50 protein-coding genes (1 of these 50 running past the window's edge) are annotated in these 41,191 nt (G+C 63.7%); 8 read left to right on the top strand and 42 right to left on the bottom strand.

Annotated elements, in window-relative coordinates; genetic code table 11:
* From K6T56_06415 to K6T56_06465, 11 genes are all read right to left on the bottom strand, one after another.
* A protein-coding gene (locus tag K6T56_06415) for an HDOD domain-containing protein (protein ID MCL6555976.1) crosses the window boundary here: on the bottom strand, positions 1-368 show its 5' portion. It extends 526 nt beyond the left edge of the window; the window shows 368 of its 894 coding nt (coding positions 1-368); the start codon lies at positions 366-368; its stop codon lies off the left edge, out of view.
* Positions 369-977: 609 nt separating this feature from the next.
* Positions 978-1,232: a hypothetical protein gene (locus tag K6T56_06420; protein MCL6555977.1), complete on the bottom strand. Its 255-nt coding sequence runs from the start codon at positions 1,230-1,232 to the stop codon at positions 978-980.
* Between the two features lie 262 nt (positions 1,233-1,494).
* Positions 1,495-1,758, bottom strand: a complete 264-nt coding sequence (locus K6T56_06425; GenBank protein MCL6555978.1) for a hypothetical protein — start codon at positions 1,756-1,758, stop codon at positions 1,495-1,497.
* Positions 1,759-2,096: 338 nt separating this feature from the next.
* On the bottom strand, positions 2,097-2,351 hold the full coding sequence (locus tag K6T56_06430) for a hypothetical protein (GenBank protein MCL6555979.1): 255 nt from the start codon (positions 2,349-2,351) through the stop codon (positions 2,097-2,099).
* Complete coding sequence (locus K6T56_06435) at positions 2,348-3,712, bottom strand: HlyD family type I secretion periplasmic adaptor subunit (GenBank protein ID MCL6555980.1); 1,365 nt, start codon at positions 3,710-3,712, stop codon at positions 2,348-2,350. Before K6T56_06435 ends, K6T56_06430 begins: the two co-directional genes overlap by 4 nt.
* On the bottom strand, positions 3,700-4,698 hold the full coding sequence (locus K6T56_06440) for a hypothetical protein (GenBank protein ID MCL6555981.1): 999 nt from the start codon (positions 4,696-4,698) through the stop codon (positions 3,700-3,702). The genes K6T56_06435 and K6T56_06440 overlap by 13 nt, the downstream gene beginning before the upstream one ends.
* Positions 4,699-4,714: 16 nt before the next feature.
* Positions 4,715-14,506, bottom strand: coding sequence for a putative Ig domain-containing protein (locus tag K6T56_06445; GenBank protein MCL6555982.1), 9,792 nt, complete (start codon positions 14,504-14,506; stop codon positions 4,715-4,717).
* Entirely contained in the window at positions 14,503-15,024 is a 522-nt protein-coding gene (locus K6T56_06450) for a hypothetical protein (protein ID MCL6555983.1), read from the bottom strand. Before K6T56_06450 ends, K6T56_06445 begins: the two co-directional genes overlap by 4 nt.
* Entirely contained in the window at positions 15,021-17,147 is a 2,127-nt protein-coding gene (locus K6T56_06455) for a peptidase domain-containing ABC transporter (protein ID MCL6555984.1), read from the bottom strand. Before K6T56_06455 ends, K6T56_06450 begins: the two co-directional genes overlap by 4 nt.
* 619 nt (positions 17,148-17,766) lie before the next feature.
* Positions 17,767-18,216 (bottom strand): single-stranded DNA-binding protein, encoded by a 450-nt coding sequence (gene ssb, locus K6T56_06460; protein MCL6555985.1) that lies wholly within the window; start codon positions 18,214-18,216, stop codon positions 17,767-17,769.
* Complete coding sequence (locus K6T56_06465) at positions 18,200-19,594, bottom strand: MFS transporter (GenBank protein MCL6555986.1); 1,395 nt, start codon at positions 19,592-19,594, stop codon at positions 18,200-18,202. Before K6T56_06465 ends, ssb begins: the two co-directional genes overlap by 17 nt.
* A gap of 96 nt (positions 19,595-19,690) precedes the next feature.
* On the opposite strand from K6T56_06465, the gene uvrA reads away from it, so the two are divergent.
* The 8 genes from uvrA (at position 19,691) to K6T56_06505 (ending at position 26,071) form a co-directional block, all read left to right on the top strand.
* Positions 19,691-22,513 carry an excinuclease ABC subunit UvrA gene (gene uvrA / locus K6T56_06470; protein ID MCL6555987.1) on the top strand — a complete coding sequence of 941 codons (2,823 nt, stop codon included), beginning with the start codon at positions 19,691-19,693 and terminating at the stop codon, positions 22,511-22,513.
* Positions 22,514-22,596: 83 nt separating this feature from the next.
* Positions 22,597-23,118 carry an alpha/beta fold hydrolase gene (locus K6T56_06475; GenBank protein MCL6555988.1) on the top strand — a complete coding sequence of 174 codons (522 nt, stop codon included), beginning with the start codon at positions 22,597-22,599 and terminating at the stop codon, positions 23,116-23,118.
* Positions 23,119-23,299: 181 nt separating this feature from the next.
* Positions 23,300-23,791: a hypothetical protein gene (locus K6T56_06480; protein MCL6555989.1), complete on the top strand. Its 492-nt coding sequence runs from the start codon at positions 23,300-23,302 to the stop codon at positions 23,789-23,791.
* 162 nt (positions 23,792-23,953) lie between these two features.
* Positions 23,954-24,235: a hypothetical protein gene (locus K6T56_06485; GenBank protein ID MCL6555990.1), complete on the top strand. Its 282-nt coding sequence runs from the start codon at positions 23,954-23,956 to the stop codon at positions 24,233-24,235.
* Positions 24,236-24,260: 25 nt separating this feature from the next.
* The gene (locus K6T56_06490) at positions 24,261-24,476 is read left to right on the top strand and encodes a hypothetical protein (GenBank protein MCL6555991.1); all 216 of its coding nucleotides are present in this window, start codon (positions 24,261-24,263) and stop codon (positions 24,474-24,476) included.
* Positions 24,477-24,531: 55 nt separating this feature from the next.
* Positions 24,532-24,792 (top strand): hypothetical protein, encoded by a 261-nt coding sequence (locus K6T56_06495; protein ID MCL6555992.1) that lies wholly within the window; start codon positions 24,532-24,534, stop codon positions 24,790-24,792.
* Positions 24,793-25,006: 214 nt separating this feature from the next.
* Positions 25,007-25,531, top strand: a complete 525-nt coding sequence (locus tag K6T56_06500; protein MCL6555993.1) for a DUF3617 domain-containing protein — start codon at positions 25,007-25,009, stop codon at positions 25,529-25,531.
* 294 nt (positions 25,532-25,825) lie between these two features.
* Positions 25,826-26,071, top strand: coding sequence for a MoaD/ThiS family protein (locus K6T56_06505; GenBank protein ID MCL6555994.1), 246 nt, complete (start codon positions 25,826-25,828; stop codon positions 26,069-26,071).
* 18 nt (positions 26,072-26,089) lie between these two features.
* Here the strand turns inward: K6T56_06505 and K6T56_06510 are convergent, their stop codons facing one another.
* The 31 genes from K6T56_06510 to K6T56_06660 all read right to left on the bottom strand — a co-directional run.
* A complete protein-coding gene (locus tag K6T56_06510) occupies positions 26,090-26,818 on the bottom strand; it encodes an SAM-dependent chlorinase/fluorinase (protein ID MCL6555995.1) in 729 nt (242 codons plus the stop codon).
* Positions 26,819-27,067: 249 nt separating this feature from the next.
* Entirely contained in the window at positions 27,068-27,457 is a 390-nt protein-coding gene (gene rplQ / locus K6T56_06515) for a 50S ribosomal protein L17 (protein MCL6555996.1), read from the bottom strand.
* 26 nt (positions 27,458-27,483) lie between these two features.
* Positions 27,484-28,473 carry a DNA-directed RNA polymerase subunit alpha gene (gene rpoA / locus K6T56_06520; GenBank protein ID MCL6555997.1) on the bottom strand — a complete coding sequence of 330 codons (990 nt, stop codon included), beginning with the start codon at positions 28,471-28,473 and terminating at the stop codon, positions 27,484-27,486.
* A gap of 68 nt (positions 28,474-28,541) precedes the next feature.
* Positions 28,542-29,171, bottom strand: coding sequence for a 30S ribosomal protein S4 (gene rpsD / locus K6T56_06525; protein ID MCL6555998.1), 630 nt, complete (start codon positions 29,169-29,171; stop codon positions 28,542-28,544).
* A 15-nt stretch (positions 29,172-29,186) separates the two neighbouring features.
* The gene (gene rpsK / locus K6T56_06530; GenBank protein MCL6555999.1) at positions 29,187-29,579 is read right to left on the bottom strand and encodes a 30S ribosomal protein S11; all 393 of its coding nucleotides are present in this window, start codon (positions 29,577-29,579) and stop codon (positions 29,187-29,189) included.
* Positions 29,580-29,615: 36 nt separating this feature from the next.
* Positions 29,616-29,978, bottom strand: coding sequence for a 30S ribosomal protein S13 (gene rpsM / locus K6T56_06535; GenBank protein ID MCL6556000.1), 363 nt, complete (start codon positions 29,976-29,978; stop codon positions 29,616-29,618).
* A gap of 91 nt (positions 29,979-30,069) precedes the next feature.
* Positions 30,070-30,183, bottom strand: a complete 114-nt coding sequence (gene rpmJ, locus K6T56_06540) for a 50S ribosomal protein L36 (protein ID MCL6556001.1) — start codon at positions 30,181-30,183, stop codon at positions 30,070-30,072.
* Between the two features lie 49 nt (positions 30,184-30,232).
* Entirely contained in the window at positions 30,233-30,451 is a 219-nt protein-coding gene (gene infA / locus K6T56_06545; protein MCL6556002.1) for a translation initiation factor IF-1, read from the bottom strand.
* Positions 30,452-30,463: 12 nt separating this feature from the next.
* Entirely contained in the window at positions 30,464-31,789 is a 1,326-nt protein-coding gene (gene secY, locus K6T56_06550; GenBank protein MCL6556003.1) for a preprotein translocase subunit SecY, read from the bottom strand.
* Between the two features lie 9 nt (positions 31,790-31,798).
* A complete protein-coding gene (gene rplO / locus K6T56_06555) occupies positions 31,799-32,233 on the bottom strand; it encodes a 50S ribosomal protein L15 (GenBank protein ID MCL6556004.1) in 435 nt (144 codons plus the stop codon).
* A gap of 1 nt (position 32,234) precedes the next feature.
* Entirely contained in the window at positions 32,235-32,423 is a 189-nt protein-coding gene (gene rpmD / locus K6T56_06560; GenBank protein MCL6556005.1) for a 50S ribosomal protein L30, read from the bottom strand.
* Positions 32,424-32,426: 3 nt separating this feature from the next.
* The gene (gene rpsE, locus K6T56_06565; GenBank protein ID MCL6556006.1) at positions 32,427-32,933 is read right to left on the bottom strand and encodes a 30S ribosomal protein S5; all 507 of its coding nucleotides are present in this window, start codon (positions 32,931-32,933) and stop codon (positions 32,427-32,429) included.
* A gap of 12 nt (positions 32,934-32,945) precedes the next feature.
* Positions 32,946-33,299, bottom strand: a complete 354-nt coding sequence (gene rplR, locus K6T56_06570; protein ID MCL6556007.1) for a 50S ribosomal protein L18 — start codon at positions 33,297-33,299, stop codon at positions 32,946-32,948.
* 12 nt (positions 33,300-33,311) lie between these two features.
* Positions 33,312-33,845 carry a 50S ribosomal protein L6 gene (gene rplF, locus K6T56_06575; GenBank protein MCL6556008.1) on the bottom strand — a complete coding sequence of 178 codons (534 nt, stop codon included), beginning with the start codon at positions 33,843-33,845 and terminating at the stop codon, positions 33,312-33,314.
* 12 nt (positions 33,846-33,857) lie between these two features.
* The gene (gene rpsH, locus K6T56_06580; protein MCL6556009.1) at positions 33,858-34,253 is read right to left on the bottom strand and encodes a 30S ribosomal protein S8; all 396 of its coding nucleotides are present in this window, start codon (positions 34,251-34,253) and stop codon (positions 33,858-33,860) included.
* Between the two features lie 11 nt (positions 34,254-34,264).
* Positions 34,265-34,570, bottom strand: coding sequence for a 30S ribosomal protein S14 (gene rpsN, locus K6T56_06585; GenBank protein MCL6556010.1), 306 nt, complete (start codon positions 34,568-34,570; stop codon positions 34,265-34,267).
* A gap of 7 nt (positions 34,571-34,577) precedes the next feature.
* Positions 34,578-35,117 (bottom strand): 50S ribosomal protein L5, encoded by a 540-nt coding sequence (rplE, locus tag K6T56_06590; protein ID MCL6556011.1) that lies wholly within the window; start codon positions 35,115-35,117, stop codon positions 34,578-34,580.
* Between the two features lie 9 nt (positions 35,118-35,126).
* Positions 35,127-35,444 carry a 50S ribosomal protein L24 gene (gene rplX, locus K6T56_06595; protein MCL6556012.1) on the bottom strand — a complete coding sequence of 106 codons (318 nt, stop codon included), beginning with the start codon at positions 35,442-35,444 and terminating at the stop codon, positions 35,127-35,129.
* Positions 35,445-35,453: 9 nt separating this feature from the next.
* Complete coding sequence (gene rplN / locus K6T56_06600; protein MCL6556013.1) at positions 35,454-35,822, bottom strand: 50S ribosomal protein L14; 369 nt, start codon at positions 35,820-35,822, stop codon at positions 35,454-35,456.
* 197 nt (positions 35,823-36,019) lie between these two features.
* Positions 36,020-36,286 (bottom strand): 30S ribosomal protein S17, encoded by a 267-nt coding sequence (rpsQ, locus tag K6T56_06605; protein ID MCL6556014.1) that lies wholly within the window; start codon positions 36,284-36,286, stop codon positions 36,020-36,022.
* Positions 36,283-36,477: a 50S ribosomal protein L29 gene (gene rpmC / locus K6T56_06610; GenBank protein ID MCL6556015.1), complete on the bottom strand. Its 195-nt coding sequence runs from the start codon at positions 36,475-36,477 to the stop codon at positions 36,283-36,285. Before rpmC ends, rpsQ begins: the two co-directional genes overlap by 4 nt.
* 11 nt (positions 36,478-36,488) lie before the next feature.
* Positions 36,489-36,905 carry a 50S ribosomal protein L16 gene (rplP, locus tag K6T56_06615; protein MCL6556016.1) on the bottom strand — a complete coding sequence of 139 codons (417 nt, stop codon included), beginning with the start codon at positions 36,903-36,905 and terminating at the stop codon, positions 36,489-36,491.
* On the bottom strand, positions 36,889-37,599 hold the full coding sequence (gene rpsC / locus K6T56_06620) for a 30S ribosomal protein S3 (GenBank protein ID MCL6556017.1): 711 nt from the start codon (positions 37,597-37,599) through the stop codon (positions 36,889-36,891). The genes rplP and rpsC overlap by 17 nt, the downstream gene beginning before the upstream one ends.
* Positions 37,600-37,611: 12 nt before the next feature.
* A complete protein-coding gene (gene rplV / locus K6T56_06625) occupies positions 37,612-37,944 on the bottom strand; it encodes a 50S ribosomal protein L22 (GenBank protein MCL6556018.1) in 333 nt (110 codons plus the stop codon).
* Positions 37,945-37,956: 12 nt separating this feature from the next.
* Positions 37,957-38,235 (bottom strand): 30S ribosomal protein S19, encoded by a 279-nt coding sequence (gene rpsS, locus K6T56_06630; protein ID MCL6556019.1) that lies wholly within the window; start codon positions 38,233-38,235, stop codon positions 37,957-37,959.
* A 13-nt stretch (positions 38,236-38,248) separates the two neighbouring features.
* Positions 38,249-39,076 (bottom strand): 50S ribosomal protein L2, encoded by an 828-nt coding sequence (rplB, locus tag K6T56_06635; protein MCL6556020.1) that lies wholly within the window; start codon positions 39,074-39,076, stop codon positions 38,249-38,251.
* A 20-nt stretch (positions 39,077-39,096) separates the two neighbouring features.
* Positions 39,097-39,396, bottom strand: coding sequence for a 50S ribosomal protein L23 (rplW, locus tag K6T56_06640; protein MCL6556021.1), 300 nt, complete (start codon positions 39,394-39,396; stop codon positions 39,097-39,099).
* Complete coding sequence (gene rplD / locus K6T56_06645) at positions 39,393-40,013, bottom strand: 50S ribosomal protein L4 (GenBank protein MCL6556022.1); 621 nt, start codon at positions 40,011-40,013, stop codon at positions 39,393-39,395. The genes rplW and rplD overlap by 4 nt, the downstream gene beginning before the upstream one ends.
* Entirely contained in the window at positions 40,013-40,657 is a 645-nt protein-coding gene (gene rplC / locus K6T56_06650) for a 50S ribosomal protein L3 (protein MCL6556023.1), read from the bottom strand. The genes rplD and rplC overlap by 1 nt, the downstream gene beginning before the upstream one ends.
* A 75-nt stretch (positions 40,658-40,732) precedes the next feature.
* Positions 40,733-41,041, bottom strand: coding sequence for a 30S ribosomal protein S10 (gene rpsJ, locus K6T56_06655; GenBank protein ID MCL6556024.1), 309 nt, complete (start codon positions 41,039-41,041; stop codon positions 40,733-40,735).
* Between the two features lie 74 nt (positions 41,042-41,115).
* Positions 41,116-41,191 (bottom strand): elongation factor Tu (locus K6T56_06660; GenBank protein MCL6556025.1); only part of this gene is annotated, 76 nt, incomplete at its 5' end.

A 41,191-nucleotide genomic window follows, 5' to 3' on the forward strand; every position in this document is an offset into this window, starting at 1 on the left:
CGGGCCCGGCTCATGGTCCGGCGTAACCCCGTCAGCCCCGCCACCTGGTTGGCGAGGAGGTCTTCCACCAGCGGCAGGTCGCTGAAGTGGCGGAAAAAGGGCGTGGTGCCCACCATCATCAGGGCATGGGCGATGGTGGTGATCTCCTGCAGCTGGCGCCGGGCGTGATGGGTTTGCAGGAAGCGCAGGACGCGCAGGGTCATCAGGGGGTCGTGCAGGATGACATCGGCGAGCTCCCGCGTATCGACCTCGTCCTCATGCTCCCGCAGCCGGGCGAGCTCCTCCACGGTGCGCCGCAGCACCGGCACTTGCACCTGGTCGAAATAGGCGACCCAGGCATTGACGTCCTGCAGGGGGCGTTCGATCATCACTGCACCGCAAAAAGCCTGTTCGCTATAGCGGCGCGGGCGCGGGAAACTTTACCGCGAGGGAGACGAGGCCCCGCTGGCAGCGGCCAGGGCCTCCGGGCAGGGGCCCCTTAGGGCGTTGTGTATACAGAAAATGCAAACAACGTTACAAGCAGCTGTTGTGTTTAGAAAAATTAACAATCGACCAGGAAAAATACACACCCACCTTCCTGCCCTTTGTTAACAGAACAGTCGAGCCGCCTCTCTACCCCGTTCGTGATTATTACCACAACCACGTCGCGGACATCGTCCACACCTGTCCCTATGCCGTTTCGAGCGGAACTTGACTTCAGGAACAGCGAGGGATTTGCGGTGGGCCCGATCGCCTCTTCGGCAACCTGGAGGAGGTGCGCCAGGCCGTAACCGCGTTTAAGGATCGTTATAAACGGCATTGGCGTCTCGAGAAACTGGGCTTCATGTCACCCCTCGCAGCCCGTCAGGCTTATGCCATGCGAAAGGCGGCCTGAGTTGCAAAACCGTGTCCAGATAATCGGAGCCGGTACACGCTGTCCTCGAGGCCATGCAGAGCGGTGTGCAGCCTCGACGCCAGCCGCTGGTGTTTCGTCTCGGTCATGCCTTCTCCCCGGTGGCTTGAATCGAGGAGATGAACTCCTCGAACTTGCTCCTGGCCGATAAGGGCAAGGGCGTGTCGCCGACCTGCCAAGTCCAGCGGTAGGCGTGGCCCAGCATCTGCTCCAGCGCTGCTTGAAACTGCCGCAGTTGCTCATTGCTTGGCGCGGGCACGCAGAACAATCGTACTGTGATGGCATCCACCGCGGTCTGCTCGAACTGGTATTGGCGCATCTGCGGCATAGCCTCCAGCATCCGTTTTGGTCTCCAGCATTGGCCGGAAGGGCTTGCCCTCGGGGCTCGTGGCCATATTGCAGGTACACTCCACGACCCGGCGCAGGGTGGGTAGACCGCGGCCACAAGAACAAGTTGCTCCCGTCTCGGCCCAGTCGCGCAGCGCATAGCGGATCAAGGGCATGGCGAAGTTGTGCAGATCGCTCACCACCACTTGTCCGATCTCGCCTTCCTGGCAGGGTTGCCCCTGTTCATTGAGCACTTCCACCAGCAGGTGTTCGGATTACACGCGCAGCAGACCGCTGTCCAGGCACTGCAGGCCGATGACGCAGACTTCCGGGGCGCTGTAGAGATCGGTCAGGGGCACGCCCAAGACCTGTTGGCACCGTTCGCGCAATGCCGCAGTGACCGTGCCGCTGATAGTGTGCACCTCGCGCAGGCGCGGCAGGGCGACGCCCTCGCGGAGCATCTGCGTCAGCAAAACGTCGTCCAGGTTGGACGGATAGGTGAGCAGGATGTCCGAATCAACCTTTTGCAGCCAGCGCAACTGTGTTTCCCGTAGGTCGAGATCGGCAGATGCCAGCCCGGGCCGCTTCTTAAAACGCTGCCCCACCGCCCCGGCTTGGTTTCATCCACTGGCTGCCGAAACTGACGGAGGATGGCCTTCGTTGCCGAGAGATCGTGCCGGTGCCAGAGATGGTCGCGCAACGTCGCCGCCTGCCAGAACAATTGGGTGAGCGCCGTGCACCGCACCGTGACGGGTTCAGCCGTCGAGCCCCCCATCGCAATGTCGAAGGTCTTGCCGTGAGCACGCGGATAGGCAGTGGCCCGTATGCCATCGACCTGCGTTTGCAAATCCGCGCGGGTCAGTAGCGGAATCTCGTGTCAGCGGGCCAGGTCGTTGGCGAGACGCTCGCGATAGAAAGCCCAGTGGCGCCGCGCGTGGTCGAGCAGCACACCGAGTTGCCAGTTTGGTCGTTGGTGCAGTGCCTGTCCGGATAACCACTGCGTGCTCTCCATCTGGAATAACAAAACCAGCAGAGCGGCATCGCGCGTTCCCACCACGGCAGGCCAGTGGATGCCCGGCACCTGGCTGGGCAGCGCGTCAGTCGGCGTCGGCGGCGGTGGGGCACCGTTCATCGCTCCCGGCCTGCCTCGTGCCAGGCTTTTTTCACAGGCGAGAGCAGGTATTCCGCCACCGTGCGGTCGCCCAGCAGGATTTCCGCCGTGGTCTGCATGCCAACGGACAGTGGATACTGCACCCCATCTATCTCCAAGGCGTTTGCCTCGAGCGTCACCAGGGCCTTGTAGCGCAGCGGCCGCTGGCCACCTGCCAATCCCTTGTCGCGGGCTTCTTCCTCACTCTGAGCATCGGCGCTCACGTACTCGACGGTCCCTTTTCCCATGCCGTATTTCTGAAAGGGGTAGGCGGCGAACTTCAGCTTGACTGGCTGGCCCGGTCGCACGAAGCCGATGTCCTCGTTCGACACCCAAACCTCAGCTTTGAGTTTTTCTTCGCGAGGCACGAGGGTGGCCAGCACGGTACCGGGCTGCACCACCGTGCCGGGGGTGTGCGTGGCCAGATCCTTGATCACGCCGTCCTGGGGCGCTTTCAGTTCCAGCAGTTCACGCCGGTGCTGCTGTTTCTCCAGCTCCTTCGCGAGCTTGTCGATCTGCGCCTGCACCTCATTGCGCTCGGCGTGCAACTGGCGCACATAGTCCGCCTCGATTTGCTTCAACTTCTTCTGGGACTGGTCAATACTGGCCTGGGCTGAGGCAATCAGGTACTCTTGAATGGCCAATTCCTGTTCCTTCTCGATGCGCTCGCGGCGCTTGTCCGAACCCATCAGGCTACCGGCAAAGCCTTCCTTGACCAGTTTTTCGTAGGCCTTGTCCTGTTCGCGGTAGTGCGGCAGCACAGCCTCCAGCCGTTCTTTCTGCTGGCGGGCAGCGGCCAGTTCCTGCTGCGCCTTGATGAGGCGGCTGCGTTCCTCGGCCAGCGCGGCGGCTAATGCATCGCGGTTGGCCTGGTACTGCGCGCCGGTTTCACGAATGAGCGCTGCCGGAGCCTGAACGTCCGGCAGGAAAGGTTTTCCGGTGAGCTCGGCATTGATGCGGGCAAGCGCCAGACGCTTGCGGGCGTATTCGGTGGCAATGGCGTCCAGATCGGCATTGGTGATCAGCGCATCCATGCGCATCACGGTTTGTCCGGCACGCACGGTTTCACCCTCCCGCACCAGGATGTCCCGGACGATGCCCGCTTCCGAGGGCTGCACGATCTTGAGATAGCTGGCCGGCACCAGTTTGCCGTCGGCCACGGCGACGATGTCCAGCCGCCCAAGCAACGCCCAGACGATGAGAAAGGCGACCAGCGCCAGGATGGCCCACAGCACCCGCCGCCCCTGCGGATGGGGTGCGCTGTGCTGCAAACGGATCAAAGGTGGATAAAACTCCTGATAATCGCTGTGGGCGTGTGGTACGAGGGATTTCAATGTAGGCATGCCGGGGGACTCTCTTGTGATTCTGGGGTCTTGCGCGTGCACTCGGTGTTCCAGCCATCGAGAAACGCGCGCTCGATGAGGGACAGGCTTTGCTCAATCGCCTGACTGGGCGAAAAATCGCCATGGCAATCCCGGAACGCGCGGGCGGCGTGCCGATAGGCCGGCTTGCCCAGCAGCTCCTGCAAGGAGGCTGTGACGCTGTCCACATCGATGCGGCCACTGAGCAACCGGCCTGCACCCAGCGCTTCCACGCGGTGGGCAAGGAGCGCCTGCTCGACATGCCGGGGCCGCATCGCCAAGGGCACCCTGGCCAACAAGACCTGGGTCGAGAAGCCACTGCTGCCGTAGCCGACCGCCAAATCGGCGTATTGAAGCAAAGGAGGCAGACCGACCGGAGCCAGCGCAATGCGCAAACGCCGCGTAGCGCAACGTTTCGCCGCTTCGGGGTTCATGCCCGGCGCGACGCACAGCACATCGGCATCCAGCACCCGGTCGAGCCGAGCCTCAGCGGTGGCGAGCGCCTGATCGGAAACCGCCTCCCAGGGCCGGATCGACGGCCAGGGAGAAACGGCGGGCGGGATCGCAAAGCCGTTGCCGATGGCCAGATGGGGAGTATCCGCCAAGCGCGCCGCCAGCAAGGCGGTCGGCGCATGGTCGGCGACCAGCACCTCGGGCCGCGCCAGGGCAAACATCCCCCGCCAGGCATTGAGCCGTGCGGCCACGTCCCGCGCGTCGGCAAAGCCGCTGACACGCAGCACATCGGCGTAGTTCGCCGCTGCGCTGCCACCTGTCCCGGCCTGCGGGGTCAGCGGCGCGGGCAGCACGGTGATGCCGGGTGGCGTGGTCTGTCCGGCAGGCAGCCGAACGTCCTTGAGCGCCAGGGTCACCGCGTGCCCGCGCGCGACGAGTCCTTGCGCCAGCCGCAGGCACCGGGCGAGGTGCCCGAAGGCCTCGCCCAGTTCCCACGCGATCAGAACGCGCGCCATCGGCAGGGGTGACGGCTTACCATGACAGCTTGCCCACCCCTTCCTTGATGCCGGAGAAGCCCTTGAGGTGGGTGCCGCTGCAGGCCAGCCCCACGGCATCACTGTGGGTGCGCAGCATCGCCGCGTTGCCGGACAGTAATCCAGTCAATCCCACCAGATCGGCGCCCTGGCCCTTGCCCAGCCACTGCGCCGCGCCCTGCCGTTCGGCGTCGAGCCGGTTCAGCGCATGTAGCAGGTGCTGCCAGTGCTGCTCGATGGACTGGTCGTTACCCGGCGCTGGCACCTGTGCGTTCGACGGTGCGGACGGCGACAGCCAGCGTTCGAACCAGGCGGCATCCAGGGTGCCGAGGGCATCCACAGAGCCCTTGTCCGCCGCCTTGGCATCGGCCTTGAAGCCGTCCAGAAAGCGCTCGAGCAGCTCGTCCTTCTTGCCCTTGTTGCCGGGGTTGCCGGGCCCGGTGCCCGCGCCGTCGTTCTGATTGGTCGCATGGCCCGGCGGCGGCGCATCCATGCCGTTGCCCACGCCTTCGTTGCCCTTGCTGGCGGCGGGCAGCACCGTCTTGTTGCCGACGCTGATGCGGAACACGTCCGAAGCCGTCGAGCAAACGCCGTGGCCGTCGCTGGCCACGACCTTGACATCGATGGCCGCGGTCGAACCCGAAGGCGCCGTGCCGCTGAAGGTCTGCGTGGCGGCATCGAACTTGAGCCAACTCGGCAAGGCCTTGCCGTTGGCCAGTGTCGCCGTGTAGGTGAGCGTGTCCGTGCGGTCGATGTCCTGGAAACTGCCTGCCGGGATCTGCCAGGAAAAGGCCTTGCCCTTGGCGAGTTGCACGTCGGCCAGAGCCCTGGCCAGCACCGGCGCATCGTTGTCGCCGGTCACGGTCACGGCCAGCTCGCCGGTGGAAGCCGCCGTGCCGTCGCTGGCGGTGTAGGCGAAGCGGTCGACGACCTTCTGGCCTTCGGCCAGCGTCTGCACCTTGGTGGAGGCATTGTCCAGCACGTAGGCATAGCTGCCATCGGGCAGGAGCTTGAGCCAGCCGTATTCGCCGCGCCGGATGCCCGCGTCCGTGACCGTCAGGCGGCTGCCTTCCGGGTCGCGGTCATTGGCGAGCACATTGCCCCAGGTGAAGACCTTGCGATCCTCGATCACATTGGCGGTATCCGCTGTGGTGACCGGTGCCTGGTTGCCGCCGCCCGAATCGACCGCCAGGGTGAAGCTCTGGCTGGCCGAGGCACCCGCCAGATCGGTGGCGGTGACCCGCAAGGCATAGTTGCCTGCCAAGGCCGGCGTGCCGCTGAAGGTGCCGGTGGTCGCGTCGAAGGCAAGCCAGTCGGGCAGCGCGCTGCCGTCAGCCAAGGTGGCCGAGTAGGTGAGCACATCGCCAGCATCCACGTCGAAAAAGGCGCCCTCGGGCAATTGCCAGTTGGTGGCCTGACCGACGCGGCCGCTCTGGTTGCCAAGCAACACGCCCACCTCGGGCGCATCGTTGACATTGATCACGCCAATGGCGAAGGTCTGGGTCGCCTGCGCCCCGGCCTGGTCGGTAGCGGTCACGGTGAGTTGCAGCGTGCCCACATCGCCATTGGCCGGCGTACCGGAGAAGGTGCCTGTCTGGGCGTCGAACGTGAGCCAATCGGGCAGCGGATCACCGTTGGCCCGGGTGGCCGTGTAGGCGAGCACATCACCCACGTCGACATCACGGAAGCTATCAGCGGGCAGCGTGAAGCTGAAGGCGCTGTCTTCCATGGCGCACAGGTCGGACAAGACTGTGCCGACTTCGGGCGCATCATTGGTGTTTTGCACGGTGACGTGGAAGCTGTGTAGACTCAATGCACCCAGCGTGTCCATGCCCTGTATGATGACATCAAATTCGCCCACGTCGCCGTTCTCCGGCGTGCCGGACAAGGTGCGTGAGGCGGCGTCATATTGCAGCCAATCCGGCCGCGTTGTGTAACCTGAGACAGTGACTCGCGTCAGGATGTCGTCGCCATCGGCGTCGATGAACAGGTTGTCGGGCAGCCGCAGGCTGAAGGCCGTGTCTTCCAGTACGACTTGATCAGGGATGGGATTGGCCACTTCCGGCGCGCGGTTCATGAATTCGCGCAGCGTCACGGCGGTGCCGTCGGCGAATTCGAAGGTGTCGATCACCGTGCCGCCGCTTGCCCCATTCGGGGCGTAGTTGCGCACGCGCACCACGTCGCGGCCTGAGCCGTAACGGATCAGCAAATCGTCGCCATCCACTTCCAGCCGCACGTCCTCGCGGGCGATGCCTTCGCCGAAGGTGAGCACATTGCCGACACCCGCATCAAGGTCATCCTCGATAACGTCTTCGCCATCGGCCAGGTTGACCACGTAGGCATCACGCTGCGCGCCGCCGCGCAAGACATCGTTGCCCAAGCCACCGGTGAGCACGTCCTCGCCATCACCCGATTCCATGACATCGTCACCGTCGTAGCCGTAGAGCCGGTCGCCGACATTGGTGCCTTCGAGCACATTGCCTGTGTTGTCGCCCTCTACCACGAAGGTCCAGGACACCAGGGTGGCGTAATCCACCGCCGTGCCGTCGGCGAACTCGAAGCGTTCCACTGCGTGGGTGCCGAGCACGTCCTGCGGGTTGAAACCGGCCAGCCGGACCGCGTCGCCCACATCGCCGTAGGGAATGAGCAGCACGTGGCCGCCGTTGCCGTCCGCTTCGAAGCGCAGGTTGTTGCGCAGCGCATTCGGATCGATGCCGGGGCCGAAGCGCAGCACGTTGCCCGCATCTTGTTCCGCCAAGTCATCAATGGTGACGATGCCATCGCCCAGATTTACCACATAGGTGTCGTTGCCACCCTCGCCCGCGAGCACATCGCCACCAGGCGTGGCCTCGATCAGGTCGTTGCCAGAACCGCCCCAGACACGATCCGTGAGCGTGGTTCCCTTGAGAGCGTCACTTTCATCCGTGCCAACGATATCGAAACCGCGTGCGAGCAATTCCTCGTAGCCGATCTCGTCGCCGTCGAGGCCGAAGCGGAACCGCTCCACGGCGCGCGGCCCCAACGGGTTCTGCGGGTCGAAGCCCGACAGGCGCACACGGTTGCCGATGTTGTCGAGATCGAGGATCAGGAAACCTTCGGCATCAAAAGACAAGCGCACATCATCGAGGGTCGTGCCCTCGGGCAGCACCAGCGTGTTGGGCGCATCGCCATCTTCGCTGTCGATGATCGTGTCCGTGCCGCCATCGGCACCGATCAGGTAGAGATCGCCGCCTGCACCGCCGCTCATGGTGTCGTCCGCCTCGCGACCTTCGATCCAGTCGGAAAGCTGAGTGCCAGTCAGCACGTCATCGTTGGGCGTGCCGATGATGCGCACGCCGCGCGAGAGTAGGTCGTTGAACGACAGGCTCACACCCCACCAGGGCAGGTTGATTTCCGCAACCGGGGCCTGCATGCCTTCCGCGCGCGGGTCGAACCCGGCGAAGCGGATCGCATCGCCTGCCGCGTTCAGGCGCAGCAGCAGGTCGCGTCCGTCGAACGCCAAACGCAGATCGTCAGCGTTGAAATCGCCCGTCAGTTCGATGCGGTTGACATCCTGCGCGCGCCAGGTCTCGGCAATCAGCGTCTCGGTCGGGCGGCTGCCCCATTCCTTGTGAATCCGGTAGGTGTCCGAGCCCGCGCCGCCCACCAGGTGATCCGCGCCGCCGTTGCCGTTCAACACGTCGTCGCCGTCGCCGCCGATCAGCGTGTCGGCAAATGGCGTGCCGTCGAGCCAGCCGCCTTCATCGCCAGCCATTTCGGTATTGCCCGTAGGTTCGATGTTCCCGGCTACGATCTCGGTGCCGTCGGCGAAGCGGATGATGTCCACCGAGCGGGTCTGTGTGGCCCGGCCCGGCTCGTAGCCTCGCAAAATCACCCGGTCGCCAGGTTGGTTGGCGAATTCGATCACCAGATCGCCATTGCGCTCCGAATAGCGCAGGTCTTGCGGGCGGATGCCGGGGCCGAAGGTCAGGATGTTGGGGGCGTCGTCAACAATCGAGCCTCCATAGCCCATCTCACTGACAAGCGCGGCGACAAACGGGACTTCCCCACTATACCCCCAGCTGAGCACGCGATGGTCGTCGTCGATGGTCACTTCTCCATGGCCGACCTGATACACGTAGGTATCTCCGCCCCATTCGCCGAAGAGCTGGTCGTTGCCGGTGCCGCCGGTGAGTTGATCCGCCCCCCAGCCGCCGTAGATCACATCGTTTCCGGCATTGCCCCCCAGCACGTCATCGCCATCGCCGCCGTGGATCAGGTCGTTGCCGTCTCCGCCAAGGATCGTGTCATCGCCAGCCAGACCCAGCACGATGTCGTTGCCCGCACCGGCATCCAGCGTGTCGCCATTGGGCGTGCCGTAAAGCACGTCGTCGCCATCGCTCGGCGTGTTGTTGGCGAGGTTGGCCGAGGCGAACAGATCACCGGACTGCGCATAAGCCACCGCCTCCAGCCCGCCCGCCGGGGCCACCGTGCCGGTGAGTTCAAAGCCCGTGCCGTCAAAAGCCAGCGGTGCTGCGGTCGTGGCCGACAGCAGGGCGCCTGCGCTGGCCTTCAGCCAGCCCGCCAGGTTGAACACCCGCGTCTTGCCCTCGGCGTCGATGAACTGAATGCGCTCCACGTCGCCCGGCAGATCGTCGATACGGGTGTCTGCCAGCGTGATCGAGCCGCCCGCGCCGCCGTCGATAAGCAGCACCACCCGCCCGTCGCGGTCCAATGCGGCGGAAAGCATCGCAGGCGTGACCGTGGCGCCGAAGGACAGCGTGTCCGTGCCTTCTCCGGCTTGCAGCCTGTCGTGGCCGTCGCCGTGGTTGAAAACGATCACGTCGTCGCCATCGCCCGCGTCGATCTCATCGTTGCCCGCCTCGCCCGCAACCAGATCGTCGCCCTGGCCGTTGTATACCCGGTCGTTGCCGCTGCCCGCCGAGACGATGTCATGGCCGGCGGCCAGGTAAATGTTGTCGTCGTTGCCGCGCGCCTGGACGGTGACGGACTGGCCGGTATAGTCCGTGATGTCGTCGTCAGCCTGGCTGCCGAGGATTGTGGTTGGGTCCCCCCAGTTTCGCCACTGATAACCCATCTTGCCGCCATCGGCGCGGGCGATCACGTCGGCCAGCGTCCATTCGGTGCCGTCACCGAAGCGGAAGCGCCGGATCGCCCCGCGGCCAAGGTCATCTCCGCTCTCGGCGCGCACGATCAGCGCGTCGTTGCCGCCGATGCCGATGACCAGGTTGAAATACCCCACGGCATCCGGCGATCCGTCCCAACTGCGGTCGCCCAATTGCACCGAAATATCTTCCGGCCGGATGCCCGGCGCGAACACCACGGTGTCGTTGGCCACCGCGAGACTCGCGCCTAAGGCGTTGTCCAGGCCCATGCCCGGCGCCACGATGTAGGTATTGTTGCCCGCACCGCCGTAGAGCCAGTCGCGGTCGGCACCGCCGTCCACCGTGTCGTCACCGGCCTCGCCGTAGAGCTGGTCGCGGCCCGCGCCGCCGGTCAGAACATCGTTACCCTCGCGGCCATAGATCACGCTGTCCTTCTCGGTGCCGTTGAGCACATCCCCGCCCGGCGAGCCGTAGAGGATTTCCGCGCCTTCGCTCACATTGAGCTTGGCCAGCACGTCGTTGACGGAAAGGCTAGCGCCGTTGTCGAAGTCGAAACGGTCGATGCGCTGCCAACTAGCCAGCCAGTCCTTGATGCGCACCGCGTCACCCGAGGCTGTCACCGTGGCGATCAGGTCGTTGCCGTCGCGGGTAAAGGTGATGTCGTTCTGGCCGATGCCGGGCTTGAACAGCACGCGGCCGTAGTTATCGGCAATGGTGTCCTGACCGTCGCCCGCGCCGAAGCGATAGGTGTCGTAGCCGCCCAGGTCCTGGAACCGGTCGTTGCCCGCGCCGCCATCGAGCGTGTCGTCCTGGTAGCCGGCGATGATGGCATCATCTGCGGCCGTGGCGGCAAGCGCCCGCGATGCCAGTTCCGTGCGATCCCATACCGTGCCGTCGGCAAAACGCAGTTGCTCAATACCGAGTTCGCTCGACCAAGGGTTGGCCTGATTGCGCACGGTGACGCGGCTGCCGTCCGGCAGCATGATGGCCATGTCGCCTTGCAGCGTCCAGCGCACGGTGACATCGGCGGGGGTGATGCCTGCCCCCAGCGCCACCACATCCTCGCCAGCGGTGGAGCCCTCGTGGATCACGTCCTGCCCGTCACCCAGGCCGAAGCGGTAGGTGTCGGAGCCTGAGCCGCCCTCCAGCACGTCGTTACCCGCGCCGCCCACGATGACATCGTTCCGGCCGTTGAAGCCGCGCAATTCGTCGTTCTCGTCCCCGCCCAGCAGGCTGCGGGACTTGATCGCCTCTCCATCCCACAGCGTGCCGTCGGCAAAGGCGATTTCCTCCACCGCATGGCGGTTGCTCTCGTTGAAATGGTTCTTGACGGTGAGCGTCTCGCCGGTGTCGCGGATCGTGATCTTCAGGTCGTCGCTGACCTGCCAGCCGTTGATGGTACGCACCCGCTCCAGTCGCACATCGGAGGGCAGCACACCCGCCTTGAACTCGATGCGGTCGGTCTCACCGGCGATCCATGAATCCTCGATGATCGTGTCGTGGCCGCCGCCACGGCCGAAGCGGTAGGTGTCGCCTTCGCCATTCCCGTCGTAGACCTGATAACACCAGCCGATGACACCGCCGCCGCGCAGCACATCGTTGCCCGCGCCACCGTCCAGGATGTCCCGGCCCGCACCGCCGAGCAGCACGTCATCGCCGTCTCCGCCTTCGAGCCGGTCATCGCCGCCGTTGCCCATAAGCGTGTCCGCGCCCCCCTGGCCGGTCAGCACATCCGCTGCCCGCGAGCCGATGATGGTTTCCGCCTCTTCGCTACCGGCAAAGAGAATGGCTTGCACGTTGGCATAGGACAGCACCGTGCCGTCGGCAAAGGCGATGCGCTCGATCAGGTAAGGGGCATTTGCCCCATTCCAGTCTTCGTCGAAATACTGCTTAAGCGTCACCTGGTCGCTGCTGCCGCGAATGGCCAGCACCAGATCGTTGCCGTTCCGAATGAACCTCACGTCCTCTGGCAGAACGCCTTCCTTGAAACGCAGGGTGTCGCTGTTGCCGGCGGTGTAGTCCCCGTCGATCACCGTGTCCTGACCATCGCCGCGACCGAAGAGGTAGGTGTCGTTGCCGTTGGCAGAGATTTGCGGCATGGTGCTGCGCTCGAGGCGATAGCTGCCGTTCTCGTAAATCCGGTTCCAGCCGGTGGAGCCGATCAAGAGATCGTTATCCGCGCCGCCATCGATCACGTCGTTGCCGCCGTTACCGATCAGCGTGTCATTGCCCGCCTGGCCGGTGATCGTGTCTCCTGCGGAAGAGCCATAGATCGTGTCGTCGTTCTCCGTGCTTACGGCGACGGTGGCGCGCAGCGCATCGTCGTGGCTCCACACCGTGCCGTCGTCGAAAACATACTGGCCGACGCCGTTCTGACCCCACCAATAACCGCCGCGCGGCACGGACAGCGTCTCGCCGGTGTCTCGGATGGTGAAGACGAGATTGTCGTTGTAATCGGCGGTTACCCGGATGTCCACCGGGGTCAGCCCCAGGAAGCGCACGGTGTCGCGTTGCACACCGTTCTCGGCATAGTCGAGAATGGTGTCATTGCCGTAGCCACGCCCGAAGACGTAGGTGTCGGCGCCGGATTCGCCGTAAAGCACATCATTGCCCGCCCCGCCGGAGATCAGGTCGTCACCCGCGCCGCCGACAATGCGGTCATCGCCCCCCTGGCCGAACAGACGGTCGTTGCCGTTGTAGCCGTAGAGGGTGTCCTTGCCCTCACCCGCCAGCACGATGTCGGCATTGTCGGTGAGTCCCGTCACGTCATCGCCAGCAGTGAGGCGCACCCTGAACTCGTCGAGCAGCGCCGCGATGCCCGCCGTCGGAGGCAAGGTGTCGATCAGCGTGTCGAAGTCGGCCAGACCCTGCCAGTTGGTGCCGGAGAGGAAGTTGCCCGCATAGCGGTCCAGATCGAGCACATCGGCCAGGTAGTTCTCGGGGTCGGCGGCTTTCTTGTCGGCGAGCATCCGGTTGAGTTGGGTAGCGTCGAGCTTGAGGCCGCTGTCGTCGATGACGAGTTCGATCTGATCCAGATAGGGCTTGAGGCGCGTCTGCAGCACCAGGCTGGCATAGACGCTTTCCTTGAGGCTGTCGTAGGCTTGCTGCAAGAGGTCGAGCTGCGCCTGCGAGAAGTTCACGTGCAGGATGGGCAGGGCTTCAATGGCCACCGCACCTGAACCGCTGCCACCACCCGAACCTGCCGAGATGCTCAAGCCCCAGTTGGCGCCGTCGGTCTGGCTCTTCTGCTCGGGCAGGTTGAAGAAATACTGGCCGTTGAAGGCTTCGAGCACGTGGAGTTTTCGGGTCCAGTCAGCAATCAGGTTGCGGTAGCGCTCGGAGAGGTACGGCGCGCCCGCGTCGGTAAGCAGCTCCACACCGCCGCCGACGCCACCGGAGGAGATCGCCTCGAAGGCCGCGGTGTCGATATTGCTGGAACGCCGTTCATTGCCGAAGGCCTCATATTGGATGCGGTATCGGCCCGCCGCGCGCTCTTCTAGGCTCTTGGCCATGCCGGAGGTATCGGCCCAGGCGGCGATGAGCTGATCGAGCAGGGCTTTCTGCTCGGCGCGGGTGGTGGCGGATTGGAACTGGGCGAGCAGCCCAGCCAGTTGCGGGGACAGGGCCGCGGCTTGTTGCAGCTCGCGCACGTTGCCCGCACCGCCCATATTGGGAAGGGTCTTCAGGGCTGCGGGGACTTCGACTTCTTCGGCGAACTGCGTGTCGAAGGTGTCGATGGCCAGGCGGAATTCGCCCATGGCGGAGGTTGTGCCATCCAGACGGGTAAAGCTGCCCTCGCGGGTGAGCTGGTTGCCGTTGGCAAGAACCTGGTTCTTGAGGGTGTGGGCGAGGTTGAGGCTGACAATACCGGCGTCGGCCAGCGAAATGAGTTCTCCGGTGCCGGTCTGGCCATCCTGCGAGGTGTCGCGCCAGAGCTTGAGTTCTGCAAACGCCGGGTCAGACGCATCGATCACGCCGTCGCCGTTGGCATCCAATACAGCCAGCGCGGCAAAGCCGTTGGGGGCGAGCGTGCCATTAGGCAGCGGCGTGAAGTCGCCGAACAACTCCGCGCCGGTGTCGATGCGGCCGTTTCCGTTTCTGTCCCAAACCAGCAGCGCGTCGTTCTTGCCGGCCCAGCCGGTTTTGGTGAGGACGCCGTCACCGTCGTGGTCAAAGTAGACGTTGCTGGCCAAGCCCACCGTCTCCAGGCCGTCGCCGTCGAGGTCGACGATGATAGGGTCGCGGGGCCAGGTCCAGCGTTTGGCGCGGTCCCACCAGTCACGCATTTGATCTTTGATCCTGTCCCAAGTGTCCTTATAATCGCGGGGATCATTAATTGGATCGGTAATTAGGTGTCCCCTCTTGAGAGCGTCATACACGCGCTGCGCGCTATCCGCACTTGAAGTGGACTTTTTCCCTATCTCCCGTCCAACCGCGTTGTTCCACTCATCCATATTCCTTTCCCAGGATGGCTGATTATGCTTTATATCACCCCGTATTTCATTGAGTTCGCCGGCTGCATGAGCAACGGCTGAACCATATTCGCGAGTCATCTCGGCGCTTGCGTATGCATGTCTGAACGCGTCCCACGCCCCGTTGTGCGCCGTACTTGGATCGATGCCGTATTGCTGAGCATATGCATTTGCCTCTTGCATATAACGGTTGTACAGGTCGTTGTAGCTCATTTGATGCTCCCAAATATCACGTAAACGCGGTCGTTAATAGAAGTTTTGAAAAGCGCTGCACCATCAAAAGAGGCGCACTCAGCGGCTTCAAAGTTGGGTGGCAGATTCACAGCCGTTGAGCTCTTGAGGCCATGCGCAGAAAAAATGTCCAGCATCTTGGAACGCTTAAATGTGTAATGAGTCGTAAGGTTCGTAGATGATGTGACCAAAGACCAATAGCTTTCGCTCGCCTGATACTTGACATCGCTCAGGTATTTATTGATATCCATGCTTTTTACGTATTTGTCTGCAACCTTGTCTTGATATGGATGCAATACGCAAACGATCTCAGCGTTGCCATTAATCAGGTCGGCTAGCTTCACAACAGAACCGATTTTTATCTCTCGCAGCCTGTCTTCATTCAATGTTTGCCCCCCTTTTTCTGCCTCACACCCGATAATCGACGCGACTCCAAATATGAGAGCTGATACAAACTTCATTGCACGGTTTCTTATAAAGAATCGAATTTGCTTTTTCATGTCTCATCCTTCACCAAACTCACATGCAGGCCATGGCTTCCGATGTTCACCACTTTATCCACCTGCAAACCCTTGGGAATCTGGTGCGTGATGAAGATCATCGTCACCTTGCCCTTGAGCCGGTTGATGGTCTGGGCGAAGTGCTCGGCGGTTTGCTGATCCAGGTTCGAAATCGCCTCATCAAAGATCAACACCTTGGGGCGTTTCAATAGCGCCCGTGCAATTGCAATCCGCTGCCGCTGCCCGCCCGATAGCCTGGTACCGCGCTCGCCGATTTCGGTTTGATAGCCCTGCGGCAGCTGCTCGATTACGTCGTGGATTTCCGCTGCCTTGCAGGCGGCGACCACATCCTCGAAGCTCGCATGCGGGTGGGCCATGACGAGGTTGTCGTAGATCGTGCCGGAGAACAGCACCGTTTCCTGCGGTACCACACCAAAAGTGGCCCTAAGTTCGTTGGCCGCTAATTGCCGGATGTCGCGCCCGTCGAGCAGGATTTGTCCTTCCTGCGGCCAGTAGAAGCCCTGCATCAGCTTGGCCAACGTGCTCTTGCCGCAGCCGCTGGGGCCCATCAGCACCGTGAGCTTGCCGGTGGGGATGGTGAGATTCAGGTTGCGGTACAGCCAGGGGTGTTGCTCGGAATAGCGGAAACCCACGTCGCGGATGTCGATGCGGCCTTCGCCTCCCGCGGCGCGCGGGGTGAGGGTGAAAGGTTCCTGCGGCATGTCCAGAATGTCGCCGAGGCGCTTGACCGCAATGCTGGCCTGCTGGAATTCCTGCCACAGCCCGACCAGGCGCAGCAGCGGTTGGCTCATGCGGCTGGCGAACATCTGGAAGGCCACCAGCATGCCCACCGTCATGCCTGCTTCGGGCTGCATCACCAGCCAGGCGCCGACGATGAGGATGGAGAGCGTCATCACCTGCTCCAGCCCGTTGGCGACGACGTTGTAGGTGTTGCCCACCTGCTTGGTGGCAAAACCTGCCGAGAGGTACTGCGCCAGGTAGGTGCCGTAACGCTTACTGACATCCGGCTCCAGTTGCAGGGATTTCACCGTGGCCATACCCGCCAGGTATTCGGTGAGGAAAGCTTGATTGCGCGCGCCGAGCAGGAACTGTTTGTCCAGCCGCTCGCGGAAGATCGGCACCATGATGAGGCTCACGGCAACGATCAGCGCCAGGATGCCCAGCGCGATCAGCGTGAGCTGCCAGCTGTAGGAGAACATCACCGCCAGGAAAATCAGCAGAAAAGGCAGGTCGAGAATCAGGCTGACCGCCGCGCCGGAAATGAACTCGCGCAACTGCTCCACGCCGTGCAGGCGCGCCACCAGGGTGCCGGTGGGCCGCGCCTCGAAGTACGGCAGCGGCAGGTGCAGCAGGTGCTTCAACACCTTCTCGCCCAACACGGCGTCGATGCGGCTGCCGGTGTGTAGCACCAGATACTGGCGCAGCCAGCTCATGCCGCTGGTAAACAACATGAACACCACCAGCGCCACGCCGAGCACGATGAGGGTACTCTCTGAATGGTGGGCAATCACCTTGTCGATGATCACCTGGGTGAACAGCGGCGTGGCCAGTCCGACGAGCTGGATGGCAAGGCTGGCCAGCAGCACATCGCGCCAGATGCGCTTGTGGCGCAGCAGCTCAGGCACGAACCAGGAAAAGCCGAAGGGCTTTTTCTGGGACTCTGGCAATTCAGTCTTGCTGACCGATTCGGAAACCGGCGGTTCGGCCTGCGCCACCAGCAGCAGAACCGGCGCGGCCTGGGCGCGGGCGGCGTCGAGCGCTACGGTTTCCGGCACGGACTGGCCGGGCTTGACCCAGGCCAAGGTGTCGTCGCCGTGCTGAACGATCAGTGCCGGGGTAAGTGCGGTGCGGGGCGGTGGTTGGGGTGAAGCGGTGTTTGCCTCTTCGCCAGAGTCTCCTTGCGTAGCTTCGTGCACGGGCGTAGCCAGCAGCGCCACGGCAGGCAGCGGCAAAGCCGACAGCGCCGCTTCGGGCCAGTGGGCCAGCCCGGCCTTGAGGCCGAGCGCGCTCAGAGCCTCGATCAGCGTGGGCAGATCAATCGGCGGCGGAAAACGCTTGATCACCAGCTCGGGATCGAAGGGCTGGCGATAGAAACCGGCCAGGCTCGCCAGGAGCCACAGCGCGGCCTGGGTGTCTACGTGTTCTTCCGCATCGGCAACAGTGTCCTGATGCACACCTCCCCCTGCATGCCTTGTCCCTTTTTGTTCATTGTTGTTACGACAAGAGCATTATACCTTTGGCATGTTGGCGTATCAATAGCATGTACGAGTGTAGTACCTTTGACACTCGGGTTGATGTTCCGGTAGGCAAGGATAGCGGGGAACGCTGGCCGAGGGTGTGGTGAGGACACTCGGCGTCTCAAGACGCCGAGTCAGTCGGCGAGCTTGCGGTTGAAGAGGGCGAGATCGGCAAAGAGCAGATCCTCGTGGTCATCCACGAAGGACTCTTGGATCGTGCGATTGAAGCGAGCGCCTGGCGTTCATCTTGGGCGTCTTGGGGGGTGTACCCGCACCCGATGCCGCGATCCTCGAGGAGGCGGGCGAAGTCGGCTTCGAACTCGGTGCCGTTGTCAGACAGCATCGTCGTGGGGCTCTGGGGCAGCAAGGACAGGCCCGAATCAAGGGCGCGGGCGGTGTGTCGGGCGTGCTTGGAGGGCGGCCCCACGGCAAAAGGCAAAGTGTGAGACCGGATCGATGAGTATTTCGAAAACCCCGTATATCCCTAGAAGGGGATGTCGTCTTCGAAATCCTCGAAATCCCCGGCTTTTTTCGTGGGCTTGGCGGCCGGCGCGCCTGCCGCCGAGGGAGCGGGGCGCGCCTCCGCCTCGACGGCGACACCATTGCGGCTGCCCAGCATCTGCATGCGGTCGGCGATGATTTCCGTGGTGTAGCGGTCCTGCCCCTCCTTGTCCTGCCACTTGCGGGTCTGCAGGCGGCCTTCCACGTAGACCTGGCTGCCCTTCTTCAGGTACTCGCCGGCAATCTCGGCGGTCTTGCCGAAGAACACCACCCGGTGCCATTCGGTGCGCTCCTGTTTTTCGCCGTTTTTGTCCTTCCAGGTATCGGTGGTGGCCAGGCGAATGCTGGTGACCGCATCGCCACCGGTCGTATAGCGCACCTCCGGATCGGCCCCCAGGTTGCCGATGAGGATGACTTTATTCACGGATGCCATGGTTCTGTTCCTCCTCGATCAATTTCATCACGCCCGCCTCGTCCCAGCCCCGCAGGTCCACCTTGAGCATGGCCACGCCCTCTTCACCCACCACGACCGCCTCGGAAACCCCGGGGAGGGCGGCAAGCCGCCTGGACAATTCGGCAGCGCGCCCGGCATCCATCTCCCGCACGTGGAAAAGCCGGGTGCGCACGGCGGGGGGACGTTCCATGCGGCTGGCTGACGCGAGCCACAGGCCGATCAAGGCGCTGCAGAACAAAAAAACGGCAGACGGGCCGTAGTGCTGGGACAGGGCGCCGCCCACCGCCCCGCCGAGGAACATGCCGAAGGACTGGGAGGCATTATACACCCCCATGGCCGTCCCCTTCGCCGAGGCAGGGGCGATCTTGGAAATGAGGGAGGGCAGGGTCGCTTCCAGCAGGTTGAAGGCGACGAAATAGGCGGTGAGCAGTGTAACCAACGCCCTGAAGTCATCGATCAGGGCAGCAAGCAACAACTGGGTAACAAGCATAAGGGCGATGGCGCCGAGAAAGACCTCCTTGAGCTTGAGCCGGCGCTCGCCATAGAGGATGGCGGGGATCATGAGCAGGAAGGAGATCACCATGATGGGCAGATAGATCATCCAGTGATGGTTCTGGTCGATGTTGCCCGTCTTTTTCAGGGCCAGGGGCACCACCACGAAGAGGGCCATCTGCGCCGCATGCAGGGCGAAGATGCCGAAATTGAGGCGTCTGAGCTCGGCATGGCGCAGCACATCCTTTAGCCGTGCCGGCGCCACCTCCGCATCCGAGTGGAAGCGGCTCGTCCGCGGCTCCGGCACCAGGAAGCGGACCACGCCCATCGCCGCCAGGGCCAGCACGCCGGTCAGGGCGAAAATCCCGGGGATGCCGATCAGGTGGTAGAACGCCGGCCCCGCAACCAGGGAAAAGGCGAAGGTGAGGCCGATGGTGCCGCCGATCATGGCCATGGCCTTGGTGCGGTGCTCTTCGCGGGTCAGGTCGGCGAGCAGTGCCGTCACCGCGGCGGAAATGGCGCCCGCCCCCTGGATGGCGCGCCCCAGGATGATGAGGTGGATGTCGTGGCTTGCGGCGGCGATGAAACTGCCCAGGGCGAACAGGGCAAGGCCGAAGTAAATGACCCGCTTGCGGCCGAAGCGGTCGGAGGCCATGCCGAAGGGAAGCTGCAGCACCGCCTGGGTCAGCCCGTAGATGCCCAGCGCAAGCCCCGCCTGGGTGTGCGTGGCACCCAGCTCGTGTTCCGCCCAGACGACGAACACGGGCAGGATGAGGAACATGCCCAGCATGCGCAGCCCGTAGATGGAAGCGAGGCTCAGCGCGGCCTTGAGCTCGAAGGGCGACATGCGCTCGTTGTCGGTCATGGCTTACATCAACGTGGAGGGCGCGGAAAAAAATGCGTATATTAGCAGGTTCGCCCGCGCCCCCATGGCGCAGGCCTTGGACGAGCCGGTCCCCTTATGGAATTCATCAAGATTCGCGGCGCCCGCACCCACAACCTGAAGAACATCAATCTCGACATTCCCCGCAACCGGCTTGTCGTCATCACGGGCCTTTCCGGTTCCGGCAAGTCCTCCCTTGCCTTCGACACGCTCTATGCCGAGGGCCAGCGCCGTTATGTGGAATCCCTTTCGGCCTACGCCCGGCAGTTTTTGCAGATGATGGAAAAGCCCGACGTGGACCTCATCGAGGGGCTGTCACCGGCGATTTCCATCGAACAGAAGGCGACCTCCCACAACCCCCGCTCCACCGTGGGCACCGTCACCGAAATCCACGATTACCTGCGGCTTCTCTATGCGCGCGTGGGCGACCCCTACTGCCCCGAACACCAGGTGCTGCTGTCGGCACAGACGGTGTCGCAAATGGTGGACCAGGTGCTCGCCCTGCCGGCGGATACCCGCCTCATGATCCTGGCGCCGGTGGTGACGGGACGCAAGGGCGAGCATCTGGAGCTCTTCGACGAGTTACGGGCTCAGGGCTTCGTGCGGGTGCGCATCGATGGCCGCACCTACGAAATCGACGCCCTGCCCAAACTGGACAAGAACCGCAAGCACACCATCGAGGTCGTCGTCGATCGCCTCAAGGTGCGGCCGGATGTCAAGCAGCGTCTGGCGGAATCCTTCGAGACAGCGCTGCGCCACGCGGACGGCCGCGCCATTGCAGTGGAAATGGACAGCGGCCGGGAACATCTGTTCTCCGCCCGTTTCGCCTGCCCCATCTGCAACTATGCGCTGCCGGAACTGGAACCGCGGCTTTTCTCCTTCAACAATCCCATGGGGGCCTGTCCCAAATGTGACGGGCTGGGCGTGGTCACCTTCTTCGATCCCAAGCGGGTGGTGGCCTTCCCCCATCTGTCCCTGGCCTCGGGGGCGATCAAAGGCTGGGACCGGCGCAACCAGTTCTACTTCCAGATGCTGCAAAGCCTCGCCCTCCACTACGGCTTCGATCTGGATACCCCTTTCGAGGACCTGCCCAAGCGCATCCAGAACATCCTCCTCTACGGCAGTGGCAACGAGGTCATTGCCTTCAAGTATCTCGCCGAACGGGGCGGCCTCACCACGCGCAAGCATCCCTTCGAGGGCATCCTCCACAACCTGGAGCGCCGCTACCGGGAGACGGACTCGGCAACGGTGCGCGAGGAGCTGGCCAAATATCTCAACACCAAGCCCTGCCCCGAGTGCGAAGGCACACGCCTGCGCCTCGAGGCTCGCCATGTCAAGGTCGGCGGCAAAACCCTCTACGAGGTAAGCCGCATGCCCCTCAAGGAAGCCCTGCCCTTCTTCGAAGGACTGAACTTGGGCGGCGCGCGCCAGGCCATCGCGGAGCGCATCGTGCGGGAAATCGTCTCCCGCATGCGCTTCCTCACCAACGTCGGGCTCGACTATCTGTCCCTGGACCGTTCCGCGGAAACCCTTTCCGGCGGCGAGGCCCAGCGCATCCGGCTTGCCTCCCAGATCGGCTCCGGGCTCACCGGCGTCATGTACGTGCTCGATGAGCCCTCCATCGGCCTGCATCAACGGGACAACGGACGGCTGCTTGCGACCCTGCGCCATCTGCGCGATCTGGGCAACACCGTGATCGTCGTGGAACACGATGAGGAGGCCATCACCATCGCCGACCACGTCATCGACATCGGGCCCGGCGCCGGTGTCCATGGGGGGAGAATCGTGGCCCAGGGCACACCGGAGGAAATCAAGGCCAACCCCGACTCGCTGACCGGCCAGTATCTTTCTGGACGACGCGCCATTGCCATCCCGAAGACACGCCGCGCACCCGACCCCGACCGCTGGCTCGTCCTGCGCGGGGCCCGCGGCAACAACCTGAAAAACGTCACCCTGCGGCTGCCGGTGGGACTGCTCACCTGTATCACGGGTGTCTCCGGCTCCGGGAAATCCACCCTCATCAATGACACCCTCTACCCGGCCGTGGCCCAGCACCTTTACGGCTCCAGTCTGACGCCCGCCCCCTTCGATGAATTGGACGGCCTGGAATTCTTCGACAAGGTCATCGACGTGGACCAAAGCCCCATCGGCCGCACGCCCCGCTCCAATCCCGCCACCTACACGGGGCTGTTCACCCCCATCCGCGAGCTCTTCGCCGGCGTGCCGGAAGCGCGCAGCCGCGGCTACGGCCCCGGGCGCTTCTCCTTCAATGTCAAGGGCGGCCGCTGCGAAGCCTGCCAGGGCGATGGCGTGATCAAGGTGGAAATGCACTTCCTGCCCGACATCTATGTGCCCTGCGATGTCTGCCACGGCAAGCGCTACAACCGGGAGACCTTGGAAATCCGCTACAAGGGTATGACCATCCACGACGTGCTGCAGATGACGGTGGAGGAGGCCCACGAATTCTTCAGCGCCGTGCCGGCGGTGGCACGCAAGCTGGAAACCCTGCTCGATGTGGGCCTGGGCTACATCACCCTGGGTCAGTCGGCCACCACGCTGTCCGGCGGCGAAGCGCAGCGGGTGAAGCTGGCGCTGGAACTCTCCAAGCGCGACACCGGCCGCACCCTCTACATCCTGGATGAGCCCACCACGGGGCTACATTTCCACGACATCGAGCTTTTGCTTTCGGTGGTGCACCGCCTGCGGGACAACGGCAATACCGTGGTCATCATCGAGCACAACCTGGACGTCATCAAAACCGCGGACTGGATCATCGATCTCGGCCCAGAGGGCGGCGAAGGCGGCGGGCAAATCATCACAGAGGGAACGCCGGAGGACGTGGCGAAGTGCGCGACAAGCCACACCGGCAAGTATTTGAAGGCAGTCCTGGCCAAGGGGTGATAACGCTCTGGCCGGCGCAGGCGGGTCAGACCGGCCTTGTTTTGCTTCATGGGAAGCTCGCGAATCCGGGGTCGCCGTTCCATATGCTGGCGCCGCAACTGGAACGGGCGGGCATCCTGGTGGGGACACAGAAAATGCCCTGGTCCAGACAGCGTGCCTTCGACCGCGATTACGCTCAGGCCATGACGGAGATCGACGCCACCGTGGCCCGGCTCCGCGCGCGCGGCGCGACGCGCATCGTCATCGGCGGCCACAGCCTGGGTGCTGCGGCCGCCCTCATCTTTTGCGCGCAGCGCCCCGCCGATGGTCTGCTGCTCCTGGCCCTGGGCCACAGTCCGCAAGCTCGGCGCTTCAGGAACGCTTCGCGGCCAGTGCGGCCCGCGCCCGTCAGGCGGTCGCCGACGGCAAAGGCGAGGAAGCCGACACGTTCGATGACTTCGATTCGAGCAAGACCCCACCCGCCTGCACGATTCGCACCACCACCCGCATTTACCTCAGCTATTTCGACCCCGAAGGCGGCGCCAACACGCTCGATGCGATCCGCCGGCTGCCCGCTGCCCTGCCCCTGCTCTGGATTACGGGCAGCCGCGAAAACGCCGGCCTGAGAAGTTACGGTGAACGTCTGTACGCAGCCGTCGCCACCCCGCACAAACGCTACGCCGAAGTGGAGGCGGGACACGTCGACGTGCCGGGGGTGGCCGGCAGTCTCATCCTCGAATGGCTCGCCACGCTGCCCTGAGCCGCGCGGCATGAGGCGCGGCCGGCTTCGCCAAGGTGGGCGTGCTGATGGCCAGCCGCTCGGCCAGGCCGCTGCACCCGACCAACCCGGACGTAAACCAGTCTTTGTCTCCGAACGACACGGTCCAGTCGCGCCTGCCCGACCCAAGTTGGCTTGAGCGCTGGCTGTCCCAGCAGATCGACTTCGACGAGGGCTGCGAGGCGGAGGTGGCCGCGGGCATTCTGCGCAATCTTCCCAGCCTGTTCGAGCCGCCGTTCGAGACCGTGGCGGATCTCAACCGCGACCACAAGCGGTTCGCCACCTTCGCACAAGGACGGCGCGTGCAGTCTCTTGGTAGGGCGCAAAACTGTCACTTAACAGCGCCACGATGGGCCGCGGCTGGGCCGCGAAGGAAAAACACGGCCACAGCAGCGCACAGCCGAGTGCGCCATGCCAGCCCGTCACCCGACGGCCCACTGGTCGCTTTTTCCAGCACGTCCAGGATTTCCTCCGGCGGCGCCTTTTTGCTCTCTATCGCGACGACGGGTCACTCGTTCTAGAACTGCGGATCGCACGAAAAATGCACTTGGCCGGGAGATATAGCACCAACGGGCTAGCCCCCTTTCCGGCCCCACTTCAGCGGTAGCCGTTTTGGCAGATTTTTTTCTTTTCGCTGGCGCCCACACTTCAGGCTCGAACAAGTCCTTGTGAAGGAGAAAACCATGAACCTGATCCGAACCCTCGTCTGCACCATGAGCCTGCTCGGTTTGCTTGCGCCGGCCTTGCCCGCCGGGGCGCAGGACAGCCAGCTCCTGCCGCAGCCCCGGCACCCGCAGCAGGTGCCGGCATCCGTGACAACCGACCTCTCCGCCGCAAGCGCCACCCGAGAAGCGGCAAGCAATGCGTCCCCCCTTGCCAAAGCGGTCGACGACGTCGCCGCACAACAGCCATCCGATCCGCAACCCTACGTGACCTACGACGGGGCGGAAGGCGTGCAACAGTGAGATTTCACCCCAAGGGAGGCAACCCATGGAACAGGCAGTTGAAACCATCCACATCGAAATCACCGCCGAGGTGAACGAGCGCCGAACGCCGCGGCTCAGACTTGCCCTCGGCGGCAAGGAAGAGACGGCTCTGTATCTCGACTCGCCTCCGGCGCGTGCCCTTGCCGCATATCTGATCCGGCGCGCGGACCGTGTCGATGTGCCAAGCAGCCTGCAGCAAACCCGCGCAGCCGGCGCATAGCAAAGCGGCCGTCCGTGCGGAGCCCAAACCCGTCCACTTTATGAAGGAGACCACCATGAAAACCATTCTGATCACACTGGCCATCGCCAGCCTCATCACGAGCAGCACCGCTCTGGCCTGCGAAAAAGGCGTGCAGCGTGGCTCAAGCACCGAAGTGAAAAATGTCCCCATCGCGCCTGCCGTGCGCACGCCGATAGGGGAAGCCGCCGCGCCCGCGGCCCAGCACGGGGACAAATCGCCACTGCCCGAGACGCAAACTCAGCAGCCGGACCCGCTCTATCTGCCTTATGTGAACAACGGCTGGTACGGCAACTAGGTGGCATGCACGCCCGGGCGGCGAAGGTGGGCGCGGGCATTCTGCGCAACCTGTCCAGGCTGTTGGAACAGCAGTTCTAGACGGTGGCGGATCTCAACCGCGACCGCAAGTGGTTCGCCACCCCGGCACACTGACGGCGGGTGCGTTTGACCACGCGCATGGCACGGGCGTAGACTTGCCAAGCATGCCAACCACACCGCCAAGGGGGCTCGTCATGCGTTTTGCCATCGCTCTTCTCGCTTTCGTCCTTGGTTCGCCTGCCTTCGCCGCGCCGACGGATATGCCTCACCGCAAACCGGGGCTGTGGGAGCTGCGCATGCACAGTCCCGACATGCCACAGCCCATGGTGATGCAGCAGTGCATCGATGAAAAAACCGATGACCTCACGCAGAGCCGGGCCAAGGGCATGGCGGAGCAGAAATGCAGCAAACAAACCGTGCGCCGGGAAGGCGACAAGGTAATCGGTGAATCGGTGTGCAGCGCCGAGGGTTCCACGATCACCACCACCGCCGTGGTTACGGGGGATCTCTCCAAGAGCTACCGCAGCGAAATCACCATGACCTTCTCGCCGCCACTGCGGGGCATGAAGTCTTCCCGGCAGACGGTGGAGGGCAGATGGCTTGGCCCCTGCCAGCCGGGGCAGCGGCCGGGGGATGTCATCATGCCGGGAATGGGCAGCATGAACATCCCCGAGGTGATGAAACACCTTCCCCAGGGCGCGGCGCGGCCACCCCGCTGACCAACCCTTCGCGCCGCGAAGGGTGAAACGGCCCCTCAAACGTATTCCTGCTTTCACCCGCGCCGCACCCGTCCCCTCCCTTCAGAGGAGAGGCGGCGCGTGGTACCCTCTCCCCCTCGCGGCGGCCGGGTGGGCCTTAACCGGATTTTGACCATGAGCCCGGTCTTGCCCTGCCTGGTGCCCATGCAAGCTGCGCCGCATGCGCGGGATCGCCTGCCGCCGCGAAAGGGGCCACGGCCTCACCATGGCGGAAGCGGTGCCCAAGATCACACCCCCTCCCGCGAAGGATGAGCGATGATCAAGGTGTTTTATTTCGCTGCGCTGGTCAATGAACTGGGAACGGCCTACGAAGAGATGACACTGCCGCCGGAGGTGACGACGGTGGAGAAGCTCATCGAGCATCTGCGCGCCCGCGGCGGCGTGTGGGAAACCACCTTCGGTCGCGGGCTGATGCGCATCACCGTGAACAAACAGTTTGCCGAGCTCAGCACGCCCATCGCCAGTGGCGACGAGATCGCCTTCGTCTCGGTGCGGCTTTGAACCTCGCCCCGGCGGGCCTCAGAGCACCCGTACGGCGGTGCCGACGCGGAAGCCCAACTGTGTGGCCGCATGGCCCTGGGCGACGGCAATTCCCACCAGCCCAATGCTGTTGCCATACCAGAAGGGGCGGCCGGGCGGGGCGGCGGAGAAGGTGCGCGCGTGGGGCAGGCGGTAGGTGCCGCACTCGAGCCACGAATCGGGGGCAACACCCGCGGCAGGCAGGCCGGTGATGCCGTTGCCGTAATGGTCCACGTAGATGATGCGGGGCAGGGGACCGGGGGCAAGGAGCACATCGAGGGCCGGCGCCGGTGTGAGATATTCCGCTGGCAGGGTCTGCCGCGCCACCCAGGCGGCGATGGGGGCGAACAGGTCCCGACCGTGGAACGAGGCGGAAAGACTCTCCGGCTGCCACACGATGTGCCAGACCCGTCGCTGCCGGGCCCTTTGCGCCACCACCGACAGCAGGCCGTTGTCCGGGCCGACGAACCAGCGCCCGTCCGCCTGCAGAAGGACGGGGCGGCGGCTGCCGCCAACACCGGGGTCCACCACGGCGAAAAACACATCCCCCACGGCGAAGCGGGGGGCGAGCGCAGCCAGCAGGTGCGCCCCCGCTTCGATGTCATAGGCGGGTACCTCGTGGAGGAGGTCGATGACCGCCACACCCGGTGCCTCTCGCTCGAGTACGGCCTTCACCTGGCCCACGTAAAGGTCGGCCGCGCCGAAATCAGTGAAAAGAAGAATGCTCATGCCGGCTCCTCCGTAAACCCGCCCCTGCCGGGCCGGATGCAGGCTTTTCGCGTCAAGGCTTGCCACCTGCCCGCCCCGGCGGGGACGGCGGCGGTCCTCCCTGACATAAAACAAGGGGAAGCGTTTCCTCGCCCCCCTCTCCCCTCCGGGAAATGCCGTTTCATCATTCAGGAGGGCGAAGCGTCATGATCGCAAACAAGAAAAAAGCCGGAGGGCGTCCGGCTTCTTCCTGCAGCTTCGTGAGCCCCGTTACTCGGCCGCGGGCTCGGCCGCCGTGGGCTGCGGCCGGTCCAGAAGCTCCACATAGGCCATGGGCGCATTGTCCCCCTGGCGGAAACCGCATTTCAGGATGCGCAGGTATCCGCCAGGCCGGTTGCGGTAGCGCGGCCCCAGCTCGTCAAAGAGTTTTACCACCATTTCCCGGTCCCGCAGGCGGGCGAAGGCGAGCCGCCGGTTGGCCAGGGTGGGGTTCTTGCCCAGGGTGATGAGGGGCTCGGCGACCCGGCGCAGCTCCTTCGCCTTGGGCAGCGTGGTCTTGATCGCCTCATGGCGCAGCAGGGCATTGGTCAGGTTGCGCAGCATGGCCAGCCGATGGCTGCTGGTCCGGTTCAGTTTGCGGTTGCCTAGACGGTGACGCATGGTTGCCTATCCTTCTCGTCTTGTGCTTACTTGCCGTGGCGCTCGAGGCCGGGGGGCGGCCAGTTTTCCAGGCGCATCCCCAGGCTCAGGCCATGGGCGGCCAGAACGTCCTTGATCTCGTTGAGGGACTTGCGCCCCAGGTTCGGCGTTTTGAGCAGCTCCGTCTCCGTGCGCTGGATGAGATCGCCGATGTAGTAGATGTTTTCCGCCTTCAGGCAGTTGGCCGAGCGCACGGTGAGTTCCAGATCATCCACCGGCCGCAGCAGGATGGGATCGATGGCCGGCGCCCGGGGCGTTTCGGTGACGGCGGGTGTGCCCTTCAGCTCGGCGAAGACGGCGAGCTGATCCATGAGGATGCGTGCGGCGTAACGCACCGCTTCCTCCGGCTCCAGCACGCCATTGGTCTCGATGTCCATGACCAGCTTGTCGAGGTCGGTGCGCTGCTCGACACGGGCGCTTTCCACCGTGTAGCTGACGCGGCGCACCGGGCTGAAGGAGGCATCGAGGAGGATGTTGCCAATGACATGCTCATGGTCCTCCACCCGACGGGAGGCCACCGGCTGGTAACCGCGGCCCTGCTCCACCTTGAGCTCCATGCTCAGCTCGGTGTTGCCGGTGATGTGGGCGATGACATGCTCCGGGTTGATGATTTCCACATCGTGGGTGGTTTCGATGTCACCGGCGGTGACCACGCCCTTGCCCTTTTTCACCAAGCGCAGGGTGGCTTCGCTTCGGTTGTGGAGCTTAAAGGCGATGCCCTTCAGGTTGAGCAGGATGTCCACCACGTCTTCCTGCACGCCTTCGATGGCCGAGTATTCGTGCAGCACACCATCGATTCTCACCTGCGTGATGGCGTAGCCGGGCATCGAAGAAAGCAGGATACGGCGCAGGGCATTGCCCAGGGTGTGGCCGTAACCGCGCTCGAACGGCTCCATCACGACGCGGGCCCGCAGCGGAGACAGTTGCTCCACGTCCACCACACGCGGCTTCAGGAATTCGGTAGCGCTGCTTTGCATGGATGAGTCCTCGTATCTTTATGGGCAACCCCCGACAATGCACCGGGGTGCCAGAGCGAAAGAAGCGTTTACTTCGAGTACAGCTCGATCACGAGATGCTCGTTGATGGTGGCCGGCAGCTCGGAACGGGCAGGCAGCGCCTTGAACGTGCCCTTGAGTGCCTTGGTATCCACCGAAATCCACTCGGGAAAACCGCGCGCCTCGGCGGCTTCCACGGCGGCCTTGATGCGCAACTGGTTCTTGGCGCGCTCCGCCACTTCCACCACATCACCCGGCCGCACCAGGTAGGAGGGAATGTTGACCCGCTTGCCATTCACCAGGATGCCGTTGTGACGCACGATCTGCCGTGCCTCGGCGCGGGAGGCGCCAAAGCCCATGCGATAGGCGACGTTGTCCAGGCGGCTTTCCAGAATCTGCAGCAGGTTCTCGCCGGTGATGCCTTTGCGGCGGTCCGCCTCGAAGTAATAGCTACGGAACTGGCGCTCCAGCACGCCATAGACGCGGCGCATCTTCTGCTTTTCCCGCAGCTGCTTGCCATAATCGGACAGCCGGGCGCCGCTTCGCTGGCCATGCTGACCGGGCGCATAGCTGCGGCGCTCGATGGCGCACTTGTCAGTGAAGCATTTCTCGCCCTTGAGAAACAGCTTCTCGCCTTCGCGGCGACACTGGCGGCATTTGGGATCGGTATTGCGAGCCACGGTGATTCTCCTGACTTAGACGCGGCGCTTCTTCGGCGGACGGCAGCCGTTGTGGGGAATGGGTGTCACATCCGCGATCTGGGTGATCTTGAAGCCGACGGCATTGAGGGCGCGGACGGCGGACTCCCGTCCAGGCCCCGGACCCTTGATGCGCACCTCAAGGTTTTTCACCCCGTATTCCTGAGCTGCCTTACCCGCCGCCTCGGCCGCCACCTGGGCGGCAAAGGGCGTGGATTTGCGCGAACCCTTGAAGCCGACGCCGCCGGCACTGGCCCAGGCAAGGGCATTGCCCTGGCGATCGGTGATGGTGACGATGGTGTTGTTGAAGGAAGCGTGGATGTGGGCAATACCCTCGGCCACGTTCTTCTTGACCTTTTTACGCACCCGGGTGGTGGTCTTGGTTGCCATAAATGGATTCTTCCTTTGCGTGTCTTACGGCGAGCGTTACTTGCTGGCGCGAATGGCCTTGCGCGGCCCCTTGCGCGTGCGCGCGTTGGTGCGCGTGCGCTGGCCGCGCACAGGCAGGCCGCGGCGATGGCGCTGGCCCCGGTAGCAGCCCAGGTCCATCAGCCGCTTGATGTTCATCGTCACTTCACGGCGCAGATCGCCTTCCACCGTGTACTTGCCCACCTCCTCCCGCAGACGGTCAAGATCACTGTCATTGAGGTCCTTGATCTTGGTGGAGGGGTTCACACCCGCCGCCTCGCAAATCTTGCGGGCGCGCGAGCGGCCGATGCCGTAGATCGCGGTGAGGGCGATCACGGCATGCTGGTGGTTGGGGATGTTCACCCCGGCGATACGGGCCATTCCGTCACTCCTTGCAGCAAGCTTTCCGCAAACCGAAAACTGACAATATTAACAACAACCCCGCTCCCGATCAAGGGAGCGCGCGGCCGCTTCAGCCCTGGCGCTGCTTGTGCCGCGGATCGGCGCAAATCACCCGCACCACGCCCTTGCGGCGCACGATTTTGCACTTGCGGCAGATTTTCTTGACCGAGGCTTGCACTCGCATGCTTTATCTCCTTAGTTCGCACCAGGGCGGCGATCGCCCTGGGGCCCATTCATTTCGCGCGGTAGATGATGCGCCCCCGCGACAGGTCGTAGGGGGTGAGCTCCACCGTCACCTTGTCCCCCGGCAGGATGCGGATGTAATGCATGCGCATCTTGCCGGAGATATAACCCAGAATCACATGGCCGTTTTCCAACTTGACCCGGAAGGTGGCATTGGGGAGCGTTTCCAGCACCTCCCCCTGCATCTGGATCGTATCTTCCTTGGCCATCGCCCTGTCCCGTCAGCGCACGAGACCGCCTTTGAAGTTCGCCTTCTTGAGCAGGCTTTCATACTGATGGCTCAGCATGTAGGCCTGCACCTGCGCCATGAAGTCCATGGTCACCACGACGATGATGAGAAGCGACGTGCCGCCGAAATAGAAGGGCACGTTGTACTTCAGAATCAGGAACTCCGGCAGCAGGCAGATCAGGGTCACATACAGCGCCCCCACCAAGGTGAGCCGCATGGTGATTTTCTCGATATAGCGGGCCGTCTGCTCCCCCGGCCGGATACCCGGCAGGAAAGCGCCGCTTTTCTTCAGGTTCTCCGCCGTCTCCTTGGGATTGAACACCAGGGCCGTGTAGAAGAAACAGAAGAAAATGATCGCCGCCGCATAGAGGATCACATAGAGCGGCTGCCCCGGGGAGAGCATCCCCGCCACGTCCTTGAGCCAGCCCAGCTTCTCACTGCTGCCAAACCAGCCGGCCAGGGTGGCGGGAAAGAGAATGATGCTGGAGGCGAAGATGGGCGGAATCACCCCGGACATGTTGAGCTTCAGCGGCAGATGGGTGCTCTGGCCGGCATAGATGCGGTTGCCCACCTGGCGCTTGGCATAGTTCACGGTGATCTTGCGCTGCCCACGTTCGACGAAAACCACCAGGTAGGTGACCAGCACCACACCGACGAAAATGGACAGCGCCAGGGGGATGGAGAAGGCCCCGGTTCGCACCAGCTCCAGGGTGCCGCCGATGGCCCGCGGCAGGCCGGCGACGATGCCGGCGAAGATGAGGAGCGAAATGCCGTTGCCGATGCCCCGTTCGGTGATCTGCTCACCCAGCCACATGAGGAACATGGTGCCGGCGGTAAGGGTGACCACCGTAGTGATGCGGAACATGACGCCGGGCTCCAACACCAGCCCCGGCTGAGATTCCAGCGCAATGGCAATGCCCAGGGACTGGAAGAGGGCGAGCAGCACCGTGCCGTAGCGGGTGTACTGGGTGATCTTGCGCCGTCCCGCCTCGCCTTCTTTCTTCAGCGCCTCGAGCTGCGGCGAGACCACGGTCAGGAGCTGCATGATGATGGAGGCCGAGATGTAGGGCATGATGCCCAGCGCCAGCACCGAGAAACGGGACAGGGCACCACCGGAGAACATATTGAACATGCCCAGCAGGCCGCTCTGGCTGCCCTCGAAGAGCGCCTTGAGCTGATCGGGATCGATGCCCGGCACCGGGATATGGGTGCCGATGCGGAACACCACCAGCGCGCCCAGCAAGAAAAGCAGGCGACGCTTGAGGTCGCCCAGCTTGGCACCTGCGAAGGCACCGGCTACACCGCTGGCGAGGGCCAAGTTCGCTCCTTACTCGACGATCTTGCCGCCGGCGGCCTCGATGGCCGCCCGCGCACCCTTGGTGACGGCGACACCCTGGACGGTAAGCGGCCGTTCGATGCTGCCCGAGAGGACGATTTTCGCCGCCCGCGCCCGCGCCGGCACCAGGCCCGCCTGCTTGAGGCTGGCGAGGTCCACGGTATCCCCCGGCAGGGACTTGAGGGCGTAGAGCATCACTTCCGCCACTTCACCCTTGCTGGGCGAGACAAAACCCCGCTTGGGCAGTCGACGCTGCAACGGCATCTGGCCGCCCTCGAAGCCCACCTTGTGGAAGCCCCCGGAGCGGGATTTCTGGCCTTTGTGCCCACGGCCGCAGGTCTTGCCCAGACCGCTGCCGATGCCGCGCCCGACGCGCTTGCGGGCACGGTGGGCGCCTGGCGCCGGTTTGATGGTGTTCAGTTGCATGTCAGCCCTCGCACTTCACCAGGTAAGCGACTTTCTTGATCATGCCCCGCACCGCCGGCGTGTCTTCCAGCTCCACCGTGTGGTGTAGACGGCGCAGGCCGAGACCCCGCACACATTCGCGGTGGGACTTGATGGTGCCGATGGTGCTCTTCACCAGCGTGACTTTGATTTTTTTGCCGGAGTCCACCATGGTTCACCCCAGAATCTCTTCCACCCGCTTGCCACGCTTGGCGGCGATGTCGGCCGGCGTGGACTGCTTCAGCAGGCCGTCGAGGGTGGCACGCACCACGTTGTAGGGATTGGTGGACCCGATACACTTGCACAGCACATCGGTCACCCCCATCACCTCGAACACCGCACGCATGGCACCGCCGGCGATGATGCCCGTCCCTTCCGAGGCGGGCTGCATGATCACCTTGGAGGCCCCGTGGTGGCCGATGACCGCGTGGTGCAAGGTCCCGTTCTTGAGGGGGATCTTCACCATGTTGCGGCGGGCCTCCTCCATGGCTTTCTGCACGGCGACGGGCACTTCCTTCGCCTTGCCCTTGCCCATGCCGATGCCACCGTCGCCATCGCCCACCACGGTGAGGGCGGCAAAGCCCAGGATGCGTCCACCCTTCACCACCTTGGTGACGCGGTTCACCGAGATCATCTTTTCACGCAGGCCGTCGCCGCGCTCTTCCGTTTCCATCTTTGCCATGTTCAACCCCGATTAGAACTGCAGACCACCTTCCCGGGCCGCTTCCGCCAGGGCCTTCACGCGCCCGTGATAGCGATAGCCGGAGCGGTCGAAGGCCACCTTCTCGATGCCCAGCGCCTTCGCTCTTTCCGCAATCAGCCTGCCGACGCGGGCGGCAGCAGCTACGTTGCCCCCGTTGGGTACCTCGTTGCGCAACGCCTTGTCCAGGGTGGAGGCAGCCGCCAACACCCTGCTTCCAGAGGGATCGATGATCTGCGCATAGATGTGGCAGTTGGTGCGGTGCACCGTGAGCCGCACCGCCTTGAGCTCAGCGATTTTGGCACGGGTTTTCCGTGCGCGACGCAGACGAGCCTGTTTTTTGTCCATGACGTCAGCCTCTTATTTCTTCTTGGTCTCTTTCAGGAGCACCACCTCGTCCGCATAGCGCACGCCCTTGCCCTTGTAGGGCTCGGGCGGACGGTAGGCGCGGATTTCCGCGGCGACCTGACCGACCACCTGCTTGTCCGCCCCCTTGAGCACGATCTCGGTCTGGCTCGGCGTTTCCACCTTCACGCCGGGCGGCATCTTGTGCTCCACGGGATGGGAAAAGCCCAAAGAAAGGGTCAGCGCATCGCCCTTGGCCTGGGCGCGATAGCCCACCCCGACCAGGGTCAGCCGCCGCTCGAAGCCCTTGGTGACACCGAGCACCATGTTGGCCAGCAGGGCACGCATGGTCCCCGACATGGCATGGGCGGCACGGCCTTCGCCCACCTGTTCCACCTTCAGCCGGTCCCCTTCGCGCGTCACCCGGACCGCCGGATGCTGCCGCTGTTTGAGCGTGCCCAGGGGGCCCTTGACGACGATTTCCTCCGCGCCCAGGGTCACCTCGACCCCGGCCGGGACCTGAATCGGATTCTTTGCGACTCGAGACATGTGGGTCCCCCGTTATGCCACGATGCAGAGGACTTCGCCGCCCACCCCGGCCGCGCGCGCCATGCGGTCGGTCATCACGCCTTTGGAGGTGGAGACGATGGAAATACCCAGCCCATTCATGACCTTGGGGAGGTCCTTCGCGCCCCGGTAGATGCGCAGCCCGGGGCGGGAGACACGCTCGATGCGCTCGATCACCGGGCGCCCGGCGTGATATTTGAGGTTGATGGAAAGCTCCCGCTTGCCATCTATCTCGCGCACGGCGAAATCCTCAATGTAGCCTTCGTCCTTGAGCACTTTGGCGATGGCCACCTTGAGTTTGGACGAAGGCATGGAGACGCTGGCCTTTTGCGCCCGCTGGGCATTGCGGATGCGGGTCAGCATGTCGGAAATGGGATCACTCATGCTCATGCTTCAACCCCTTACCAGCTGGCCTTGATGACACCGGGAATCTGGCCCGAGAGGGCGAATTCGCGAATCTTGTTGCGGCTTAGGCCGAATTTCCGGAAATAGCCCCGCGGCCGCCCCGTCAGCGCACAGCGGTTGCGCAGGCGGACGGGGCTGGCGTTACGCGGCAACTGCTGCAGCTTCATCCGCGCCTCGTAACGCTCCTCGTCGGAGGCCTTGGCGTTGTTGATGATCGCGAACAGTTCCGCCCGCTTGGCGGCATACTTGGCCACCAGCTTGCGGCGTTTCAGTTCACGGTTCTTGAGTGCTAACTTGGCCATGGCAACCTCAGCTCTTGAACGGGAAGCTGAAGGCCGCAAGCAGCGCGCGGCCTTCCTTGTCGGTCTTCGCGGTGGTGGTGATGGTAATGTTCAGACCACGCAGCGCGTCGATCTTGTCATACTCGATTTCCGGAAAGATGATCTGCTCTTTCACGCCCATGTTGAAATTGCCCCGTCCATCGAAGGAACGCGCCGGGATGCCGCGGAAATCCCGAATGCGGGGGATGGCGATGTTGATCAGCCGGTCGAGGAACTCATACATGCGCCCTTTGCGCAGCGTCACCATGCAGCCGATGGGATAGCCCTGGCGGATTTTGAAGGCGGCGATGGATTTGCGCGCCCGCGTGATCACCGGCTTCTGCCCGGCGATCTTGGCCAGGTCGTTCATCGCATGCTCCAGCACTTTCTTGTCGGCAACGGCCTCGCCGACGCCCATGTTGAGGGTGATCTTTTCGATGCGGGGCACTTCCATGACGGACTTGTACCCAAACTCCTTCATCAGCTTGGGCACCACGTGTTCCTTGTAGTACTCTTGCAAGCGAGCCATGGCTTTTCCTTATGCGTCGACCACTTCGCCGTTGGACTTGAAGACGCGCACCTTGCGGCCATCCTCTAGCACCCGGAAGCCCACGCGGTCGCCCTTCTGGGTGACCGGATTGAAGAGCGCCACGTTGGAGACGTGAATGGGCATCTCCTTCTCGATGATGCCCCCGGCCAGCCCGCGCAGGGGATTCGGCTTCTGGTGTTTTTTCACCCTGTTCACACCTTCCACCACCACCCGCTCGTCGTCCACCACGCGCAACACGATACCGCGACGCCCCTTGTCCTTGCCGGTGAGGACGATCACCTCATCCCCTTTTTTGATCTTGCGCATGATTGCTCCTTACAGCACTTCCGGCGCCAGCGACACGATCTTCATGAAACGCTCGGTGCGCAGCTCACGGGTCACCGGCCCGAAGATGCGGGTACCGATGGGCTCCAGCTTGTTGTTGAGCAGGACCGCGGCATTGCCATCGAACTTGATCAGGGAGCCATCCGGGCGGCGCACCCCCTTCGCCGTACGCACGACGACGGCGTTGTAGATTTCGCCCTTCTTGACGCGGCCGCGGGGCGCGGCGTCCTTGACGGTGACTTTGATGATGTCGCCGATACCGGCGTAACGGCGCTTGGAGCCCCCCAACACCTTGATGCACATTACGGTGCGCGCACCGGTGTTGTCGGCGACCTCCAGCATGGATTCGCTCTGAATCATGATTCTCTCTCCAACTTAATCCGTCCCGTGTCACACCGGACACCCCAGGGCCGGGGCGGCCGCGACACAATCAAGCGACGGTCAGTTTTGGGCGGCCCGCCCCGGCCCCGTTGCGGCCCACCGCCAGCAGGGTGAGGGGCCAGGGGCGCGCCAGCGAAAGGGCGAAATTATAGCGCGGCGGCAAAGCCGTCGCAAGGTCAGATGGTCCGCCCTTTTTCGATCAGGCGTGTCACGCGCCATGCCTTGGTCTTGGCGATGGGGCGGCACTCCTGGATTTCGACGATGTCCCCCACGTGGAAGGCGTTGTCCTCGTCATGGGCGTGGTACTTCTTGGAGCGGCGCACGAGCTTGCCGTACTTGGGATGCTTCACCGCGCGCTCCACCAGCACGGTGACGGTCTTGTCCATCTTGTCGCTCACCACGCGACCGGTGAGGGTGCGGCGGTTCTTGGGCGCGTCAGTCATGCTTGCCTCGCTTTTTCCGTCAGCACGGTGCGGATGCGGGCGATGTCCCGGCGCACCTTCCTGAGCTGGTCTGTCTTGGTGGACTGCTGGGTGGCAATCTGCATGCGCAGGCTGAACTGGGCCTTGAGCAGCGAGGAAAGCTCCGCCTTCAGCTCGTCCACGGATTTGGTTCTGAGTTCTGCTGCCTTCATGATCACCTCTTTCAGGCCCCCACCTGCCGGGTCACGAACGTGGTCGGGATGGGCAGTTTGGCCGCCGCGAGACGGAAGGCCTCCCGCGCCAGTTCCTCATTGACGCCATCCATCTCGTAGAGCACCTTGCCCGGCTGGATTTCGGCCACCCAGTATTCGGGGTTGCCTTTGCCGTTACCCATGCGCACCTCGGCAGGCTTCTGGGAAATGGGCTTGTCCGGAAAAATGCGGATCCAGATGCGGCCACCGCGCTTGATGTGACGCGTCATCGCCCGGCGTGCCGCCTCAATCTGACGGGCGGTCAGCCGCCCGCGGCCGGTCGCCTTGAGGCCGAAATCGCCAAAGCTCACCTTGTTGCCGCGGGTAGCCACACCCTTGTTGCGGCCTTTCTGTTCCTTGCGGTATTTCCTTCTAGCTGGCTGCAGCATGTTTCACTCCTGCTTTGCGCGGCTTGTGCTCGGGCGCTACCTTGGTCGGCGCAGCCACCTCGCTGCGACCCACGTTCTCACCCTTGAACACCCAGACCTTGATGCCAATCACGCCATAGGTGGTCTTCGCCTCGCTGAAGCCATAGTCGATGTCGGCGCGCAAGGTGTGCAGGGGCACGCGGCCTTCCCGGTACCACTCCGTGCGCGCGATCTCGATGCCATTCAGCCGGCCCGAGCTCATGATCTTGATGCCCTGGGCCCCCAGACGCATGGCGTTCTGCATGGCCCGCTTCATGGCGCGGCGGAACATGACCCGTTTTTCCAGTTGCTGGGCGATGCTGTCGGCGATGATCTGCGCATCCAGTTCGGGCTTGCGCACCTCCTCGATGTTGACGTGGACAGGTACGTTCATCATTTGTTGCAGCGTGGTGCGCAGTTTTTCGATGTCCTCACCCTTCTTGCCGATGACCACCCCGGGGCGTGCGGTGTGGATGGTGATGCGCGCGTTGCGGGCCGGCCGCTCGATGACGATGCGGGAGATCATGGCATGGGCGAGCTTCTTTTTCAGGAAGTCGCGTACCTTGATGTCCTCGTTGAGCAGCTTGGGGAAATTGCGGCTGTTGGCATACCACTTGGACGCCCAGTTGCGGGTGACGGCGAGGCGGAAGCCAATCGGATTGATCTTTTGTCCCATGGTGGTCCCTCTTTACTCGTCACTGACGGTGACGGTGATGTGGCAGGTGGGCTTGGTGATGCGCACACCCCGGCCTTTTGCCGCGGCCGCGAAGCGCTTGAGCACCGGCCCCTTGTCCACGTAGATGCTCGCCACCTTCAGGGCGTCGATGTCGGCCCCCTCGTTGTGCTCGGCATTGGCAATGGCCGACTCCAGCGCCTTTTTGATCAGCTTGGCCCCCTTCTTCGGGCAGAAGGTCAAGATGTTGAGCGCCTGCTCCACCGGCTTGCCGCGCACCAGATCGGCGACCAGCCGCCCCTTCTGGGGGGAAAGGCGCTGGCCACGCATGACAGCGGAAACTCTCATCGTGCTCTCCTTTTACTTCTTGGCGGCTTTCTTGTCCGCGGCATGGCCCTTGAAGGTCCGCGTCAGGGCAAACTCGCCCAGCTTGTGGCCGACCATGTTTTCCGTGATGAACACCGGCACGTGCTGACGGCCGTTGTGCACGGCGATGGTGAGGCCGACGAAATCGGGCAGGATGGTGGAGCGCCGCGACCAGGTCTTGATGGGCTTCTTGTCGCGGCTAGCATTGGCCGCTTCCACCTTCTTCAGCAGGTGGACGTCGGCAAACGGGCCTTTCTTCAGGGAACGAGCCATAGGAAAACCTCAGTTATTTCTGATAACGACGACGCACGATCATATTGCTGGTGCGCTTGTTGCGCCGCGTGCGGTAGCCCTTGGTCTGCACGCCCCAGGGGCTGACCGGCGGCTGGGCGGCAGCGGTCTTGCCTTCGCCGCCCCCGTGCGGATGGTCGATGGGGTTCATCGCCACACCGCGCACCGTGGGCCGGATGCCCCGCCAGCGGTTGGCGCCCGCCTTGCCGATGGAGCGCAGGTTATGCTCGGCATTGCCCACTTCGCCGATGGTGGCCTTGCAATCCACATGCACCTTACGGATCTCGCCGGAGCGCAGCCGGATCTGCGCGTAGCTGCCCTCGCGCGCCAGAAGCTGCACCGCCGCGCCGGCGGCGCGGGCAAGCTGCGCCCCTTTGCCCGGCTGCATCTCGACACAGTGGATGGTGGTTCCCACCGGGATGTTGCGCAGGGGCAACGCATTGCCCGGCTTGATGGGGGCCTCCGAGCCGCTGATGAGTTCCATGCCCACCGTGACCCCCTTGGGAGCGATGATGTAACGGCGCTCGCCATCGCGATAGCACAGCAGGGCGATGTGGGCACTGCGGTTCGGGTCGTATTCCAGACGTTCCACCTTGGCAGGGATGCCGTCCTTGTCCCGCTTGAAGTCGATGATCCGGTAGTGGTGCTTGTGACCGCCGCCCTGGTGGCGGGTGGTGATGTGGCCGTGATTGTTGCGCCCCGCCTTCTTCGGCTTGGGCTCCGTCAGCGGCTCGTAGGGCCCACCCTTGTACAGGTCCGGGTTGACAACCTTGACCACGGCGCGCCGGCCGGGCGATGTGGGTTTGACTTTGACCAATGGCATTTTGTCTTCTCCTGCGCCACTTATGCCTGCGGACCGGCGAGGTTGATTTCCTGACCCGGCGCAAAGCAGATGTAGGCTTTCTTCCAGTTACGGCGACGCCCGGCAATGCGCCCGAAGCGCTTGCTCTTGCCCTTCACATTCACCACCTGCACGGCCTGCACCTTGGCACCGAAGAGGAGCTCGGCGGCCGCCTTGATCTCCGGCTTGGTGGCGTCCGCGGCGACACGGAAGGGCACCTGGTTGTTGAGGTCACCCACGTAGGTGCCCTTCTCGGAGATCACCGGCGCCAGGATCACTTGCATCAGACGATCGGGGTTCATGCCAGAAGCTCCTCGAATTTTTTCACCGCATTCCTGGTAAGCAGCACATTGGGATAGCGCACCAGGTTGTAGGGGTCGGCATGCTGGGCTTCCAGCACCAGCACGTTGGCCAGGTTGCGCGCGGAAAGGTAAAGGTTCTCGTCCATCTGGTCGGTGACCACCAGCACTTTGTCGAACCCCATCCCTTTCAGTTTCTGTGCCAGCAGCTTGGTCTTCGGCGCCTCCACCTTGAAGTCCTCGACCACGGCAAGCCGCCCCTGCCTGGCCAGCTCGGAGAGGATGGCGCGCATGCCCGCGCGATACATCTTGCGGTTGACCTTATGCGAGAAATTCTCTTCCGGGCTGCTGGGGAAGATCTTGCCGCCGCCGCGCCACAGGGGGCTCGAGGTCATACCGGCGCGCGCCCGTCCCGTTCCCTTCTGCCGCCAGGGTTTGCGCGTGCTGTGGGAGACCGCGGAACGGTCCTTCTGCGCCCGCGTGCCGGTACGCGCATTGGCGAGGTAGGAGGTCACCACCTGGTGCACCAGGGCTTCGTTGTACTCTCGGCCGAAGGTGGTGTCGGAGGCCGGCAGGCTGCCGACCTGCGCACCTTGATCGTTGATCAGTTTCAGTTCCATCACGCACCTGCCTTCACACTGGGACGCACGAGGAGGTCGGAGCCCTTGGCACCGGGAACCGCGCCCTTGATCAGCAGAACCTGTCTTTCCGTATCCACGCGGACGATCTCCAGCTTCTGCACCGTCCGCCGCACCGCGCCCATATGGCCGGCCATGCGTTTGCCCGGGAACACCCGGCCCGGGTCCTGCGCCATGCCGATGGAACCCGGCACGTTGTGGGACAGCGAGTTACCATGGGAGGCGCGCTGGGAGCCGAAGTTGTGGCGCTTGATGGTGCCGGCGAAGCCCTTGCCCTTGGTGATGCCGGTGACGTCCACCAGTTGCCCGGGCTGGAACAGATCGGCGCCGATCACCTTGCCCAGCGTGAATTGGGGCAGATCGGATTCGGCAACCCGGAATTCCCGCACCACATGCCCGGCTTCCACGCCGGCCTTGGCGAAATGGCCGGCCATGGGCTTGGTCACGCGGCTGGCGCGGCGCTTGCCGTAGGTGACCTGCACCGCAGCATAGCCGTCCGTCTGGGGCGTCTTGATCTGGGTCACACGATTGTTGGACACGTCCACCACGGTGACCGGGATGGCGCGGCCGTCGTCGGTAAACAGGCGGGTCATGCCAATCTTGCGACCGACAAGTCCGAGGCTCATGTTCATTTCCTTTTAACCAGGGCCGGTTGCAATTGACCGGCTCGTTTCCCTCGCGCGGGCTGCCCCGCGCACGGTTTACAGTTTGATTTCCACATCCACGCCCGCCGGCAGATCGAGCTTCATCAGCGCATCCACCGTCTTGTCCGTCGGATCGATGATGTCCATCAGACGCAGGTGGGTGCGGATTTCCAGCTGATCCCGCGAAGTCTTGTTGACGTGCGGCGAACGCAGAATGTCGAAACGCTCGATGCGCGTGGGCAGGGGCACGGGACCCTTGACCACGGCGCCAGTGCGTTTCGCGGTTTCCACAATCTCCAGCGCCGACTGGTCGATGAGACGGTAGTCGAACGCCTTGAGACGGATACGGATTTTCTGGCTTTGCATAATTTGCTCGCTTTGCGCCGATGCCCGGTTGGCTGGGGGACAGCCTGCCGCCGCCCCCTCACTTCAGAGCATCCTCACTCGATGATTTTCGACACCACGCCGGCGCCCACCGTCCGCCCACCCTCGCGGATGGCAAAACGCAAACCCTCT

Source organism: Burkholderiales bacterium (assembly GCA_023511995.1).
In the GTDB taxonomy this organism is placed as follows: domain Bacteria; phylum Pseudomonadota; class Gammaproteobacteria; order Burkholderiales; family Thiobacteraceae; genus Thiobacter.

Excerpts from the sequence above, each read along its gene's own strand:
- rplW (MCL6556021.1), bottom strand. The coding sequence starts at position 39,396 with ATGAACCCCGATCGTCTGATGCAAGTGATCCTGGCGCCGGTGATCTCC.
- rpsN (MCL6556010.1), bottom strand. The coding sequence starts at position 34,570 with ATGGCCAAGTTAGCACTCAAGAACCGTGAACTGAAACGCCGCAAGCTG.
- K6T56_06505 (MCL6555994.1), top strand. The coding sequence starts at position 25,826 with ATGATCAAGGTGTTTTATTTCGCTGCGCTGGTCAATGAACTGGGAACG.
- rplN (MCL6556013.1), bottom strand. The coding sequence starts at position 35,822 with ATGATTCAGAGCGAATCCATGCTGGAGGTCGCCGACAACACCGGTGCG.
- rpsC (MCL6556017.1), bottom strand. The coding sequence starts at position 37,599 with ATGGGACAAAAGATCAATCCGATTGGCTTCCGCCTCGCCGTCACCCGC.
- rplE (MCL6556011.1), bottom strand. The coding sequence starts at position 35,117 with ATGGCTCGCTTGCAAGAGTACTACAAGGAACACGTGGTGCCCAAGCTG.
- K6T56_06480 (MCL6555989.1), top strand. The coding sequence starts at position 23,300 with ATGGCCAGCCGCTCGGCCAGGCCGCTGCACCCGACCAACCCGGACGTA.
- rpsM (MCL6556000.1), bottom strand. The coding sequence starts at position 29,978 with ATGGCCCGTATCGCCGGGGTGAACATCCCCAACCACCAGCATGCCGTG.
- rpsK (MCL6555999.1), bottom strand. The coding sequence starts at position 29,579 with ATGGCAACCAAGACCACCACCCGGGTGCGTAAAAAGGTCAAGAAGAAC.
- K6T56_06475 (MCL6555988.1), top strand. The coding sequence starts at position 22,597 with ATGCTGGCGCCGCAACTGGAACGGGCGGGCATCCTGGTGGGGACACAG.
- K6T56_06510 (MCL6555995.1), bottom strand. The coding sequence starts at position 26,818 with ATGAGCATTCTTCTTTTCACTGATTTCGGCGCGGCCGACCTTTACGTG.
- uvrA (MCL6555987.1), top strand. The coding sequence starts at position 19,691 with ATGGAATTCATCAAGATTCGCGGCGCCCGCACCCACAACCTGAAGAAC.
- rplP (MCL6556016.1), bottom strand. The coding sequence starts at position 36,905 with ATGCTGCAGCCAGCTAGAAGGAAATACCGCAAGGAACAGAAAGGCCGC.
- K6T56_06465 (MCL6555986.1), bottom strand. The coding sequence starts at position 19,594 with ATGACCGACAACGAGCGCATGTCGCCCTTCGAGCTCAAGGCCGCGCTG.
- rplO (MCL6556004.1), bottom strand. The coding sequence starts at position 32,233 with ATGCAACTGAACACCATCAAACCGGCGCCAGGCGCCCACCGTGCCCGC.
- rplD (MCL6556022.1), bottom strand. The coding sequence starts at position 40,013 with ATGGAACTGAAACTGATCAACGATCAAGGTGCGCAGGTCGGCAGCCTG.
- rpsE (MCL6556006.1), bottom strand. The coding sequence starts at position 32,933 with ATGGCAAAGATGGAAACGGAAGAGCGCGGCGACGGCCTGCGTGAAAAG.
- K6T56_06430 (MCL6555979.1), bottom strand. The coding sequence starts at position 2,351 with ATGAACGGTGCCCCACCGCCGCCGACGCCGACTGACGCGCTGCCCAGC.
- rpmJ (MCL6556001.1), bottom strand. The coding sequence starts at position 30,183 with ATGCGAGTGCAAGCCTCGGTCAAGAAAATCTGCCGCAAGTGCAAAATC.
- infA (MCL6556002.1), bottom strand. The coding sequence starts at position 30,451 with ATGGCCAAGGAAGATACGATCCAGATGCAGGGGGAGGTGCTGGAAACG.
- K6T56_06495 (MCL6555992.1), top strand. The coding sequence starts at position 24,532 with ATGAAAACCATTCTGATCACACTGGCCATCGCCAGCCTCATCACGAGC.
- rpsJ (MCL6556024.1), bottom strand. The coding sequence starts at position 41,041 with ATGCAAAGCCAGAAAATCCGTATCCGTCTCAAGGCGTTCGACTACCGT.
- rplQ (MCL6555996.1), bottom strand. The coding sequence starts at position 27,457 with ATGCGTCACCGTCTAGGCAACCGCAAACTGAACCGGACCAGCAGCCAT.
- K6T56_06485 (MCL6555990.1), top strand. The coding sequence starts at position 23,954 with ATGAACCTGATCCGAACCCTCGTCTGCACCATGAGCCTGCTCGGTTTG.
- rplF (MCL6556008.1), bottom strand. The coding sequence starts at position 33,845 with ATGTCTCGAGTCGCAAAGAATCCGATTCAGGTCCCGGCCGGGGTCGAG.
- rpmD (MCL6556005.1), bottom strand. The coding sequence starts at position 32,423 with ATGGTGGACTCCGGCAAAAAAATCAAAGTCACGCTGGTGAAGAGCACC.
- rpsH (MCL6556009.1), bottom strand. The coding sequence starts at position 34,253 with ATGAGCATGAGTGATCCCATTTCCGACATGCTGACCCGCATCCGCAAT.
- rplV (MCL6556018.1), bottom strand. The coding sequence starts at position 37,944 with ATGAGAGTTTCCGCTGTCATGCGTGGCCAGCGCCTTTCCCCCCAGAAG.
- K6T56_06490 (MCL6555991.1), top strand. The coding sequence starts at position 24,261 with ATGGAACAGGCAGTTGAAACCATCCACATCGAAATCACCGCCGAGGTG.
- rplB (MCL6556020.1), bottom strand. The coding sequence starts at position 39,076 with ATGCCATTGGTCAAAGTCAAACCCACATCGCCCGGCCGGCGCGCCGTG.
- K6T56_06500 (MCL6555993.1), top strand. The coding sequence starts at position 25,007 with ATGCGTTTTGCCATCGCTCTTCTCGCTTTCGTCCTTGGTTCGCCTGCC.
- K6T56_06435 (MCL6555980.1), bottom strand. The coding sequence starts at position 3,712 with ATGCCTACATTGAAATCCCTCGTACCACACGCCCACAGCGATTATCAG.
- K6T56_06440 (MCL6555981.1), bottom strand. The coding sequence starts at position 4,698 with ATGGCGCGCGTTCTGATCGCGTGGGAACTGGGCGAGGCCTTCGGGCAC.
- rplC (MCL6556023.1), bottom strand. The coding sequence starts at position 40,657 with ATGAGCCTCGGACTTGTCGGTCGCAAGATTGGCATGACCCGCCTGTTT.
- rplX (MCL6556012.1), bottom strand. The coding sequence starts at position 35,444 with ATGCGCAAGATCAAAAAAGGGGATGAGGTGATCGTCCTCACCGGCAAG.
- K6T56_06445 (MCL6555982.1), bottom strand. The coding sequence starts at position 14,506 with ATGAGCTACAACGACCTGTACAACCGTTATATGCAAGAGGCAAATGCA.
- K6T56_06450 (MCL6555983.1), bottom strand. The coding sequence starts at position 15,024 with ATGAAAAAGCAAATTCGATTCTTTATAAGAAACCGTGCAATGAAGTTT.
- rpsQ (MCL6556014.1), bottom strand. The coding sequence starts at position 36,286 with ATGACTGACGCGCCCAAGAACCGCCGCACCCTCACCGGTCGCGTGGTG.
- rpsS (MCL6556019.1), bottom strand. The coding sequence starts at position 38,235 with ATGGCTCGTTCCCTGAAGAAAGGCCCGTTTGCCGACGTCCACCTGCTG.
- K6T56_06420 (MCL6555977.1), bottom strand. The coding sequence starts at position 1,232 with ATGCTGGAGGCTATGCCGCAGATGCGCCAATACCAGTTCGAGCAGACC.
- rplR (MCL6556007.1), bottom strand. The coding sequence starts at position 33,299 with ATGGACAAAAAACAGGCTCGTCTGCGTCGCGCACGGAAAACCCGTGCC.
- rpmC (MCL6556015.1), bottom strand. The coding sequence starts at position 36,477 with ATGAAGGCAGCAGAACTCAGAACCAAATCCGTGGACGAGCTGAAGGCG.
- ssb (MCL6555985.1), bottom strand. The coding sequence starts at position 18,216 with ATGGCATCCGTGAATAAAGTCATCCTCATCGGCAACCTGGGGGCCGAT.
- rpoA (MCL6555997.1), bottom strand. The coding sequence starts at position 28,473 with ATGCAAAGCAGCGCTACCGAATTCCTGAAGCCGCGTGTGGTGGACGTG.